The organism is Nonomuraea sp. NPDC049695 (genome assembly GCF_040674955.1).
GTDB classification, from domain to species: domain Bacteria; phylum Actinomycetota; class Actinomycetes; order Streptosporangiales; family Streptosporangiaceae; genus Nonomuraea; species Nonomuraea helvata.
Genome location: NZ_JBFANV010000023.1, coordinates 1 through 57671 on the forward strand (window position 1 = coordinate 1; position 57671 = coordinate 57671).

At 71.3% G+C, this 57671-nt stretch carries 48 protein-coding genes (1 of these 48 running past the window's edge); 23 read left to right on the plus strand and 25 right to left on the minus strand.

Features of this window, described 5'->3' with window-relative positions; translation table 11 throughout:
- Window positions 1–584, plus strand: a 584-nt coding sequence (locus tag AB0J64_RS21285) for a glycosyltransferase family 2 protein (protein ID WP_364029194.1), incomplete at its 5' end; no start/stop codon positions are given.
- Between the two features lie 14 nt (window positions 585–598).
- On the opposite strand, the gene AB0J64_RS21290 is transcribed toward AB0J64_RS21285, so the two are convergent.
- The 4 genes from AB0J64_RS21290 to AB0J64_RS21305 form a co-directional block, all read right to left on the minus strand.
- A complete protein-coding gene (locus AB0J64_RS21290) occupies window positions 599–1681 on the minus strand; it encodes an FAD-dependent oxidoreductase (RefSeq protein WP_364029196.1) in 1083 nt (360 codons plus the stop codon).
- Between the two features lie 139 nt (window positions 1682–1820).
- On the minus strand, window positions 1821–2603 hold the full coding sequence (locus tag AB0J64_RS21295; protein WP_364029198.1) for an aminoglycoside phosphotransferase family protein: 783 nt from the start codon (window positions 2601–2603) through the stop codon (window positions 1821–1823).
- A gap of 137 nt (window positions 2604–2740) precedes the next feature.
- Window positions 2741–3295, minus strand: coding sequence for a hypothetical protein (locus AB0J64_RS21300; RefSeq protein WP_364029200.1), 555 nt, complete (start codon window positions 3293–3295; stop codon window positions 2741–2743).
- Between the two features lie 2 nt (window positions 3296–3297).
- On the minus strand, window positions 3298–4065 hold the full coding sequence (locus tag AB0J64_RS21305) for a hypothetical protein (protein WP_364029202.1): 768 nt from the start codon (window positions 4063–4065) through the stop codon (window positions 3298–3300).
- A gap of 156 nt (window positions 4066–4221) precedes the next feature.
- Here AB0J64_RS21305 and AB0J64_RS21310 point away from each other — a divergent pair, with 156 nt between their 5' ends.
- A complete protein-coding gene (locus AB0J64_RS21310) occupies window positions 4222–4362 on the plus strand; it encodes a hypothetical protein (protein WP_364029204.1) in 141 nt (46 codons plus the stop codon).
- 140 nt (window positions 4363–4502) lie between these two features.
- Window positions 4503–4838 carry a hypothetical protein gene (locus AB0J64_RS21315; protein ID WP_364029206.1) on the plus strand — a complete coding sequence of 112 codons (336 nt, stop codon included), beginning with the start codon at window positions 4503–4505 and terminating at the stop codon, window positions 4836–4838.
- A 30-nt stretch (window positions 4839–4868) separates the two neighbouring features.
- Here the strand turns inward: AB0J64_RS21315 and AB0J64_RS21320 are convergent, their stop codons facing one another.
- Window positions 4869–5522 carry an Lrp/AsnC family transcriptional regulator gene (locus AB0J64_RS21320; protein ID WP_344984118.1) on the minus strand — a complete coding sequence of 218 codons (654 nt, stop codon included), beginning with the start codon at window positions 5520–5522 and terminating at the stop codon, window positions 4869–4871.
- A 109-nt stretch (window positions 5523–5631) separates the two neighbouring features.
- Between AB0J64_RS21320 and AB0J64_RS21325 the strand changes: the two genes are divergently transcribed.
- Genes AB0J64_RS21325 through AB0J64_RS21350 form a run of 6 tightly spaced genes read left to right on the plus strand, consistent with a single transcriptional unit; the run spans window position 5632 to window position 11855 of the window.
- Window positions 5632–7212: an ABC transporter substrate-binding protein gene (locus AB0J64_RS21325; protein ID WP_364029208.1), complete on the plus strand. Its 1581-nt coding sequence runs from the start codon at window positions 5632–5634 to the stop codon at window positions 7210–7212.
- 12 nt (window positions 7213–7224) lie between these two features.
- Complete coding sequence (locus tag AB0J64_RS21330; RefSeq protein WP_364029210.1) at window positions 7225–8322, plus strand: ABC transporter permease; 1098 nt, start codon at window positions 7225–7227, stop codon at window positions 8320–8322.
- Window positions 8319–9167: an ABC transporter permease gene (locus tag AB0J64_RS21335; protein WP_364029212.1), complete on the plus strand. Its 849-nt coding sequence runs from the start codon at window positions 8319–8321 to the stop codon at window positions 9165–9167. The genes AB0J64_RS21330 and AB0J64_RS21335 overlap by 4 nt, the downstream gene beginning before the upstream one ends.
- On the plus strand, window positions 9164–9937 hold the full coding sequence (locus tag AB0J64_RS21340; protein ID WP_364029214.1) for an ABC transporter ATP-binding protein: 774 nt from the start codon (window positions 9164–9166) through the stop codon (window positions 9935–9937). The genes AB0J64_RS21335 and AB0J64_RS21340 overlap by 4 nt, the downstream gene beginning before the upstream one ends.
- Window positions 9934–10842, plus strand: coding sequence for an ABC transporter ATP-binding protein (locus tag AB0J64_RS21345; protein ID WP_364029216.1), 909 nt, complete (start codon window positions 9934–9936; stop codon window positions 10840–10842). The genes AB0J64_RS21340 and AB0J64_RS21345 overlap by 4 nt, the downstream gene beginning before the upstream one ends.
- Complete coding sequence (locus AB0J64_RS21350; RefSeq protein WP_364029218.1) at window positions 10839–11855, plus strand: M24 family metallopeptidase; 1017 nt, start codon at window positions 10839–10841, stop codon at window positions 11853–11855. The genes AB0J64_RS21345 and AB0J64_RS21350 overlap by 4 nt, the downstream gene beginning before the upstream one ends.
- On the opposite strand, the gene AB0J64_RS21355 is transcribed toward AB0J64_RS21350, so the two are convergent.
- On the minus strand, window positions 11852–12913 hold the full coding sequence (locus AB0J64_RS21355; RefSeq protein WP_364029220.1) for a hypothetical protein: 1062 nt from the start codon (window positions 12911–12913) through the stop codon (window positions 11852–11854). The two genes, AB0J64_RS21350 and AB0J64_RS21355, sit on opposite strands and share 4 nt — an antisense overlap.
- 62 nt (window positions 12914–12975) lie before the next feature.
- Here AB0J64_RS21355 and AB0J64_RS21360 point away from each other — a divergent pair, with 62 nt between their 5' ends.
- The 3 genes from AB0J64_RS21360 (at window position 12976) to AB0J64_RS21370 (ending at window position 16607) form a co-directional block, all read left to right on the plus strand.
- Window positions 12976–13527, plus strand: coding sequence for an acyclic terpene utilization AtuA family protein (locus AB0J64_RS21360; RefSeq protein ID WP_364029222.1), 552 nt, complete (start codon window positions 12976–12978; stop codon window positions 13525–13527).
- 38 nt (window positions 13528–13565) lie between these two features.
- The gene (gene menC, locus AB0J64_RS21365) at window positions 13566–14666 is read left to right on the plus strand and encodes an o-succinylbenzoate synthase (protein ID WP_364029224.1); all 1101 of its coding nucleotides are present in this window, start codon (window positions 13566–13568) and stop codon (window positions 14664–14666) included.
- A gap of 369 nt (window positions 14667–15035) precedes the next feature.
- A complete protein-coding gene (locus tag AB0J64_RS21370; protein ID WP_364029226.1) occupies window positions 15036–16607 on the plus strand; it encodes a DHA2 family efflux MFS transporter permease subunit in 1572 nt (523 codons plus the stop codon).
- Window positions 16608–16762: 155 nt separating this feature from the next.
- On the opposite strand, the gene AB0J64_RS21375 is transcribed toward AB0J64_RS21370, so the two are convergent.
- Window positions 16763–17482 carry a hypothetical protein gene (locus AB0J64_RS21375; protein ID WP_364029228.1) on the minus strand — a complete coding sequence of 240 codons (720 nt, stop codon included), beginning with the start codon at window positions 17480–17482 and terminating at the stop codon, window positions 16763–16765.
- 449 nt (window positions 17483–17931) lie between these two features.
- Between AB0J64_RS21375 and AB0J64_RS21380 the strand changes: the two genes are divergently transcribed.
- On the plus strand, window positions 17932–18879 hold the full coding sequence (locus tag AB0J64_RS21380) for a hypothetical protein (protein ID WP_364029230.1): 948 nt from the start codon (window positions 17932–17934) through the stop codon (window positions 18877–18879).
- A 325-nt stretch (window positions 18880–19204) separates the two neighbouring features.
- On the plus strand, window positions 19205–19831 hold the full coding sequence (locus AB0J64_RS21385; RefSeq protein ID WP_364029232.1) for a DUF6461 domain-containing protein: 627 nt from the start codon (window positions 19205–19207) through the stop codon (window positions 19829–19831).
- A gap of 51 nt (window positions 19832–19882) precedes the next feature.
- On the opposite strand, the gene AB0J64_RS21390 is transcribed toward AB0J64_RS21385, so the two are convergent.
- From AB0J64_RS21390 to AB0J64_RS21430, 9 genes are all read right to left on the minus strand, one after another.
- Window positions 19883–26098 (minus strand): tetratricopeptide repeat protein, encoded by a 6216-nt coding sequence (locus AB0J64_RS21390; RefSeq protein ID WP_364029234.1) that lies wholly within the window; start codon window positions 26096–26098, stop codon window positions 19883–19885.
- Window positions 26099–26111: 13 nt separating this feature from the next.
- On the minus strand, window positions 26112–26549 hold the full coding sequence (locus tag AB0J64_RS21395; protein ID WP_364029236.1) for a hypothetical protein: 438 nt from the start codon (window positions 26547–26549) through the stop codon (window positions 26112–26114).
- A gap of 284 nt (window positions 26550–26833) precedes the next feature.
- Window positions 26834–27400 carry a cysteine hydrolase family protein gene (locus AB0J64_RS21400; RefSeq protein WP_364029238.1) on the minus strand — a complete coding sequence of 189 codons (567 nt, stop codon included), beginning with the start codon at window positions 27398–27400 and terminating at the stop codon, window positions 26834–26836.
- A 150-nt stretch (window positions 27401–27550) separates the two neighbouring features.
- Window positions 27551–28405 carry an ATP-binding cassette domain-containing protein gene (locus tag AB0J64_RS21405; RefSeq protein WP_364029240.1) on the minus strand — a complete coding sequence of 285 codons (855 nt, stop codon included), beginning with the start codon at window positions 28403–28405 and terminating at the stop codon, window positions 27551–27553.
- Complete coding sequence (locus AB0J64_RS21410; protein WP_364029242.1) at window positions 28402–29427, minus strand: ABC transporter ATP-binding protein; 1026 nt, start codon at window positions 29425–29427, stop codon at window positions 28402–28404. Before AB0J64_RS21410 ends, AB0J64_RS21405 begins: the two co-directional genes overlap by 4 nt.
- A complete protein-coding gene (locus AB0J64_RS21415; protein ID WP_364029244.1) occupies window positions 29424–30971 on the minus strand; it encodes an ABC transporter substrate-binding protein in 1548 nt (515 codons plus the stop codon). Before AB0J64_RS21415 ends, AB0J64_RS21410 begins: the two co-directional genes overlap by 4 nt.
- A 61-nt stretch (window positions 30972–31032) precedes the next feature.
- On the minus strand, window positions 31033–31860 hold the full coding sequence (locus AB0J64_RS21420; protein WP_364029246.1) for an ABC transporter permease: 828 nt from the start codon (window positions 31858–31860) through the stop codon (window positions 31033–31035).
- 29 nt (window positions 31861–31889) lie between these two features.
- On the minus strand, window positions 31890–32819 hold the full coding sequence (locus AB0J64_RS21425) for an ABC transporter permease (protein WP_364029248.1): 930 nt from the start codon (window positions 32817–32819) through the stop codon (window positions 31890–31892).
- 76 nt (window positions 32820–32895) lie between these two features.
- Window positions 32896–33945 (minus strand): LacI family DNA-binding transcriptional regulator, encoded by a 1050-nt coding sequence (locus tag AB0J64_RS21430; RefSeq protein WP_364029250.1) that lies wholly within the window; start codon window positions 33943–33945, stop codon window positions 32896–32898.
- Window positions 33946–34130: 185 nt separating this feature from the next.
- Here AB0J64_RS21430 and AB0J64_RS21435 point away from each other — a divergent pair, with 185 nt between their 5' ends.
- Genes AB0J64_RS21435 through AB0J64_RS21455 form a run of 5 tightly spaced genes read left to right on the plus strand, consistent with a single transcriptional unit; the run spans window position 34131 to window position 42564 of the window.
- Window positions 34131–35099, plus strand: a complete 969-nt coding sequence (locus tag AB0J64_RS21435; protein WP_364029252.1) for a dihydrodipicolinate synthase family protein — start codon at window positions 34131–34133, stop codon at window positions 35097–35099.
- 28 nt (window positions 35100–35127) lie between these two features.
- Window positions 35128–37227, plus strand: coding sequence for an exo-alpha-sialidase (locus AB0J64_RS21440; RefSeq protein ID WP_364029254.1), 2100 nt, complete (start codon window positions 35128–35130; stop codon window positions 37225–37227).
- On the plus strand, window positions 37224–39131 hold the full coding sequence (locus AB0J64_RS21445) for a beta-L-arabinofuranosidase domain-containing protein (RefSeq protein WP_364029256.1): 1908 nt from the start codon (window positions 37224–37226) through the stop codon (window positions 39129–39131). The genes AB0J64_RS21440 and AB0J64_RS21445 overlap by 4 nt, the downstream gene beginning before the upstream one ends.
- On the plus strand, window positions 39128–40963 hold the full coding sequence (locus AB0J64_RS21450) for a trehalase family glycosidase (RefSeq protein WP_364029258.1): 1836 nt from the start codon (window positions 39128–39130) through the stop codon (window positions 40961–40963). The genes AB0J64_RS21445 and AB0J64_RS21450 overlap by 4 nt, the downstream gene beginning before the upstream one ends.
- Window positions 40960–42564, plus strand: coding sequence for an FAD-dependent oxidoreductase (locus AB0J64_RS21455; RefSeq protein ID WP_364029260.1), 1605 nt, complete (start codon window positions 40960–40962; stop codon window positions 42562–42564). Before AB0J64_RS21450 ends, AB0J64_RS21455 begins: the two co-directional genes overlap by 4 nt.
- Window positions 42565–42582: 18 nt before the next feature.
- Here AB0J64_RS21455 and AB0J64_RS21460 read toward each other — a convergent pair whose 3' ends face one another.
- The 3 genes from AB0J64_RS21460 to AB0J64_RS21470 all read right to left on the minus strand — a co-directional run bounded on the left by AB0J64_RS21460 (window position 42583) and on the right by AB0J64_RS21470 (window position 49408).
- Window positions 42583–45129, minus strand: a complete 2547-nt coding sequence (locus AB0J64_RS21460) for a polysaccharide lyase family 8 super-sandwich domain-containing protein (RefSeq protein ID WP_364029262.1) — start codon at window positions 45127–45129, stop codon at window positions 42583–42585.
- A 43-nt stretch (window positions 45130–45172) separates the two neighbouring features.
- Window positions 45173–47410: an Orn/Lys/Arg decarboxylase N-terminal domain-containing protein gene (locus AB0J64_RS21465; protein ID WP_364029264.1), complete on the minus strand. Its 2238-nt coding sequence runs from the start codon at window positions 47408–47410 to the stop codon at window positions 45173–45175.
- Window positions 47411–47602: 192 nt separating this feature from the next.
- Window positions 47603–49408, minus strand: coding sequence for a sugar-binding domain-containing protein (locus AB0J64_RS21470; protein WP_364029266.1), 1806 nt, complete (start codon window positions 49406–49408; stop codon window positions 47603–47605).
- A gap of 135 nt (window positions 49409–49543) precedes the next feature.
- On the opposite strand from AB0J64_RS21470, the gene AB0J64_RS21475 reads away from it, so the two are divergent.
- From AB0J64_RS21475 to AB0J64_RS21485, 3 genes are read left to right on the plus strand one after another with little or no spacing between them, the layout of a single operon-like run.
- Complete coding sequence (locus tag AB0J64_RS21475; RefSeq protein WP_364029268.1) at window positions 49544–50857, plus strand: extracellular solute-binding protein; 1314 nt, start codon at window positions 49544–49546, stop codon at window positions 50855–50857.
- Complete coding sequence (locus AB0J64_RS21480; RefSeq protein WP_364029270.1) at window positions 50854–51774, plus strand: sugar ABC transporter permease; 921 nt, start codon at window positions 50854–50856, stop codon at window positions 51772–51774. The genes AB0J64_RS21475 and AB0J64_RS21480 overlap by 4 nt, the downstream gene beginning before the upstream one ends.
- A complete protein-coding gene (locus tag AB0J64_RS21485; RefSeq protein WP_364029272.1) occupies window positions 51771–52592 on the plus strand; it encodes a carbohydrate ABC transporter permease in 822 nt (273 codons plus the stop codon). The genes AB0J64_RS21480 and AB0J64_RS21485 overlap by 4 nt, the downstream gene beginning before the upstream one ends.
- Window positions 52593–52657: 65 nt before the next feature.
- On the opposite strand, the gene AB0J64_RS21490 is transcribed toward AB0J64_RS21485, so the two are convergent.
- From AB0J64_RS21490 to AB0J64_RS21515, 6 genes are all read right to left on the minus strand, one after another.
- Window positions 52658–53050, minus strand: coding sequence for a hypothetical protein (locus tag AB0J64_RS21490; protein WP_364029274.1), 393 nt, complete (start codon window positions 53048–53050; stop codon window positions 52658–52660).
- Between the two features lie 114 nt (window positions 53051–53164).
- Window positions 53165–54154 (minus strand): LacI family DNA-binding transcriptional regulator, encoded by a 990-nt coding sequence (locus AB0J64_RS21495; RefSeq protein ID WP_364029380.1) that lies wholly within the window; start codon window positions 54152–54154, stop codon window positions 53165–53167.
- Between the two features lie 109 nt (window positions 54155–54263).
- Window positions 54264–55607 carry a family 43 glycosylhydrolase gene (locus AB0J64_RS21500; RefSeq protein WP_364029276.1) on the minus strand — a complete coding sequence of 448 codons (1344 nt, stop codon included), beginning with the start codon at window positions 55605–55607 and terminating at the stop codon, window positions 54264–54266.
- 163 nt (window positions 55608–55770) lie between these two features.
- On the minus strand, window positions 55771–56205 hold the full coding sequence (locus AB0J64_RS21505) for a hypothetical protein (protein WP_364029278.1): 435 nt from the start codon (window positions 56203–56205) through the stop codon (window positions 55771–55773).
- Between the two features lie 135 nt (window positions 56206–56340).
- Complete coding sequence (locus AB0J64_RS21510) at window positions 56341–56493, minus strand: hypothetical protein (protein ID WP_364029280.1); 153 nt, start codon at window positions 56491–56493, stop codon at window positions 56341–56343.
- 46 nt (window positions 56494–56539) lie between these two features.
- Window positions 56540–57262: a TetR/AcrR family transcriptional regulator gene (locus AB0J64_RS21515; RefSeq protein WP_364029282.1), complete on the minus strand. Its 723-nt coding sequence runs from the start codon at window positions 57260–57262 to the stop codon at window positions 56540–56542.
- 117 nt (window positions 57263–57379) lie between these two features.
- Between AB0J64_RS21515 and AB0J64_RS21520 the strand changes: the two genes are divergently transcribed.
- Window positions 57380–57671: the start of a hypothetical protein gene (locus AB0J64_RS21520; RefSeq protein WP_364029284.1), read on the plus strand. It continues 986 nt past the right edge of the window; only the first 292 of its 1278 coding nucleotides appear in the window; its start codon is at window positions 57380–57382; the stop codon falls past the right edge of the window.

Here is a 57671-nt window from a genome sequence, read left to right on the forward strand (position 1 = left end):
CCGGTAGTCATCGTGGGATGCTGCACGGACTGTCGCCTGGGGCGCATGTCGAACATGTAGATGACGAGCAGCACCACGTAGAACACGAGCGCTCCACGGAGGCGCCGACCTCGCTCGGCCAGCTGTGGAAGCAGCGCTACCGCTGGTGCTACGGCACCCTGCAGGCGATGTGGAAGCACCGGCGCGCCGTGCTCGAGCCCGGCCCGTTCGGCCGCCGCTGCCTCGGTTACCTGGCCCTCTTCCAGGTGCTGCTGCCCTTGCTGGCTCCCGTCGTCGACCTCATGGCGATCTACAACACGGTCCTGGGCGATCCGCTGCCGGTCGTCGCGGTATGGGCGGGTTTCGTGGTGGTGCAGGCGCTGACCGGCTGGTACGCCCTCCGCCTGGACGGCGAGCGCGCCTCGGCGCTCTGGGTGCTGCCGCTCCAGCAGTTCGTCTACCGCCAGCTCATGTACCTCGTGGTCATCCAGTCACTGGCGACGGCCCTGCTGGGCGTGCGGCTGCGCTGGCACACCGTACGCCGGGAAGGGACGTTCAGCGGTCCCGGGGAGACCCAGGTCCGCATCCCCCAGGGGGCCCACTAGAGCGAACCCGAGGGTCAGGCGGCGGGCCGGGCCGGCTGGGCGGTCAGGTAGCCGCGCACGTTGCGCGCGGCCGTGCGTCCTGCGCGGTTCGCGCCGATCGTGCTGGCGGACGGCCCGTAGCCGACGAGCTGCAGCGCGGGCTCCTTGACGGCCTGGGTGCCGTCCACCTTGATCCCGCCGCCCGGCTCCCGCAGGCGCAGGGGCGCGAGGTGGTCCAGGGCCGAGCGGAACCCGGTGGCCCAGATGATCGTGTCCGCGGCCAGGAACCCGCCCGTCGCCGAGTGCTCGTCCGCGGGCCAGGTGACGCCGTGTGCGGTGACGCGGTCGAACATGGGCAGGCGGTTCAGGACGCCCTTCGCCAGGGCCTCGCGTACGACCGTGCTGTACCCCAGGCCGGTGGCGCCCACCACGCTCTGCGGCGGGAGACCGGCGCGGACGCGCTCCTCGACCAGGGCGACGGCCTCGCGCCGGGCGTTCTCGCCGAAGTCACCGTCACGGAAGACGGGCGGCCGCCGGGTGACCCAGGCCGTGCCGGCGGCGACGCCGGCGATCTCGGAGAGCACGTGCATCGCCGACGCTCCCCCGCCCACCACGATCACGTGCCGCCCGCTGAACTCCTCCGGCCCGCGGTAGCTCGCGTAGTGGAGCTGGCGTCCCTCGAAACCGGCCGCGCCAGGGTAGTGGGGCCAGTACGGACGGGTCCAGGTGCCCGTCGCGTTGACCACGGCCCGGGCCGACCACTCCCCCGCGTCCGTGGCGAGCACCAGGCGACCGTCCGGGTCGCGCCGCACGGAGGTGACCTTCACCGGTCGTACGACGTCCAGCCCCAGTTCCTCCTCGTAGGCCGCGTAGTACGCGGGGACCACCTCGGCGACGGGGCGGCGGCCGTCCACCTCCGGGTCACGGGGCACGCCGGGCAGGTCGAAGATCCCGTGCACCTTGTCCATGGTCAGCGAGGGCGAGCGGTGGCGCCACGCCCCTCCCGCCCCGTCGCCCGCGTCCAGCACGACCGGCTCGAACCCGAACCTGCGCAGGAAGTACGCACTGGACAGCCCCGCCTGCCCGGCGCCGATCACCACTACCTCGGTCTCCTCCACGATCACGTGAAACCGCCGGAAGCCTCGCGGTCTTCCCGCCGGCCGTCAAAGCGCATGCCCGCTGGAGGCGAGCACGTTCGTGCGGGGACGTCGGGAGACGGCCGAATCGCCGAGCTCAAGGCCGGCGCGGCGTCCGCGGTCAGTCCGTGAGCGCGGAGCGGAACGCGCTCTCGTGGCGGGCCAGGTGATCCATGTCGGCGCGGTAGAAGCGGTCGTCTCCCCGCTCGATGTGGCCGGCGAAGGCCTCGTTGCCCGCGGCGGCCTGGTCGTACATGTGGCGCACCATCTGGTCCAGCCGGGCCCGCGCGGTGGACACCAGCGCGTGCCGGTCCGCGTCCTCGAGCCCGTACGCGTCGGCGAACAGCCGCAGCCGCCGCGCCTGCTCCTCCACCGGCCACGAGCCCACGCCCTCGTGCCGGGGATCGCTGAGCGACACGAACCGGTAGGCGGCGTAGGACACGTCCCAGATCCGCGGCCCGGGGTGGGCGGTGTCGAAGTCGATGAACGCCACCGGCCGGCCCTCGCGGAAGACGCAGTTGTACGGGGCGACGTCCCCGTGACAGATCACCTCCGCCGGCTCCACCGGCGGGAAGTACCACGAGAAATCACGAGAAATCGGGAAGCCGAGGGTGGCGTCGTGGTACTCGCGCAGCAGCACGCCGACGGCCGCCAACGCCTCATCCGTCTGCGCCCACTCCGGCAGCGGGAAGCCGGGAGCGTCGCCGGGCACGAAGTCGAGGATCTCCCGCCCCTCCCCGTCGATCCCGTGGCCGCGGGGCGCCCCGGCGAACCCCCGCGCCTCCAGGTGACCGAGCAGCGCGTGCACGGCCGGGGTCCAGGCCCCGGTGGGCCGCCGTACGGTGTCCCCGGCCCTGACCACGTGGTTGACGCCGCCGCCGGTCAGCACCTCTTCGTCGGCCACAGCCGCCACTCCCCTGATCAACCGCACACCACCGCCGGGCCCGGACGATGATCGCCGAGCCCGGCGGCCAGTGTGCCATGCCGCGCCGGGACGCGGCACCCGAATAAAGCGGCCCCGCTGATCAGCGGGGCCGCTGATCAGCGGCGGGAGCGGAACGCCACGGCCGTCGTCGAGGTGATCGCCGAGACCAGGACGGTCATCACCAGCACGGTGGAGATCGGGCTCCTACGGCGGGACGGCGAGGCCGCGACCTGCCGCCGCAAAGGCGCCCGGGGAGTCACCTTCGGCGTGGGGACAGGGGTCGGCGCGCGTACCGGCGTCGTCCAGGGCACGGGCCGCCGCACCTGGTGGGGCACCTGGTGGGGCACCTTGCGCGGGCACTCCCCCACCTGGACCCGGCCGGTGCACACCCCGCCCAGGTAGATCGTCACGCCGGGCACCGTGACCTTGGGCACTGCCCGCCTGCCGGGCGGCATCGAGATCGACACCCCGGGGACCGGCTTCCGCCAGGTCCGCACCCGGGGCACGGACACCGTGGGCCCGACGGTGACGCCTTTGGGGGGCGCGGGCGGGCGTACGGACACGCGTGGCACCGGATGGGGCCACGGCCCCCGGTCGGCCGCCGCGGGACCGGCGACGGCCACGGCGGCCAGGGCCACGGCCAGCAGCAGCGGCGCGCGCCTGAGGCCCACGCTCACAGCCCCCCGCCGATGCGCGCGAACTCCTGCAGCGCCCCCTGGAACGCCTGTGGCCCCACGGCCAGCGGTCCGGCGAAGGCGTGAGAGATGTCCCAGCTCAGGTACGTGCCGAAGCCCAGCAGCCCCGCCGTCGCCACCAGCGGCAGCATCGCGAGCCCCTTGGGCCTGGCCCCGGCCAGGAACGGGAAGACGACGACCAGCGCGCCCGTGAGAATGGTCAGGACCAGCAGCCCCCGGGGCGGCGTGGCGGCGGCGTCGGCGGTGCGCTGGGCCCGCGCCGCGGAGAGCGTGCTGAGGTATCCCAGCACGCTGGTCTGGGCCGCCTCCTGCTGGTCGCCGCTGACCGGCAGGTCGGTGACGCGGCCGCGCAACTCGTCGATCCTGGCGGCGCCGACCGGGTCCATCCGGCCCTCGCCCATGAGCGGCCACTCGTCCCTGACGACGAACGTGACATAGTCGCGCAGCGCCCTGCGCACGTCCTGCGGCGCGGTGCCCGGCAGGCCGGAGGCCGCCCAGTACGCGTCGACCGCCGCCTGGCTCTCGGCGTGGGTGTTGAGGCGGGCGGCGTCGGCCGTGGTCCAGGGCACGATGATCGCGATCGCGAACACCAGCAGGAACATGGCCGACAGCATCGCCCCGGCGTGCGCGGCGGACGGCCCGTTGGGGTCGCGGTCCTCGCCGGCCCGTTTGACCTTCCTGAACACCAGCGCGGTGAGCGCCACGGCGCCCACGGCCGCCAAGATCGAGAGCAGGTACGCCACCATGAAGAATCTCCCGAACCTCGTGGATACGTAACGTCACATTACTATCACACAGTGCAATGATGGCGTCAGGCGCGGAAGAGCAAAGTCCCGGGCAAGCAGCGGGGACGGTACCCTAGGCGAAACTGCTGTGAGCTGGGCAAACATAAGGAAGGGCCCATGAGCGAGCACGTCCACGTCCGCGTCAACCAAGGTCTGGCGGTCAGCGAGGACGGAAATCTGATCGAGGAGTACCGCTGCGGATGCGGCGCCACCTGGACCCGCGTCCACCAGGCCGACGAGGGCCACCCGGAGCCCTGACCGCCCGGATAGCGGGTCTGCTCCCGTTCGGCGTGCGCTGATGCCGCCGGATGGACGGATTGTCGATCATTGACCGCCGTTCCTCACTATCCGTCCAGCGGGATGCTGACATTTCAGGAAATGTGGGCACCATGGCGGGCGTGAATCTCAACGGCCGCAAATTCGTGATGGTGAGCTCGACGGCGAGCGCAGTCGACCAGGACAGCCCCACGGAGTTCCACTACCAGGAGTCCGACGGAGTGGTGTGGGGCAGCTACACCGGCGACACCGTGACCCACGGGCACTTCGTCGGCACACGTGACGGCGACCTGGTGTCGATCTCGTACGTGCACGCGCTGAAGGCCGGTGGGACGGCGGGCGGCCAGAGCAGCAGCCGCATCGAGAAGGCGGACGACGGGCTGCTGCGGCTGGTGGAGGAGTTCAGTTTCGACGGCGACGACACGGTCCACGTGAGCGTCTGCCGGGAAGTCGCCTGACCGCGCCGTCGCCCCTTTCGCTGGTCGTCGCTAGTCGTCCTTGCGAAGGGCGGCGCGGCCCTCGGCGGCGCCGACGAAGCGCATCTTGCCGAGCGGCACGCCGCTCTGGGCGCCCTCCTGGACGGGCCGCCGTGACGGGCGGGACCGGTCCCTGTCGCGGTCGCGGTCACTGGGCAGCACGTACGGCCGCCTGAGCACCTCGTCCAGGATGAACACCGTCTCGGTCGCCTTGACCGCCGGGATGTTGGCCAGGCGGTCGGTCACCATGGTGTGCACGGCGGCCACGTCGGACACGCGTACCTGGATCATGGCGTCGTGCTGCCCGGTGGTGATCGCGCAGTACTCGACCTCCGGCATCCGGGCCAGCTCGGCCCTGAACTGCTTCCACATCTGCTGGCGTACGGTCACGAAGATCAGCGCGGTGATGCCGAGCCCGGCCCGCACGTGGTCGATCTCGGCGGTGAAGCGCTTGATCGCGCCGTCGGCGCGCAGCGCCTCGAAGCGGGTGTAGGCGTTCGCACGGGAGATGCCGACCCGCTCGGCCAGCGCGGCGACCGAAATCCTGCCGTTCTCGCGCAGGACCTCGAGGATCTTCATGTGGATCTCGTCCAGCTCGAGACCGATGCCGATCCGTCCAGGCTGACCGCCACCGCCAGCACCATTTCTAGAAATATCACTCATCATTACCTCACTGACCTTTATATACGTCTCGCCGACCACGCGTGACCTGGACGTTCTGCCGCACAATCCTCGACATCCTTCTGACGAACGTCCAAATCTTGGAGGACCTACCATGGCGACCCGCTCGCAGACGGCGGCTGTGCTGCTCGCCGGTGCACTCGCCCTCGCCGCCTGCGGAAGCGGCGGCAGCTCCCAGTCCCCCGCCGCCTCCGGCGGTGGCGGCAAGACCCTCGTCATCGACACGTCCTTCGACCTCAAGACGGCCGACCCTGGCCGCACGTACGAGCCAACGGGCCTGATCGTCGGCAAGGCGGTCTACGAGACGCTGCTGACGTTCGACGGGGCCGACGTGACCAAGCCGGTGCCCGCGCTGGCGGAGTCGTACGAGCTGAGCAAGGACGGCAAGACGCTGACGCTCAAGCTGAAGAAGGGCGCCACGTTCTCGGACGGGTCGCCGGTGACGGCCGACGACGTGGTGTTCTCGCTGACGCGCGTGCGTGACATGAAGGGCACGCCGTCGTTCCTGCTGGACGGCGTCGAGGTGGCCAAGACCGACGACTCGACGATCACGCTGACGTCGAAGACGGCCAACCCGGCGCTGCCGTACATCCTGCCCAACCCGGCGCTCGGCATCATCAACAGCAAGCTCGCCAAGCAGCACGGCGCCACCGAGGACGCCCAGGACAAGGCCGAGCAGTACCTGAACTCGGCCTCGGCCGGCTCGGGGCCGTACGAGATCGAGTCGTTCAACGTGAGCAGCCAGGTCACGCTCAAGGCGAACCCGAAGTACTACGGCACCAAGCCCGCCTACGACAAGGTCGTCATCCGCAACGTCGAGGCGGCCACGCAGAAGCTGAACGTGCAGCGCGGCGACAGCCAGGTGGCGCTGAACCTGTCGGGCGACCAGGTCACCGGCATGCCCGCGACCCTCCAGGTCAAGAAGACCGCCTCGGCGAACGTCATCTTCCTGCTGGCCAACCAGGACTCCGGCGTCAGCAAGACCACGCCGAACGCCAAGTTCGTGGAGGCGGTGCGCAAGGGCGTGGACTACGCGGGGCTGCTGGAGCTGGCCAGCGAGGGCGCGACCCAGGCGCCGGGCGTCATCCCGTCGCAGCTGCTCGGCGCGCTGCCCGCCGCCGCGGCCACCAAGCGCGACGTGGCGGGCGCCAAGGCGGCGCTGGCCGCCAGCGGTCTGACGAACCCGACCGTCAAGCTGGAGTACCCGAGCGAGCTGACCGTGAACGGCCTGTCGTTCCAGCCGCTGGCCGAGCGGGTCCAGGCCAACCTCAAGGAGGTCGGCATCACGGTGGACCTGCAGCCCGCGCCGGTCACCACCGCGCTGGACAACTACCGCAACGGCAAGGAGGAGCTGGGCCTGTGGTACTGGGGCCCGGACTACCCCGACCCGAGCGACTACCTGGCGTTCCTGCCCGGCAAGACGGTGGGCCTGCGGGCCGGCTGGAAGGCTGGGGCTGCCAAGGAGATCGAGGCCGCCGGTGACAAGGCCGCCGTCGCGATCGGCGACGACGCCCGCAAGGCCGCTTACGAGGACGTGCAGACCAAGCTCAACGCCTCGGGGCCGTTCATCCCGCTCATCCAGCCGAGCCAGAACATCGTGACGGCCGCGTCCGTGACCGGGCTCGAGTACCACCCGGTGTGGACGGTGGACGTCGCCGACCTCGGCGTGAAGTAAGGGGTCTCCCAGGTGTCCGACAACCCGGGCGCGCCTGACTCACCGCCCGGTCCCGGCCCTGCTCGCCGGGGCCGGGCGGCACGGGCCCATCCGCTCGTCCGCTTCCTGATCCGGCGTATCCTCCTCGCCGTCCTGATGGCCTGGGGCATCACGCTCGTCACGTTCATCCTGACGAACCTCGTCCCCGGCGACCCCGTGGCGGCCAACCTCGGCCAGCGGGCCCTCGGCGACCCGGCGATCGTGGCGCAGTGGCGGGCCGAGCACGGGCTGGACAAGCCGCTCTGGCAGCAGTACGTGATCCACCTCCAGGGGCTGTTCCACGGCGACCTCGGCGTCAGCCAGCAGAGCCACCGCCCGGTCAGCCAGGACCTGGCCGAGTTCGTCCCGGCCACGCTGGAGCTGGCCGGGGCGGCGATCGTGGTGTCACTGCTGCTCGGCGTGGCGTTCGGCGTGATCGCCGCGCTGCGCAGGGACCGGGCCTCCGACCACGTGCTGCGCGTGCTGAGCCTCATCGGCATCTCCGTGCCGACGTTCTGGCTGGCGCTGGTGGCGTTCTACGTGTTCTTCTACCGCCTGCAGCTCACCCCGGGCAGCGGCCGGGTGGACGCGGCGCTCGGCGGCGCGGCCCCGGCCGTGACCGGGCTGCAGACGGTGGACGCGCTGCTGGCGGGACGGTGGGACGTCTTCACCTCCGCCGTCGGCCATCTCGCCACGCCCGCGCTGGTCCTGGCGCTCTACACGATCGGGCTGCTCACGCGCTTCACGCGTTCGGCGGTGCTGGAGGTGCTGGGGCAGGACTACGTGCGCGCCGCCAGGGCCAAGGGGCTGCCGGGCCGGACGATCCTGTTCAGGTACGTGCTGCGCTCGGCCCTCGTGCCCGTCATCACCGTGGCGGGCCTGGCCTTCGGCAGCCTCCTGTCCGGCACCGTGCTGGTCGAGGCGATCTTCGCCTGGCCCGGCATCGGCCAGTACGCGTACAAGAGCGCCACCACCCTCGACCTGCCGGCCGTCATGGGCGTCGGCCTGGTCGTCGGCATCGTCTACCTGGTCATCAACCTGATCGTGGACGTCCTGTACGGCGTCATCGATCCCCGAGTGAGGCTTCAATGATCTTGAAGCGACTGCCCGAGGCGTGGCGGCAGCCCCTGGCCGTGGCCGGCGGCGTGCTGGCGGTGGCCTGGCTGGTCGTCGCGCTGGCCGCGCCCGCGCTGGCGCCGCACGACCCCCTGGCCCAGGACCTGCCGCGGCTGGCGGCCCCCGGTCCCGGGCACTGGTTCGGCACCGACCAGCTCGGCCGCGACATCCTCAGCCGCGTCATGTACGGGGCGCGGGTGTCGATCCCGCTGACGTTGCTGCTGGTCGCCCTCTCGGTGCTGATCGGCGGGCTGCTCGGCGCGTGCGCCGGATACTTCGGCAAATGGGTCGATGAGACGATCATGCGGGTGGCGGACCTGGTGTTCGCGTTCCCGACCGTGATCCTCGCCATGGTGGTGGCCGCGGCGCTCGGCGCCAGCCTCACCAACGCCGTGCTGGCCGTACTGGTGGTGGCCTGGCCGGCGTACGCCCGGGTCACGCGCGGGCTGGTGCTGGGGGTGCGGGAGCGGGAGTTCGTGCTGAGCGGCCGGCTGCTGGGCTTCTCGGTGTGGCGCTCGCTGCGGGTGGACGTGCTGCCGAACGTGACCGGCCCCGTCCTCGTCCTGGCCACCCTCGACATCGGCACCGCCCTGCTGCTGCTGTCGGGCCTGTCGTTCCTGGGCCTCGGGGCCAAGCCGCCGTCTCCCGAGTGGGGGGCGATGGTGGCCTCGGGGGTGGAGGTGTTCGACAGCTGGTGGGTGGCGACGTTCCCCGGCCTGGCGATCCTGACCGTGGTGCTGGCGTTCAACTTCCTGGGCGACACCCTGCGCGACGCGCTCGACCCCCGTACGGCCCGCGCGATCAAGGAGCGTGCCCTATGACGCTGGACATCACCGGGCTGAAGGTGACGATCGGCGGCAAGGAGATCCTGCGCGGCGTCGACCTCACGCTCGAGGCGGGCCGCGTGCACGGCCTGGCCGGCGAGAGCGGGTCGGGCAAGACCATGACGGGGCTGGCCGTGCTGGGCCTGCTGCCGCACGGCGCCCGGGTGTCGGGTTCGGTACGGCTCGGCGAGCGCGAGCTGCTCACGCTGGCGCCCAAGGAACTGAACCGGGTGCGCGGCGGCGAGGTCGCCATGGTCTTCCAGGACCCCGCGACGAGCCTTCACCCGATGCTGACCATCGGCAGGCAGCTCACCGAGCACATGCGGCACCACCTGAAGCTGGGCAAGGCCGAGGCGCGGGCCCGGGCGGTGGAGCTGCTGGGCAAGGTGCGGATCCCCGGGGCCGAGGAGGCGTACGGACGGTATCCGCACCAGTTCTCCGGCGGGATGCGGCAGCGCATCGCCATCGCCATCGCGCTGGCCTGCTCCCCCAAGGTGCTGATCGCCGACGAGCCGACCACCGCGCTGGACGTCACCGTGCAGGCGGGCGTGCTGCGGCTGCTGCGCGGGCTCTGCGACGAGCTGGGGCTGGCCGTGCTGCTGGTCACGCACGACCTGGGGGTGATGTCGGCGGTGGCGGACGAGGTGAGCGTGATGAAGGACGGGCTGGTCGTGGAGTCGGGCCCGCGCGGGCGCGTGCTGCGCGAACCCGCGCACGCCTACACCCGCTCCCTGCTGGACTCCCTTCCCGACGCGGAGGCACGATGACCCTCCTGACCATCGACCAGCTGGTCGTCGAGCACCGCACCCCCGGCCGTCCCGCCGTGCGGGCCGTGGCCGGGGCCAGCCTCGCGGTCAACCCCGGCGAGGTCGTCGGCCTGGTCGGCGAGTCCGGATGCGGCAAGTCGACCCTGGCCCGCGCCGTCTGCGGGCTGAACCCGATCACGGGCGGCTCCATCGCGTTCGACGGGGAGCCGGTCACGCCGCTCGGCCTGCGGCGCAGGAAGCTGACCGGGATCCAGATGGTGTTCCAGGATCCGTACGCGTCGCTGAACCCCCGGCGGCGGGTCGGCGACCAGATCGCCGACGGGCTGCGGACCTCGAACGACACCGCCACGTCACCCGCCGACCTGCTGGAACGCGTCGGCCTGCCGCGGGACTTCGCCGGGCGGCATCCGCATGAGTTCTCCGGCGGGCAGCGGCAGCGCATCGCCATCGCCCGCGCCCTGGCCGCGCGGCCGCGGCTGCTGATCGGGGACGAGCCCATCTCGGCGCTGGACGCCTCGGCGCAGTCGCAGGTGGCCAGGCTGATGCGGGACCTGGCCGTGGACTCGGGCGCGGGGCTGCTGTTCATCAGCCATGACCTGTCCGTGGTGCGGCTGATCGCCGACCGGATCGCCGTCATGTATCTCGGCAAGATCGTCGAGGTGGGCGACACGGCCGAGGTGTGGGCCGATCCCCAGCACCCGTACACGAAGGCGCTGCTGCAGGCCATCCCCAAGCCGGACGGCATGGGCGTGCTGCCCGCGGAGCTGCCCGGCGACGTGCCGGATCCGGCGAATCCGCCGGGAGGGTGCAGGTTCAGCCCGCGCTGCCCGTTCGTGATGGACGTGTGCCGCGAGAAGGAGCCGGAGTTCGGGCCGGTCGCCTGCTGGCTGCACGAGCCGAAGTGACGCCCGCGCCGCACGACGCACCCGCGACCCCGTCAGACCGCCGGCAGGCGACGGCGCGGGTCGCGGCGGTACGGGCGGCCATGGACGAGGCCGGGGTCGACGCGCTGGTGCTGCGCTCCTCGCCCGACTTCCGGTTCCTCGGAGGCGGCGAGGGCGCGTTCCTCGTGGTGACGCGGCACGTCGTGGCCGAGACCGCCGACCCGGCCGGGATGCTGCCCGAGGGTGCGCGGCGCGTCGGGGTGGATCCGGAGATGCGGGTGCGTGAGCTGTTCGGGCTGGCGATCGAGGCCGAGCTCGTGCCCGCGTCCTCCGTGCTGTGGCCGCTGCGGCTGCGCAAGGAGCCGTACGAGGTCGAGGCCGTCCGGCGTGCGGTGGCGGCGGCCGAAGAGGTGCTGGCGCAGGCGCGGGAGCTGGCCTGGTTCGGGGCGACCGAACGGGCGATGGCCCACCGGCTGCGGGTGCTGGCGGCCGAGTCGGGGTGCGAGGAGCTGCTGTCGCTCCGGGTGGCGGCGGGCGAGCACTCGGCGCGGCCCGCGCACGTGCCCGGGGAGCGCGTGATCAACCCCGGGGACGCGCTGACGGTGTCGGTGTGCGGGCGGTGGGGCGGCTACTGCGCCGAGGTGGCCAGGGTGTTCGCGGTGGCGGAGCCGCCGGAGGACTTCGAGGCCATGTACTCGGTGGTGCTGGCCGCGCATCGGGCCGGGCTGGCCGCAGTACGGTCCGGCGGTCCCGTCGCAGAGGTGGCCAGGGCCGTCGGCGAGGTGATCGACGGGAGCGGGTACGGGCGCTTCGCGGCGGCGCACGTCGGCCGGGGCGTCGGGCTGGGGCACGACGAGGGGCCGTGGCCGGGTGAGGACGCCGTCTTCGCGCCGGGGATGACGTTCTGCCTGGAACCGGGGATCTACCTGCCCGACCTGTTCGGGGCCCGGGTGGCGGACGTGGTGGTCTGCACGTCCGAAGGTCCGCTCCCGCTGGGGGCGTACCCGCACGCGTTGCAGGTGCTGGAGCGCTAGAGGGATGCGGCGAGCCTGCGGGCCTCCTCCGCCCAGCCCGTCAGGAACATCAGCGCCTTGCCGCGCTCCCTGTAGCGCCGGGCCGCGTCCACGGGCCTGGCGCCGCCGTAGTCGACCTGCGCCGTCGCCACGCCGGCGAGCATCATGGGGGTCAGGAAGTCGTACTTGACCGCCGAGGCGCACACCGCCAGCCGTACCAGCCGCTCGTCTCCCCGCCATCCCGCCTCGCGCAGCCCGCGCAGGTAAGCCCCGTAGACGGCGGCCTCCAGATCGGGCAGCAGGTCGGCGGGCAGGAACAGGTCGAACACGCTGTCCGGGATGTGGTTGCCGACGTCCTCGCCCAGCGCGCCGTCGCCCGCGAACGCCCAGTCCACCAGCACGCTCTCGCCGCCCCGGTCGATCACGTTGTTCGGCCACACGTCGAGGTGGCAGAGCGCCCTCGGCAGCGACTCCAGCACGGCCAGGAACTCCTCGCGGTCCCGGTGCAGCCGCACCAGCTCCCCGCGCAGCCCCGGCGGGAAGTTCTCGCTGATCAGGGGGTGCCGCCAGGCTTCGTCATCCTCGAGCAGCTCGTACGGCACCGGTTTCGACCCCGCATAGTCGCGCAGGAACGACCGGCTCAGCCACGGCCGCTCCACCTCGCCCGCCGCGCCCTGGGCCAGGCCGAGCTGATGGCCGAAGAGCGCGTGGCGCCCGACGTCCCAGGCGGTGCCCGGCCGGCCCGCCACGTCCTCGGTCCACAGCGCCAGGTCGCCGTCGTCCCGTTCGACCAGCTCCAGCAGCTTCGGCGCGGTCACTCCCGAGCCCGCCCACAGCTCCGGCAGGCCGTCGGCGTAGACGTCGGCCTCCCTGCGCCAGTAGTTCCAGTGGCGCGGGTCGTCGGAGTGCTCCCAGCCCGCGCCGCCCGCCTTGCGCCGGGTCAGCACCTTGAGCACGGCCGACCTCGACCCCCTGCGCACCCGCCAGATGCCGCCGGTGACCGCGTTCTTGGGGTTGTGCGTGAGCGGCTCGACGACCGCGTCAGCACCCCCGAGCACCCGCGCCATCTCATCCTCCACTCGCGCAACTGTAAACCTTTAACAGTGTGTTATGACTCACAGCAAAGGGTAGTCAACAAAGCATGCTGCGCATCGGCACGTGGTGGTCTGCCAGGGCGGTCGACGTCGTGGCCTGCGGATGGCACGACGGCAGCCCAGGACCTGTCGAAACGGGCATCAAGCTCATCTACGGCGTGGGCGGCCCGGTGCCGGAGTTCCCCGGGCTGCGCGTCGGCACGACGGCCGCGACGTGCGCGAAGGAGATCGCCGCGGCCCTGTCCCAGGGTGCCGACGTGGTGGGCACCGCGCCGGGCTGCTGCCCCGCGGCGCCGGTGGTGGCGGCGGGCATGTGGCACTACGGCTGGACCAGGAACGACCTGGGCGCGCTGGCCGGCGCGACCGTCGCGGGGCTGGTGCTGGTCGCGCAGCCGGGGCCGTGCGCGGTGGAGATCTCCCGCGACGGGCGCGGCTCGCTCGACGGCGACGTGACGGCCGCGCGTGCGTGCCTGGCCGCCCGCTTCTCCGGCGGCCGCTACCGCACCCCGGAGGTCACGGTCCCGCTGGAGTCGGTGCGCCTCAGCCAGGAGGCGCCCAGCAGGATCCTCATCACGGCCCGGCGGCCGCAGACGTCGTAGGGTTGGCCAAGGCAGTACCACTACGTCGTGGAGAGAGCGTGAAGATCACCGGAGTAGAGCTGCGGCGGATCGCGATGCCGCTGGTGGCGCCGTTCCGCACGTCGTTCGGCACCGAGACGGCCCGTGACGTCCTGCTGGTCAGGGTGGTGACGCCGGACGCCGAGGGGTGGGGCGAGTGCGTGGCGATGGGCGAGCCGCTCTACTCCTCCGAGTACACCGACGGCGCGGCCGAGGTGATCCGCCGCTTCCTGCTGCCCGCGCTGCCGAAGACCCTGGACGTGCACGACGTCGGCCGTGCCCTGGAGCCGATCAAGGGCCACCGCATGGCCAAGGCGGCGCTGGAGACGGCCGTGCTGGACGCGCAGCTCAGGGCGGCCGGCGAGTCGTTCGGCCGGTTCCTCGGCGCGGCCCGCACCCGCGTGCCGTGCGGGGTCTCGGTCGGCATCATGAGCTCGATCCCCCAGCTGCTGGACGCCGTGGCGGGCTACATCGACGAGGGGTACGTCCGCATCAAGCTCAAGATCGAGCCCGGCTGGGACATCGAGCCGGTCCGGGCCGTCCGCGAGCGCTTCGGCGACGACCTGCTCCTCCAGGTCGACGCGAACGCCGCCTACTCCCTGACCGACGCCCGGCGACTGGCCCGGCTCGACGCGTTCGACCTGCTGCTGATCGAGCAGCCCCTCGCCAACGACGACCTCGTGCAGCACGCCAAGCTGGCCAGGCAGATCGGCACGCCGATCTGCCTGGACGAGTCCATCGAGTCGGCCGAGCACGCCGCCGCCGCCATCGCGCTCGGCTCGTGCTCGATCGTCAACATCAAGCCCGGCCGGATCGGCGGCTACCTCGAGGCCCGGCGCATCCACGATCTGTGCCGGGCCAACGGGGTCGCGGTGTGGTGCGGCGGCATGCTGGAGACCGGCCTCGGCCGGGCCGCGAACGTCGCACTGGCCGCCCTGCCCGGCTTCACCCTGCCCGGCGACACCTCGGCGTCGCGGCGCTACTACGCGACCGACATCACCGAGCCGTTCGAGCTGGCCGACGGCCACCTGGAGGTGCCCACGGGGCCGGGCCTCGGTGTGGAGCCGCTCGCCGACGTGCTCGACGAGGTGACCACCAGCACGGAGTGGATCACCCTTTAGCCTTTTGTGCTAGGCTCCGTTCGATCTCTCACCGTGGGCATAAGCCTCGCCAATCAAGCTTGTCCGTGTCCGATGACACGGAAAAGGTGAGAGTCACACACCACATTCCGGCAAGGCGGTCTGTGTTGATGGTGACGATTCGGCGAGCAAGCACGCTGTCTGATTCGAGGGCGCGGCGATTCCTGCCGCCATGTTGCGAGTCGAGCCCCCTCTCACACCTGCCGTAACCCGGCGTCAGCGCGTCTAATTCGCGCTTTTCACCCCACCACCAGGTAAGTCACATGTCCCTGGCCGGTCGTGAACCCGGGAATGCGGTGCCGCCTGCCCGGAAACCACGGCCGGTGTTCTCCCGTATGGAGGTAACGCCGCATGTCGGCCCTCAATCCCGCCGAGCCGCTCTCGGCGAAACGGCCGTGGCTGGTTCTCTGCATCCTCTGCACCGGCTTCTTCATGTCGCTGCTGGACGGGACCATCGTCAACATCGCCATCCCCACCCTGATCATCGACATCCACGCCTCGTACGACGAGGTGCTCTGGATCGTCGACGCCTACCTGCTCGTCTTCTCGGTGCTGCTGCTCACCACCGGGCGGCTCGGGGACCGCTTCGGATACAGACGTCTCTTCCTGATCGGCATCTCGGCCTTCACCGTCGCATCCGCCCTCTGCGGCCTGTCGGACTCGCCGGGACAGCTGCTCGCCGCACGAGTGCTGCAGGGCGTGGGCGGAGCGATACTCTTCCCCCAGGTGATCTCGTCGATTCTGGCGATCTTCCCGCCCCGGCAGCGTGGCCGCGCATTCGGGGTCTTCGGGGCGATCGCCGGCTTCGCGCCGATTGTCGGCCCGATCGGTGGCGGCTTCATCCTGGCGCACCTCGGCTGGCGCTGGATCTTCTTCATCAACGTGCCCATCGGCGTGCTCACCGCGCTCTCGGCCCTGGCGTTCGTCCCCGCCCTGCGTCCGGCACGCACGCACAAGCTCGACCTCGTGGGGGTGGCGCTGGCCACCGCTGGGCTGAGCGGCGTCGTTTTCGGGCTGATCGAGGGCGAGCGCTACGACTGGGGAACGATCACCGGGCCGATCAGCATCACGTCGGTCCTCCTCGCCGGTGGCCTGCTCCTGGTGCTGTTCGTCGTCTGGCAGCGCGTCCAGCGCGGCGAACCGCTGGTGCCGTTGGAGCTGTTCACCTCCGGCCGCGGCTTCCCGGCCGGCAACGCGATCGGTTTCGTCTTCCAGCTGGGCATGATCGGCATTGCCCTGGTGCTGGTCGTCTATCTGCAGACGGCACGGGCGTACTCGCCGCTGCAGACGGGGCTGATCCTGCTGCCCAACGCCGTTCTCACCGCGATCGGCTCGGCCCTCGCCGGCCGATTGTCCGACAAGGTCGGCGGCAAGCGCGTCCTCATGGCAGGCCTGGCCACGCTCGCGGTCGGCCTGGTGGTCCTCGTCGTGACGACGCGCGCGGACTCCAGCGCGTGGCAGCTCCTCCCCGGGCTGCTGATCATCGGCCTCGCGGGCGGCGCGACCTTCGTACCCCTGCAACACGTCACCCTGGAAGGCGTCGATCCGCGCCTGGCAGGCGCCGCGTCGGGGGTTTCCGGCACCACCCGGCAGGTCGGCGGTGTGCTCGGCACCGCGGTTCTCGGCGCCATCCTGTCCACGTCCCTGAGCTCAGCCCTTCGGCAGGAGGCAGAGGCGCGGGCAGGGCGGCTGCCCGCGGGGCTGCGCTCGCAGTTCGTCGAGGCCACGATGGCCGGAGGGCATCAGTTCAGCCCGCCGGTAGCGCCGCGCGGACTGCCTCCTGCGGACACCGCCCTTTTCGTCCGGACCGGGCACGAGGCGTTCACGGCCGGGTACGTGTCCGCGCTGCAGGTGACACTGCTCGCCTCGGCTGCGCTGCTTGTCCTGGCCGCCCTGTTGTGCTTCACGCTCTCGAAGCCTTGACGGGGTGGAACAGGGACGGCGTCAGTTACCTGCACGACCTTCTGACCCCGACCGCCACTGCGCGCTGCTGTCGCTGACCGTATGCGAAACGCCGCTCGGCTGCTGGAGCCCGAGCGGCGTTGCCGCGTCGCTTCAGGCGACGCCGGGCACGGGGGTCAGCGAGGCTTGGTGGTTACCGTGGAGGGATCCGGCGCTGTGACCGATACCTTGCTGCCCCACTGCGTGTAACGGGTTTTCACGGTGCTGGTGTAGCTCTCTCCGTCCTCCGCCATCGTGTACGTGGACGACACCCTGTCGACCAGACCCGCCGATGACAGCGTGAGGGTATAGGAGATCTTCAGGCCATCGTGCTCTTTACCGATCTTCGCGGCGGAGACCCAGGCCGAAACGGCCTTGAGCTCCTTCACGGTGACCGAGCCGGAGACGGAGTTTCCCGTGGTCTTTCCGTTCTTGAGCAGTTTGGCCAGGGTGTTGGGCTCGGCCGGGTTGATGAACTGCGACCACGAGTCGGGCATGCCGTAGTTCTTGCTCTTGTACCAGGTCTTGCCCTCGGGCAGGACGCTGCTGATCCGGTCGCCCGAATAGTAGCCGGTCTTGCCGATGGCGATGACGCGCTCATGCTCGTCACCGTCCTTCGTCGTGATGTCGAACGCGGCGATGTCCTTCCTACCGAACTGGAAGACGCCCTTGATGTCGCGGGCGCCCCGCTCGTCGGTGCCGTCCGTCCACGTGACGTCGCCGGTGAACCGCACCCCATGCCCGGCGGCGATCGTCGCCTTCAGCACGCCGACCGGGTCCTTGGGGGCCGCCTGCGCCGGCACGGCGGCCACCATCAGCGCGGCGAACACCACCGTTGATATGGTCATTTTCTTCACACAGGCGATCATGCCGGAGGCGGACGACAACCTGGAGCCCAAGGTCGTGTGCTCCCGTGAATCGTTATCCGGCTGAGGCGGTTGCCGCAGGCGCCCCAGCCCCAGGACGTCCCGACCAGACCGGAGGCCGCGCGCGACGTCATGTGGTCATGCCCTCGGCGTCATGCTCGTATGCGCCGGCCTGCAGCACCTGCCGCCACGCGGGCCAGACCCCGCACCCCGGGGGCGGCCGCGCTGGCATGCGTGAACCCAGCATGCGTTGTGGGAGTCTCGGGATCATGGCCAACAGAGGAGGCAATCATGAGCCCCCCACCGAGGCGGGACGAGCCGAGCCCGGACTGTCACGGTGGTCTCGCCGGTGGTCGAGAACAGTGTCCTGCTCTCATGAGCTCGCGGACGGCAGTCAGCCGCGGGTGGTGCCGGGCCGATTACGGGCGCTCGGCCGCGTCGTGGCCGTCGTGCTGGTCGGCGGGCTGCTCGGCGGGCTGCTCGGCGGGCTGCTCGGCGGCGAGGAAGGCCCGCATGGGCCTTACCGGCCGCCTTACGACGTCAGCTGCCCTGCGTGGACCAAACTGCATCGTAGGTTCGACGACACACGGATAGAGGATCGGGAGCGTGCCTTCTTGTGCCTGGTACGGGACGCGGGCGGGCCGATGTTCCCTGACGACAAGTCCGATCAGGCCCTCCTGGCGTCCGGCAGGACATTGTGCGCCCAACCGGGGTGGAGGAGAGCCGACGAATGGCTGCGCAGCGGGGACCGGACAATCAACCTGCACGGTTTGGACAGCGCATTGGTGTTCTTGTGCCCCGATGTCATCGGAGGCCCGGATCTGATGCCCTCGGACGAACAAATGCTCAAGGAGGAGGCCGACTACGTCGCCGCGAGCAACGCCGGCTGCCGTGACCCGTGGCCCAAGACGCGGGCCCGCAAGCAGGGGACTGCCGCGTACTTCACGTCCGAAGGCGGCGGCTATCACCTCGCCGACGACGCCGATCCGGACAACGAGGACGGAGTCGAACGAGACGACGACGGGTTACTCACAGGCGAGAAGACGGGCGTGGGCATCGAGACGATCAGAGCGATGAATGTCTGCGTGACCGTCAAGGCTTTCGACAAGGCCCCGCCTCTGCGGCTCAAGGGCTGGCAGGAAGTGGCCGAGGTGGGGGTCACCAGCCGCAGCGGCCGGCTGATGGTGCCGGCCATGCAGCCGGGCGGCGGGGAGGGGGCCGGGCGGGCCCTGCCCAATCTGGCTGTCAAAGGGCCGGGCCACTACCGGGTGCGGGTCTACGCACGGGGCGACGAGGACGCCAGCACCATGCTGCCCGCCGAGTGGCATCTGATCGTGGTCTATCCCGGACGGTCCAGGAAGGAGGTCGTCTATCGCTCTCGTGGGTGACAAGGCTGATGCCGCAGGCGGACCACCGCCCGCTCCAGGTACCGCACAGCGGGGTTGCGGCGGCGATCCGTGCTTTGTGGACGTCGGCGCCGCAGGGCATTGGAACATCGCCCACCGACCGCGGACACCGCCCTTTTCGTACGGGCCGGCCACGAGGCGTTCACGGTCGGATACGTTCCGCATGCAGATGACACTGCTCGCCTCGGCTGCGCTGCTCGTCCTGGCCGCTCTGTTGTGCTTCACGCTCCGAAAGCCTTGACGGGGGGGAACGAGCAAGATCCTCCGACCAGGAAGGGCGATCGTCCCTTCGTCGCGAAAGGCGGCCATGCAGTCACGAACCTACCTGCACGACCTTCTGACCTCGACCCTCTTCACCGAGGGGCTCGACAGCGACATGGACCTGTGGGCGCTGGGTTTCACCACCATCTGGGTCAAGGGCGCGGACCTCGACACCCTCGCCCGCACCTTCGGCATGGACCTCGCCACCCGTACCCCGAGTCACCTGAGCGAGATCCTCGACCACGCCATCCACGATGGCTCTCGCTGGGTGGGCGAGGTCAACGGCTGGATCGGCATCGTGCCGGCGCAGGCCGACCGCGAAGTCGTGCGCTCCCTCTCCGAAGGCGGCCGTGAGGCCCTCGGTTTCAGCATGGACATCAACTACAACGCCTCCTTCGTCTACGCTCGCGACGGGCGCACGATCATCTCCTTCGACCCCTCTTCGCCAGATGAGCGGTACGGCGAGGACCCGCACGCGCTCGATCATCTGATGGACGGACTGCGCTTCCAGATCATCACCGAATCCGACAACCCGGACGATCTTGTGGAGATCGACGAGAGCGTCAGCTCGGCCTTGGCGCTGATCGGACGCATCACGGAAACCGACATCGCCGCCGACTGGTTCCAGGCGCAGCACTCACGCATCGGCGAGATCAGGGAGTCGCGTCCATAGATGGTGGCACGGTAGTACTGCTGGTGGATCAGGATCTCGCGCTGGGGTGACCTAGCGGCCGGCCAGCGCGCGACGACACCGTTCCAGCTCGCCGAGCATGTCGTCCAGCGCCGGCCGGTAATCCTCCTCGCCGCGATCCACGTGATCTCGCAGGATAGCGACCGCCTCCTCGACGTAGGGCAGAGCGTGCCCGAACCAGCCCAGGGAGGCGAGCTGCGCGCTCAGCTCGGAGACCAGCGCGAGGCGATCGGGCACCAGATGGATCGCTATCGCGTCGTGTGGCAGGCGCTCATGGATGACCATCGCCTCCTCTGTCCTGCTCACCCCCTCCAGCGGGCGGCCGAGCAGATTCAGCGCTCTGGCCTGGTCGAACAGAGTTCTGACCAGGAGCGGCTCGGCGGTCTCCGGGTCCGACAGAGAGAAGCGGCGAAGGATGCCGACGGCCTCCCCGCAGCGTGCCGCGCCCTCCTCGTAGCGTCCTAGGTCGATCAGACACCAGCCGAGATGGCGCATCCCCCACGCGACTTCGCCCAGATATTCGGCGGGGCTGAGCTCGGAAAGCCGGCGGAACAGCTCGATCGCCTCCTCCATCGCTGCCAGGGCGTCGTCGAAACGGCCCAGCTTGGCGAGCACGCCGGCGATCTTGTAGAGAGCCTGCGCCAGTGCGACGCTCGTGGCGGGGGCGGCGGACGCGAGCAGCTCCCGGCGTACCTGTACGGCTTCCTCGCATACGGCGAGCGCGTCCTCCGGCCGTTCCAGGATCTCGTGGTAGCCGGACAGCATCTCCAGGCTCTCGGCGAGCGCGGTGGCGTCCGCGGAGCGGAACTCGCGAAAGACGCCGACCGCGGTCTGCAGCGGCGCCACGGTCTCCTCCGGCCGTCCCGCCTGGAACAACGCCTCAGCCAGCGAACGCCATGCCCATGCCACGTGGATGGGATATCCCCCACGATCGCGTAACACCTGGACCGCCTCTTCGCGGACGCTCACGGCCTCCGACCACGATCCCAAGTCGGCGAGTACGTCGCCCAGCCCGCCGAGCGCGGCGGCGAGGGCGGCGGTCCTCGTGGTGGAACGCCACCAACCCACCGCCTCCTCCGCGGCGACCCGCGCGCCCGTGAGATCACCGAACATCCTCAGGGACAGTGCCTCCGCCTCCAGGCAGGCCGCGAGCGACGGGACGAGGTAGAGCTCTGAATCTCCCTTCGGTGGATCGCCGAGCAGGTCCCGGCAGAGGGCGATGCCGGATCGTGCGGTGGGGAGCGACTCCTCCTGGCGTCCGTCACGGGCGAGCATGAGGGCCGACTCCGACAGGGCCAGGGCGAGCATCGGCGCGTAACCGGCCGCGTCGGACCGCATGCCTTCCCGCGCCAGAGCGACGGCCTCCCGCAGCGCGCTCTCCGCCTCGGCGGGCTGTCCCGTGAGGTTCAGCCGGTTGGCCAACATGGCCAGCGCGGGGATGAGCCTGGCCCCGGATTCCGCACTCTCCCGCCTCAGCGCCACGCACTCCTGCGCCGCCGCCAGGGCCTCATGGACCCGGCCCGCCGACGCCAGTCGGTTGCTGAGGTTGTGCAGGGCAGTGGCCAGACCGGCACGATCGCCGGTGGCGACGAGCCGATATGCGGCGACGGCCTCCACCGTCGAGTTCAGGGCGTCCGCCGGGTGACCGGCGACCGCCTGGCTGTCCGCCAGCAGAGCCAGCGCCCACGCCTCCTGAGACCGGGCCGCGTCCCCACGGTCGGAGGTCAACGTGGCGAAGCGCTCGGCGGCCTCGGTGAGCACGGGTACGGCTTCGGCGTGCCGCTTCAGCAGGGCGAGGCATCGGCCGTACCGCAGCGACTCCTCCGCGACCGTCCACGGGTCGGTGCCGCTCCGGCTGAGCGCCAGGGATTCCTCGAAACAGCCGACCGCCTCGCCGTGCCGGCCGCGCATGGAGCGAACCGCCCCGAGCTCCGCCAAGACGGAGCGCAACCCCGGACGGAACGCCTCGGCCTCGCGGGTGAGTGAACGGTACAACGCCACCGCGTCCAGCAGACCCGCCTCGGCTTCGTCGAACCGGCGCAGCGCGATCAGGTCGTCGGCCAGATCGGAGAGGCGGGCGGCGTACTCCGGTTCGTAGGTGTGCGGGTCCGTGACGGTCAGGCCCGCCAGCAGAGCCACGGCCTCCTCCAGCCTGAGCACGGCCTCCTCGGCGTGGCCATGGTCGAGCAGTGACTTCCGGAGCCTGGTCAGGGCCTGGCCGAGCAGGTACGGCGAGCCCCGCAGGCGCGCGTGGCGTACCTCCGCGCGGGCCGCCTCGATCGGATCGTCCGGGTCACGCCGGACCGGGGCGGCTGCGTCGTGCTCCTCTTCGGCCGCACCGAGGGTGGCGGCCTCCGCGCGTGCGCGCGCGGCCGCTTCCGGCTCCCCGGCCGCCGCCAGGCCGGTGCCGATATCCCCGAGCACGCTCCCCAGCTTCGGCCCATACCCGTCCGGATCCCGCGCGACCAGGACGCGCAGCCGGCGCACGGCCTCCGTCCCGACGCCCACCGCCTCCTCGTGGCGCCCGGCCCGGTTCAGGGACCAGGCCAGCGAGTGAAGCGCCCAGACGAGGTCGTCGCCGTCCTCATCGAGCGTGCCGCGCAGCAGGTCCACGGCCTGCCTGGCGGCATCGACGCCTTCCTCCAGCCGTTCGGTGAACGTCAGTTCCTCCGACAATGCGAGCAGCGAGTCGGCGAGCCGTTCCGGAGAGAGCGGGGTGACCTGCCGCGTCAGCTCCACCAGTTCCCGGGCCACCGGCAGCGCCTCCTCGTGCCGCTCCGCCTCCGACAGCCGGTCACGGTATCTGCCGAGCCGTCCCACCAGCCTCTGGCCGTACGCCTCGGGGTCGTCCCGCACCAGGACTCGTGACAGCGCGACGGACTCGGCCAGCGCGGCCAGGGCCTGCTCGGGCGCGTCCATCTCCGTGTGCACGTCGACGAGCACGCTCAGGCCGTGGGCCAGTTCCGCCCGGTGCGCATCGGGATCGGCCGCCGCGAGGCCCTGGAGCAAGGCCGTCGCCTCCAGCCCGACGGTGAGGGCGTCGGCCGGCTCGCCGGCGTCCAGCAATGCCATCGCGAGATCGACGAGAGCCTGGCCGAGCCACTCGTGGCGGCCGAGTTCCCGGTAGATTTCGACGCTCTCGCGTAGCAGGGGGACGGCGTCGTCGGCACGCCCGGCGTCCAGAGCGCGGATGCCCGCATCCTGCAGGAGTCCCGCAAGGTTCGAAGCGTGCGCCGTAGGATCGGTCTCGGCCAGGGGCCGCAGCGATGCGACGGCCTGACCGAAACGGTTGGCGGCCTCCTCCCAGCGCCGGCTCTCGACCAGAAGATCAGCGAGCGACGCCGTGGCGTCCACGTGCGCGGCCAGCCACCGGGCGGGGTCGTCCGCGGCCAGCTCGCCGTGCAGGTCGGCGCATTCCACCGCGACCTGGATCGCCTCGGCGTGCCGCCCGGCGGCGTGCAGGTAGCGGCTCAGGGCCCGCAGGCCACCCGCGAACCTCGCCCTGTTCGTCGCGGGCTCGGTGACGGCCGGCCGACGGAAGGTCGCGACCGCCTCCTCGCAGGCCACCACCGCTTCTTCGGGACGGCCGGCCTTGTGCAGGATGACTGCGAGGTCGGCCAGCGCGTGCGCCAGCGCGTCCGCGTACGCCCCCTTGTTGAGCGCGGCCAGCTTCCGGTATGCCGCCACACCCTCGCGCGCGTCGGCCACGGCCTGGTCGTGGTGCCCCAGCTCGGCTCGGGCGAAGGCGGCGACCAGGAACGAATGGGCGACGTCGAGGCCGGACGGCCGTGGATCCTCCGCGAGAAGGGCACGGGCCACCTCGGCCGCCTCCGCTGCCGTGTCCAGGGACTCCCGCGGCCGGCCGGACTGCCGCCACAGCTTGCTCTGCCGGCACAGGAGCCGGCAGAGCAACGGCCCGTGAGTGAGGGCGTCGGCGGCGACCTGCCGGCGGGCGGCCTCTGCCGCTTCGCGCAGGCAGTCGATCGCTTCCTTCACCCGGTCCATGGCGGCGAGCACGGTCGCGAGATCGGACAGGCTCTCGGCCAGGCCGTGATCGAACCGGCGCGGCAAGGCGGTCGCCAGCGCCCGGAACAGTCCGACAACCTCCTGGCCTGACGCCAGTGCCTCGTCCGTCCTGCCGAGCTCCGACAGATTCATGCAATGGTTCGCCAGGGCGAGCGCCAGGTCGGACTGCGGGACCCGGCCGGCAGCCAGCATCCGGCGGTGGAGCGCGACCGACTGCCGGCTGAGCTCCAGAGCCTCCTCATGCCGGCCCAGACCGGCGAGCCCGCTGGAGACGTTGTTCAGCGGCATCGCGAGATGGAAGAGCTGCTCCTCGTTCTCCGGATTGACGTGGCGGCGGCGGATGGCCAGCGACTCCTCGGCGTGCGCGAGCGCCTCGGCGCTCCGGCCCATGTTGCCCAGCACCATGGCCAGTCTGTGCAGGGCACCCGCCAGTCCCTTTTCGTAGGTCGCGGGGTCGACCCTGGCCAGGCGGCGCAGGATGCCCACGGACTGCTGGGCTGCCGACAGCGCGCCATCCGCGTGCCCAGGGCCGAGCGGGTCCGTCGCCGCGCCCAGATGGCTCAGGGCTTCGGCCAAGAGCGGCTCGTACGCGTCCGGGTCGGCGGCCACCAGGCCGCGCAGCAGTTCGACGGTCTCGCCGTAGGCCTGGCGGGCGTCCGCGAACAGCCCGGCCGCCGCGAACCGGACGCCTTGGATGAAGTGGAGGTCGGCACGCTCGTAAGCGTCATCCGTACGAGCGAGGTGGTGCGCCACGAGGCGCTGGGTGACGGCGGCCATGCCCGCGGCGAGATTCACGTCCTCCTCGGGAAAGCACGCACCGACCGCTTCCAGCACGGCGATGTCGACGTCCAGCTCGGCCAGGCGGGCCAGCGCGGCGTCCCCGGCTGCGAGAGCCAGCCGCGGCCGCGCCAGGAGCAGCGGCACGAGCAGGCCGGTGGCGACGTGCGGCCAGCGCCTGGACGCCTCGATGAGCACGGTGACGACACCGCCCGCGTATCCAGGTTCTTCCTCGCCCTCCGCGCAGATCAGCCGGTCGACGGCGCCGGCCGCCCATGGGTCGCTGGGGTACCCGGCGTTGTGGCCGGGAGTGGACAGCGCGACGAAGTCCTCGCCGAGCCGGTCGGGGTAGAGCGGCTCGAGCACCGAGGCCGGATGGCCGGACGGGTAGCACCACGCGTGGTCGCGCAGGACCTGGTCGGCTGACTCGACGGACGCGGCCACACCAAGCCTGATCAGGGCGTCCCTGCCTGTCTCGTAGGGAACCGGCCTGACGAGCGTGGCGGTGTACACGGCGTGCGCCATGACGTCCTCCACCGTCGTGAGCTGACCGCCGTCGCGCAGGGCCCGCCAGTACGCGCGCTCCCTGCCCAGGAGATAGATGGCCAGGCCGGTCGGATCCCGCGGCGCGTCCGTGCCGGTCCGGAGGGCGTCCACTTCCGCGAGCGCGGCCATCTGGACGGCGAGAGCCTGCCGGAAGCCCTTCCCTCCGAGGTAGTGGGGCGGGCCGATCGAAGCGGCGTGAGGCACCTCGAGGATCCGGGCGAAGCAGTCGCGCGCCGTCACGAAGATCGCCGCGGCTGCCGCGGCGTCCTCGGCCAGCGGCTGCAGCGCGGTCGCGCTCGTGTCCTGCGTGCCCGCCGAGACCAGGTGGTATTCGAGGGAGTGCCACCAGTGCCCGGCCGGGCGGGCGAGCAGCAGCACGCGAGCGGGCCCGCCGGACTGCAGCCAGCCGTCCTCGAACAAGGCGTGCAGTTCGGTCACCGGCCACCGCTCGGCGTAGTCCACGATCAGCAGGCGACCCTGACCATCGGGCGCGGGTGGTGGCGAGGGGCCTCGCGTGCGGGACGGATGGATCGCCGCCTGAGCCACCGTCCAGCCCTGAGCCGCGCAGGCCGCCGCGAACTCCGCCGCCAGCCGGGTCTTTCCCTGGCCGCCCGGCCCGTGCAGCAGGTGGACCGACAAGCCGTGGTCAGGCGCGTCCCGCCAGGCGGCGAGCGCGTCGAGCTCCTGCTCCCTGCCCACGAAGGTGACGACGCGACTGGCGGCGGCCAGCAGCCAACTCGGCTGCCGGCGGGCCCTGCCGGGCACGGCAGCGGGCGCGGCCGTCCAGGGCTCAAGGGTGTAGGCGGGTTCGCCTTGGTGGACGTGGAGGTCCCCGTGCTGGGCGACGTTGATCACGCCACCCGGCTGCGCCTGGTTGATCTGCTGGTACGACGGGGTCACGGTTGACCCCGCGTCAGCCCGGATCCTGGGGCGAATACCGGTAGACGTGTTGCGAACCGTGCTGCACGGCATTCACCGTCCCCTGACCAGAGGCGGTGTTGCGCTGGACGTAGAGCTGCCCTGCGGCCGGGATGAGTTCCTCGATGCGGGTGACCAGGTCGCGGAGCTCGGCCGCAGCCTGCGGACTCTCCTCCAGCAGGTCCGTCAGGCGCACCTGCCAAGCGGTGAGGGCCTGGGCGCGCACCTGCGCCCGCGTCTCGGGGTCGGCGCTCTCCACGCGCACCGCGAGTTCGTCCAGCCGCGACTCGGCGAGCCGTGTGCGGTCCTCGTCGCCCCTGCCGAACAGCCGGGCGAATCCGTCACGTGCCGTCTTCCAGGCGTCGGTGGCCGCCGCTTCCACCAGTGCGGTACCGCCCGCGGCGGCGAGCGCCGCCAACCACTCAAGGCTCATCCCCATCCCCACAAGAATGATCAGCCACCGGGATATGACCGGTCATAGGGATAATCGCAGAAATCCGGGGCACGGCCCAGGCGTTGCGCGTAACCGGTCGCGCCATTTGGACCTGATGAAAACGCGGCTTCACCCACCTTTCCTGGGCACGTGCGGCGACCTATTTTGCTCCGCAGGTTGATCGGGAGCGGCCTTTGATAGAGCTCAAGCCCTGCTCAATTACGCCACTGGCATGACTGACATGCCTGAAGTCGCTAAATAATAGTTCAGGTCAGCGCGCCGGCTCAGCCCGCGTCGTCCGCCGCGAAGCTGACGTCCGCCGTGTCGGCGGTGCCCGCGCGGCGGCCGGGCGCGCGGTGCCAGCGCCAGTAGAGGTTGGTGTGCGCGATCACCTGCTCCGGCGGCGGCGCGCCGTACTCGCTGAGGTCCTCCGTCGTGTGCGCGTCGCCGACCAGCGTCACGTCGTAGCCGCGGACGAAGGCCCCGTGGAGGGTCGAGCGGATGCACTCGTCGGTCTGGGCGCCCGCGACGACGAGCCGGCCCACCCCGCGCTCGGCCAGCACCGCCTCCAGTTCGGTGCCCTCGAACGCGTCGGCGTAGCTCTTGTGGACGAGCGGCTCCGCATCGCGGCGGGCCAGCTCCGGCACGTACTGCCAGTGCTCGCTGCCCCGCGGGAGACGGTCGTCGGAGTGCTGCACCCACACCACGGGCACGCCCTCCGCGCGGGCCTTGCCGATCAGGGTCTCGATGTTGGCGATCACGCCGTCGCGGTCGTGGGCGCCGGCCATCACACCGGTCTGCACGTCGAGAACGAGCAGCGCGGTGTGCGGACGATCGGGCAGAGTCGTCATGGATCCCTCCTGCTTCCAAGGCCGGCCGGGCGCTCCCGCTGCGCGCGTACGGCTGCCCGCCGCGCGTCGCGGCGGGTGAGCCGGAGGACCTGCGCCATGCCGCGAGCCTAGACCGCGGCACTGACATAAGCGGCTCTCACATAAGCGGTCCTACGCTCCCCTCGCCACCTCCCCGTCCTGGGAACCGGCGCCGGACAGCTCGGGTGCGGCGTCGAGCAGGCTGCGGGTGTACTCGTGCCGCGGCGACCCCAGCACCTCCGTCGTCCGCCCTTCCTCCACCACCACCCCGCGGCGCATGACGGCGATCCGGTCCGCGATCTGGTGCACTACGCCGAGGTCATGGGAGATGAAGAGCATCGCCAGGTGATGACGTTCGCGCAGGTCGACCAGGAGGCGGAGGATCTGTGCCTGGACCGACACGTCCAGGGCGGACACCGCTTCGTCACACACCAGCAGCCGGGGCCTGACAGCGAGCGCGCGGGCGATGCTGACCCGTTGGCACTGTCCGCCGGACAGTTCGTCCGCCCGGTGCCGGGCGACGCTCGCGTCGAGGCCGACGTCGTCGAGCAGGCGGTGCAGCGCGGCGGTACGGTCGCCGGGCGGGGCGGAACTCGGATGGGTGCGCCATGCCTCGTCGATGATCGCGGCGACGGTCATGCGCGGGCTGAGCGACGACCGCGGATCCTGGAAGACCATCTGCGCCGCGCGCTGCTGCGCCGTCGTGCGGCGTCCGGCCGGGCCCAGGGGCACGCCGTCGAGCAGGACGGCGCCGGAGTCGGGCCGGACCAGGCCGACTATCGCGCGGGCCACCGTGGTCTTGCCCGACCCCGACTCTCCGACCAGCCCCACGATCTCGTCGGGAGCCACCGAGAGGCTCACGCTGTCGACCGCGACGAACTCACCGGACCGGCCGGCGGCGCGCGGCCGCAGCCACGCGGCCCGCTGCCCGAAGGTGACCCGCAGGTCACGCACCTCGAGCAGGGTGCCGTCAACGCCCTCTCTCATCGCTGCAGCAGCTCCTCGGCGAAGTGGCACGCGGCCCACCGGCCGGGCGCGACGGATCTGACCTGCGGCTCCTCGGTACGGCACCGCTCACGTGCCAGCGGGCACCGGGGATGGAACGCGCATCCCGGCGGGCGGTTCGCCGGTGTGGCCGGCGTTCCCGGCAACGGATGCGCCAGTGCGGTACGGGTCCGCACCGCGGGCACACTGTCGACCAGTGCGCGGGTGTACGGGTGGGCCGGGCCGGCCAGCACCGCCGCGGTGGGGCCGCGCTCGGCGACCCGGCCGGCGTACATGACGACGACCTGGTGCGCGACGTGCGCCACGACCCGCAGGTCATGGCTGACGAGGAGCATCGCCAGTCCCTGGTCCTCCTGTATGGAGCGGAGCAGGCGCAGGATGCGCGCCTGCACCGTCACGTCCAGCGCCGTGGTGGGCTCGTCGGCGAGCAGCAGCGCCGGATTGCCCGCCAGGGCAAGGGCGATCATGGCCCGTTGCCGCATCCCACCGGAGAACTCGTGCGGGTAGCTGCGCATCCTGGTGACCGGCTCAGGGACGCCGGCCCGCTCGAGCAGTTCGAGCACCTGCCGGCGCACCTCGGCCCGGGAAAGGCCGGCGCGGCGGAGGATCTCGCCCACCTGGCGGCCGATCGTCTGGGTCGGGTTGAGCGCGCCCAGCGGATCCTGAAAGATCATCGCGATCTCGTGGCCGCGCAGGCGGCGCCGCCGGGCAGGGCTCGCCTGGAGGAGGTTCTCACCCCGCCAGCGCAGCTCCCCGCCGGTCGCCGCTCCGTCGGGGAGCAGGCCGATCACGGCGTTCGCGGTCATCGTCTTGCCGCTGCCCGACTCGCCGATGAGCCCGACCGTCGTCGCCGGCGGGATGTCGAACGTCACCCGGTCGACGACCCGGACGGCGCCGCCGGCGACGGGCAGGTCGACGACCAGCCCGTCCACCTCGAGCAGCCCCTCCGCCTCGAGCAGCGGGTCGCCGGGAGCCGCGTCGGCCGGTGTCCGCGTCCGGCTCATGAGCTGCTGACCCGTATGCCGGAGAAGTCGGGCAGCCCGTTCGGGTCCGGTGTGACGCCGGTGACGCGGTGGTTCCAGGCGTAGGCGAACTTGACCGCCATCGGGAACATGCCGACCGCGTCCCCCCAGATGATCTTGCTGGCCTCGCCGTACAGCTTGACCCGCTCGTCCTTGTCCGGGCTCGCCCCGGCGGCGGCGAGCAGCTTGTCGAGCTCGGGGTTGCAGTAGCCGTTGCGCTTGGCCGCGCAGGGGTACAGCCGGCCGAGCGTGTTCGCCGAGTCGTACGTGGGGTTCGACAGCTGCTGGAAGTTGATGTCCCAGTTCAGGGCGAGCAGGTCCTTGGTGAAGACCGCCTGCTCCTTCTCCAGCAGGTCCACCTGGACGCCGATCTTCTGCAGGTCGGAGACCACCGCCTGGTTGAACGGCCGGAACTCGGCGTTGGCGAACTGCAGCCGCAGCTTGGTGGAGAAGTCGAAGCCGGCGGCGGTCAGCGCGGCCTTGGCGGCGGCCGGGTCGTGGCCGACGGGTTCCTGGGGGACGTGGCCGAGGGTGACGGGCGAGACGGGGGCGTCGGCGAGGGTGCCGGTCTGCGGGTACAGCCGCTTGATGATGGTCGCGAAGTCGACCGCCTGCCACAGCGCCCGCCGCACCTTGGCGTCCTTCAGCGCCGGCGCGGAGGAGTTGAACCACATGGTGAACACGGCGGTGCTGGGCACCGTCTCGACCTTGAGGTTGGAGTCGCGCTGCAGCTCCGGGAGCTGGTCGTCGGGGATGCCCCAGACGAGGTCCGCCTCGCCGGTCCGCAGCGCGGTCAGCCGGGCCGCGAGCTCGGGCATCTTGCGGATGGTGACCCGCTTGACCTGGGGCGTGCCACCGTAGTGGCCGGGGTTCGGCACCAGGACGAGCGTCCCGGACGGATCGAACTTCTCCACCTTGAACGGCCCCGATCCGACCGGGTTCTGGAAGAAGGCCGGATTCTCGCCGGTCAGGCTGCCGGGCATCACGTAGAAGACGGCCAGCTTGTACGGCACCGCCGCGTCCGGTTTCGCGGCCTTCAGTACCACCTCGGTGGGCGAGGCGGCGGTCATGGTGTAGCCGGTGAAGTTGGCCGCGTTCGTGCTCTTGAGCTCGATGAACCGCTTGAACGAGGCGACGACGTCGTCGGCGGTGACAGGCTTGCCGTCGCTGAACTTCACGCCCTGGCGGAGCGTGAACGTCCACTGCGAGGCGGTGCCGTCGGGCTTCCACACGGTGGCGAGGTCACCTTGCAGGCTACCGTCCGGGCGCGGCCGCACCAGGCGGCTGAAGATCGCCTGCGATGCCAGCTGGGTGCCGGTGGCACCGCCGCCCGCAGGGCTGTCCGGGTCGAGGCTCTCGATCGCGTACGTGCCGGCGACGGTGATCCCGCCGCCGCTGCCGCTGTCGCCCCTGTCGCTGCTGCCGCCGCCGGTGGCGGCGCTGCAGCCGCTGAGCGCGAGGGCCGCGGCGGCGATGAGGGCCAGTGCCGCGCGCCGCGGCCTACCTGAGGCAAGGGGTCTGGTCATTGACGTTTCCCGCCTTCCGGGGGTGCTTGTGGGGGGGAAGGGAGGTCAGCCGGCCGGCGGCTCACCTCAGGTGTCCGCGGCCGTGTCGGGCGGTGAGCTGGTCACCGAGGATCCCGATGTTGATGATCAACAGCGACAGCGCGACGCCGGGCAGGGTCGAGATCCACCAGGCGCTTTCGAGGTACTGCTTTCCGTTCGCGATGGTCTGGCCCCAGGAGACCGCCGAGTTGGGCAGGCCGATGCCGAGGAAGCTGAGCCCGGCTTCGGCCAGCACGACGAGAGCGAACTCCAGCGTCGCCAGGGCGACCACCGGACCGGCCGTGAGCGGCAGGATGTGCCGCAGCAGGATGGACAGCGGCCGCACGCCGAGCACCCGGGCCGCGTCGATCCAGGGCCGTTCCCGTATCGACAGGGCGACGCCGCGGGTGACCCGCGCGAACGAGATCCAGGCCGTCGCGGAGAGCGCGGTCACGACCACCAGGACGCTGCGCTCGAAGGCGCCCGCGATCACGATGGCCAGCAGGATCGCCGGGAACGCGAGCAGGATGTCGATGCCGCGGGCGAGCACGGTGTCCAGCCAGCCGCCCACGTAGCCGGCGACGACGCCGATGGCCACGCCGACGACGCAGGAGACGACGACCGTCGAGACACCGATGATCATCGAGGTGCGTGCGCCGTAGACGACCTGGGCGAGCACGTCACGGCCGAGGGCGTCGGTGCCGAGCCAGGCGATCCCGCCGGAGGCGAGCCGCGCTCCCGGGCTGAGCAGCCGGTCGTCGAGAGCGACGCGCACCGGGTTGTAGTCGATGAGCAGCGGGCCCAGCCCGCCGACCACGACGTACAGGGCGAGGACGGCGTACGGGATCCGGCCGAGCAACCGCCGGGACACGGCACGCCCCCTCCCGAGGGCGAGGGCCGTCATGCCGCACCGTCCAGCTTGATACGCGGATCGAGCTGGGAGTAGAGCAGGTCGGCGACGAGGTTGAACAGCATCACGATGCCCGCGATGAGGAAGACGGCCGCCTGCACGACCGCGTAGTCGCGGTTGGAGACCGCGTCCACGACCAGCGTCCCGAGCCCGGGCCAGGCGAAGACGTTCTCGACCACGACCGCGCCGCCCATCAGGCCGCCCATGTGCAGCCCGACGATGGTCACCACGGGGATGAGGGAGTTGCGCAGCGCGTGGCCGACCAGCACCTGCCGCTCGGTGAGGCCCTTGGAGCGGGCCGTGCGGATGTACGGCTCGCGCATCGTCTCCGCGACGCTGGTCCTGGTCAGGCGGGCCACGATGGCGGTGAACGGCAGGGCCAGCGTGAATGCCGGCAGCACCAGGTGCGCGGGCGTGCCCGCCCCGGCGCTGGGCAGCAGGCGGAAGGCCAGCGCGAAGACGAGGATCAGCATGATGCCCACCCAGAAGGTGGGGAACGACTGCAGGGCGATGGTGCCCGCGGTGACCAGCCGATCGACCGCGCCGCCAGGGCGACCGCCCGCCAGCAGCCCCAGCACGAGGCCGAGGCACACGGCGATGAGCGTGGAGGCGAGCATCAGGTCGGCGGTCGCGGGCAGGCGCTCGAACACCTCCGACATCGCCGGCCGATCGAAGCGGTAGGAGTCGCCGAAACGTAAGCGGGCGACGTCGCCGAGATAGCCGAGGTACTGGCTGAACACCGGCCGGTCGAGCCCGAGTTTCGCGGTGAGCCCGGCCACCTGCTCCCGGCTCGCGTCCGGGCCCAGCAGGATCGTCGCCGGATCGCCAGGCGCGACCCGGACGATGAGGAAGATGAGTGAGGCGGCTCCCCACATGACCAGCACGCCCACGAGCAGCCGTTTGGCGATGACCCTGATCATGCGGGCCGCCCCGCGGCGGCGGACGAGGGTAACCGGGTGGCGGGCGGCAGGCGCGCCACGTCGGGGGCGGGGTTGGTCACTGCTCTCTCCTTGGTGGGGCCACGGTCGTGCCCGGCATGAGGGGGCACTCGACGTTCTCTCTGCGGGCATCCGGCTCGGGTGTCTCCAGCAGCCGTACCAGCAGGTGGGTGGCCTGCCGGCCCATCTCCTCACGGGGAACCGCCAGGCCGGTCCACGGCGTGTCGGTGCGGCGGGCGCCGGTGGAGTCACCCAGGACCACGACGCTCAGGTCGCCCGGGACCGACATCCCGTCCCGCTGCGCGCACGCCAGGAGCTCCTCTGCCAGGAGGACCTGCTCCGCCACCACCGCGGTGATCCCGCCGTGCCGGATCTCCGCCAGGAGGCCCGCCACGTCGTCGGGGGACTCCAGCGTCCACACCGGGCCGGTGAGCCGCCTGGCCTCGCCGGCGGGCATCGCCCGCCGGAAGCCCTTCTCCCGGTCCCGGCTGGGCTGGGCGTCGCCGTCGCCGATCCGGGCGTACGCGACGCGCCTGTGCCCGAGCTCGAAGAGCCGCTCCGTGAGCTGCTGGGTCGCTCCGGCGTAGTCGGCCGCCACATAGGAGACCGGCGCTCCGGACACCTCCCGGTGTCCTACGTAGACGAACGGGAAACCGGTGTCGCGCAGCCGTTCGATCTCCTCGACGTTGGGGTCGCGCCCGAGCAGCAGCGCGCCGTCCGCGAGCGACAGCCGCGTCGCCCCGTCGCGGAACACCTGCCGCTCGCCGCCGGCGCTGGTGAACAGCAGCAGGTCGTAACCTAGCTCGGCGGCCGCCTGCTCCATGCCGAGCAGGAACGGGAAGTAGAAGTCGACGCTGGTCGTGGGGAAGACCGGCTCGAAGGTGTACACCCCGATGATCTTGTTCTGGCCGCCGGCGAGTGACCTCGCCGAGGCGTTGGCGACGTAGCCCCACTCGCGCATCGCCGCCAGCACGCGCTCCCGGGTCGTCGGGCTGATCCGGACGTCCGAGTCGCGCTCGTTCAGCACGAGCGAGACGGTGGCCTGGCTGACCCCCGCAAGGCGCGCGATGTCGGCCTGGGTCGGCCTTCGCACCGGTCCGCGACTCATCCGCGCCTCCTGCTAATGCGCCTAACGGGATGAACGCAAAGTTTGGCTCTCGCTCCTGTGAGGTGTCAATGGAGCTGGGATGAATAAATGTGGCAATCCTGGCTGGAAAAGCTAATACCTATTAGCCTCTGGACGTCTCGGGGAGATCGCCGGTACCGTCCGGATCACTCGCCGAGGGAGGTGTCATGGCCACCGTCACCGACCGCCCCGACCATCCGGTCGCCGGGCTGGTCATTCCGCTCGTCACCGCGCTCGACCGACGCGGGCGGCCCGACCCACCGGCCGTCGGGCCGCTGCTGGCCCACCTCGCGGCCGGCGGCGTCACCACGCTGATGCTGGCCGGCACCAACGGCGAGGGTCCGCTGCTGACCCCGGACGACGTCCGGGCGTACGCGGCGGAGGTGTCGGCCATGTGGCGCGATCTGGTCGGAGCGTCCGCCCGGATCATGGTCGGCGCGACAGGCGCGGGCACCCGCGAGACCCTGCAGCGCATGGAGTGCCTCGCCGGCCTCGACCTGGACGCCGTGGTGGTGCTCGCGCCGACCTACTTCCGGCACACCGAACGCGAACTGCACGCGCACTTCCGCGACGCCGCCCGCCACGGCCGGCCCGTGGTGATCTACAACAGCCCCGGGTACACCGGGAACCCCATCCCCGTGTCCGTGGTGCGCCGCCTGCTCGACGAGCCGGCCGTCGTCGGCTTGAAGGACAGCTCGGGCGACGCCGACCTGTTCGGGCAGTTCTGCGCCCTGACCCGGGAACGGCCCGGCTTCCAGGTGGCCCAGGGCGCGGAACGGCAGCTCGCCGACGGGCTGCGCCTGGGAGCCGCCGGGCTGGTGCCCGGCGTGGGCATGCTCGCCCCGGCTCTCTGCGCCGACCTGTTCAGGGCTTCCCGCGACGGAGACCACGCCACCGCGGCGGCACTGCAGCACGACGTGAACCGGCTGGCCGCGCTCTTCGGCATCCGGCCGGGAGTCAGCGGCGTGGTCGTGATGAAGACCGCCCTCCACCTGCTGGGGCTCTGCCCGCCGCACGCGGCGGCGCCGTTCCTGTCCCTCGACGACACCGAGCTCGCCGCGCTGCGTACCGCGCTGGCCCCCTTGCACGACCTCGTACGGCCGGCCGCGCTGCCGGCAGCACGTCCATCCCAGTGAACCGGCCCTCGCCCCCCAGGAGAGTCGCATGACCATGCCCATCAGCCGGCGGACGTTCGCTTTAGGGCTCGCCGCAGGCGCCGCCGCGACCGCCTTCCCCTCCCCCGCGGCGGCCTCCCCCACGGCGGCCTCTGCTGCAGCAGCCGCGCCGTTCTTCGCGGAGACCACCTTGTGGGACACCAACGTGGATCCGCTGGCCAGCTACCACGTGTACGGCCTGGCCGTCCTGCCCGACGACACGATCCTGGCCTGCACCGAGGGCCGGCACGAGAACTGCGACGCCGGACCGCACGACCTGCTCGTCCGCCGCAGCACCGACAAGGGCCAGACCTGGAGCCCGTCCCAGGCGGTGGCGCTCGCCGATGACGGCCAGTGCTGGTCCAATCCCACCTTCGTGGTGGACCGGGTGACGGGCGAGGTCTTCCTGTTCCACGGGCTCTGCGTGCGGCTGCCGGAGAACACCAGCTGCTCCGCCGACTCCAGCACCTTCTACGTCATCTCCAGCACGGACGGCGGCGCCACCTGGAGCGAGCGGCGCGAGCTGACCAGCCTCTTCGACCACTTCCCGTACAACTGGGCGATGCACGGTCCGGGGCCGGGTCACGGCGTCCAGCTCGACTCGGGCCGGCTGCTCCTGACCGTCTCGCACCGGACCGTCATCACCGGCGTCCCCACCGCCGACCGCCACTACGGCGTCTCGACCGTCTACAGCGACGACCACGGCCGCACCTGGCAGGCCGGCGGCGAGGTGCCGATGGGCGAGAGCTACCCCGTCGTCGGGGAGGCCCGGCTGGTGCAGCGCGCGGACGGCACGGTGGTGATGAACAGCCGGCCCGGTTCGGGCAACGACTGGCCCAGGGACATCGCGGTCAGCGACGACGGCGGCCTGACGTGGTCGCCACCCAGGATGGATTTCAGCCCCGGCCTCTTCAACGGCGTCGACAGCAGCCTCGTCCGCTACACCGGCGGGCCGGGCAGCCAGGACGTCAACCGCGTGCTGTTCAGCCGGCCGGACGCGCCGATGCGCTGGAACATGACCGTCGCGGTGAGCTACGACGAAGGCTACTCCTTCCGGTACAGCCGGTCGGTCAATCCGGGCCGGGGGTACTACTCGGACCTGGCGTCCCTGTCCGACGGCACGATCGTGCTCCTGTACGGCTGCGACGGCGACCTCGACGGCACCCCGCGGCGCGTGGCCGCCGCCCGCTTCAACCTGGAGTGGCTGACGCGGGGCCGCGACAGCCTGGCCACCGGCCCCAGCCTGACCGAGAGCACGCACGACCTGGGTGTCCCGGCAGTGCGCGCCCGCCGATCAGGCGGACGGGTGTCGGTGGTGCTCGAGGCCACCGCGCGCGGCGGTGCCCGCGCGGTCTTCTTGCCCGCTGCGACCGGCGACTACATCGAGTATCCCTTCACCGTCGCCCAGGACGGTACGCACGAATTGTGGCTGCGCTACTACCGGTCAGCGGGCGGGGGTCTCATGACGGTGACCGTGGACGGGAAGAAGCCACGCACGTCCACGGTGGACCTGACGGCCTTCCGCGGCGACGGCTACGACGTCGCGCTGCTGGGCCGGATGTCGTTGCGGCCCGGCCAGCACACCATCCGCTTCACGCTGGCCGGCCCGGGGCGGGGCGGCGGGACGACCCTCTCGCTCGACCAGCTGAGCCTCGTCCAGGCGTCCGCCTCACCGGACGTCCGCGACGAGGTCACCGTCGACAACGGCGGGCTCGGCTTCGACGTCACCGGCACCTGGCCGAGCGGCAGAAGCATCCCCGGGTACTACGGGTTCAACTACGTGACGCACGCCAAGGGCACCGGCGCGAACGTGGCGCGGTGGCGGCCCGCGCTCCCGGGCGACGACCGCTACGAGGTGCTCGTCTCCTGGACGGCCGACCCCAACCGGGCGACCAACGCCAAGTACGTCGTCCACCACGCCGCAGGCACGACCTCGGTGACCGTCAACCAGCGCAACCGCGGCGTGCCGGACCCCCGCACCGGCGAATGGACGTCCTTGGGCACCTTCTCCTTCAAGGCCGGCCTCGCCGGATACGTCGAGCTCAGCGACGCGGCCGACGGCTACGTCATCGCCGACGCCGTACGGTTCCGGCGGCAGGCACCCCTGTGACGGCCGTCCCGAGCCCGGCCGCCCCGGTGGTCCTGCGCCCGCTCTCCACCAACCAGGTGACCGGCGGGTTCTGGGCCCGCCGGCTGGAGGCCAACCGGGCCGCGATCCCGCTCGGACACGAACGCCTCGTCGAGGCGGGCCACATCGGCAACCTCCGGATCGCCGCGGGCGAGACCACGGGCGCCGCCCAGGGAGCGAGCTTCCGCGACTCCGATGTCTACAAATGGCTGGAGGCGGTCGCCTGGGAGCACGCGCGCCGCCCCGACGAAGCGCTGCTGGACCACCTGCGCTCCCTCGGCCGGACGATCGCGGCGGCGCAGTGCGACGACGGCTACCTCAACTCCGCCATCCAGCTCCGCGGCGAGGAACGGTACGAGCGGCTGTGGTCGAGCCACGAGCACTACTGCGCCGGCCACCTGTTCCAGGCCGCCGTGGCCGCCGCCCGGGCGACCGGCCAGACACACCTGCTCGAGGTCGCCACCCGGCTGGCGGACCACCTCGCCGACACGTTCGGCCCCGACCAGCGCGGTGCCGAAAGCGCCCGGGTCCGGCGCGGTGAGCTGGACGGCCACCCAGTCGTGGAGATGGCACTCGTCGAGCTGTACCGGCAGACGGGAGTGCGGCGCTACCTGGACCTGGCCCGTCACTTCGTCGAAGCCCGTGGCCACGGCCGCGCCACCAAACCGGGCTTCGACCCCTCGCACTACGGCGACCCCGCCCACTACTCCGACCGGCTGCCCGTACGGGAGACGGCGGCGCCGGAGGGGCACGCCGTGCGCGCCGTCTACTTCGCCGCGGGCGCCACCGACGTCGCCATCGAGACCGGCGACGCCGAGCTGCTGGCCGCGGTGCGCCGCCAGTACGACACGATGCGCCGCCAGAAGCAGCACGTCACCGGCGCGGTCGGCTCGCGGTGGGACGGCGAGGCGTTCGGCGAGGCGTACGAGTTGCCGCCCGATCGCGCGTACGCGGAGACCTGCGCCGCGATCGGGACGATGCAGTGGGCGTGGCGGCTGCTGCTGGCCACCGGCGAATCCGCCTATGCCGACCAGATCGAGCTGCTGCTGTACAACGCACTCCTGCCCGCGGTGTCGCTGGCCGGAGCGGACTACTTCTACGTCAACACGCTGCACCGGCGGACCGGCGCACGGGGCGACGTGCAGCGGTCGCCGGCCCACGGCCGCCGTCCGTGGTTCAACTGCGCGTGCTGCCCGCCCAACGTGATGCGTACGCTGGCCGGCCTCCCCGCGTACCTGGCCACCGGCACGGAGGACGGGCTCCAGGTGCACCTGTACGCCCGGAGCACGCTGACCTCCGGTGGATTCACCGTGGACGTCGAGACCGAGTACCCGTGGGACGGCCTGGTCACGGTGACCGTGCGAGAGGCGCCCCGGCGGGAGGTGGAGCTGGCGCTGCGCGTACCCGACTGGGCCGAAGGCGCCACCGTGGACGGCAAGCCGGTGGCGCCCGGCGGCTACGCCCGCGTCCGGCGGGTGTTCCAGGCCGGCGAGCGGGTGGTGCTGCGGATGCCCATGCCCGCCCGGCTCCTGGTGGCCGACGACCGCGTGGACGCCGCGCGCGGGTGCGTCGCCGTCGCCCGCGGGCCGCTGGTGTACGCGATCGAAGGGCCCGACCAGCCGTCCGGCGTCGTGCTGGAGGACCTCCGCATCGACCCCGCCACGCCGCCGCGCCCCGAACACCGGCCGGACCTGCTCGACGGCGTGACCGTGCTCCGGGCCGGTGGCGCGCTCGCGACGGGACCCGCCGAGTCCCCCTACCGGCCCTACGGGCAGCCGGTCCCGCCGCCGCGGCCCACGGACCTCACGCTGATCCCCTACTACGCCTGGGCCAACCGCGGCCCGCACGCCATGCGCGTGTGGATACCCACGCAAAGGAACACATGACGAACTACGCCCACGTTCAGGCCTCGCTCGCCCGTGGGTGGAACACCTGGGACACGCGGAGCGTGCTCACCCAGGTGCTCCTCCCCGACGCGCTGGGCCTCTCCCTCGGCCTGAAGGAGTACTACCGGGGCACATCACTGCGTACGGCGCAGATCGGCCGCCGCACCGAGGGCGCGGAGAGCGTCACCCTGGGCCGGCACGCCTACGACGGCGGCTACACCGAGACGACCGTGACGTGGGCGGGCATCACCATCCGGGTGCAGACCGCGCACGCGGGCGACGACCTGGTCGTGCTGGTGACGCCCACCGCCAACCAGCGGAAGAGCGCGCTGCTGACCGCCGGCGTGGCCTACCTGTGGAACCGGCCCGGCTCCGTCACCCGCGCGGGCGACCGGATCACCGCCGCAGGACCCGGCGGAACCGTCCAGGTCTTCTGCACGGCACCGCACGTCGACGACCCCTACGCCGATGTCGACGGGCCGTACCTGGCGATGGAGCTGACCGGCGCCGTCGGGATCAGCACCGGCCGCTCCCGCGACCTGGCGGAAATCGCGCGGATCATCGCCCGCGCCTCCGCCGAGATCGGGGCGGCCGGTACCGATCCCCTGGCGCAGCACCGCGAGATCGTCAGGGACGCCATCTCCTGGAACACGATCTACGAGCCGTCGCGCTCCCGCGTGGTCACGACCGTCAGCCGGCTCTGGAACGTCGGCAAGCGCGGCGGCTACGCCCTGTTCTGCTGGGACGCGTTCTTCAACGCGCTGCTGGCGGCGGTGTCGAGCAAGGAGCTCGCCTACGTCAACACCGTCGAGATGCTCCGGGCGCTGACGCCGGAGGGCTTCGTCCCGAACGTCGAGCAGGGCACCGGCCGCAAGACCTACGACGGGTCCCAGCCGCCGGTGGGCTCGCTGGTGACCCGGGAGCTCTACCGCAGGTTCGGCGACCGGTGGTTCCTGGAGGAGACCTTCGAGCCGCTGCTGTCCTGGAACCGGTGGTGGTGGCGGGTGCGCAGGGACGGCGACCTGCTGTGCGCGGGTTCGACGTACTTCGACCCCGAGTTCCCCTCGCCGCAGGACGTCCCCCGCATCCACCAGCACTTCGGCGCGACCTGCGAGACCGGCTGGGACAACCACCCCGTCTTCGAGGACGTGCCCTTCGACCAGGGCAAGAGCCTGCTCGCCGCCCACGACGTGGGGCTGAACAGCCTGTACGCGGCCGACTGCGAGGCGCTCGCCGGCATCGCCGACGTCCTCGGCGACCGTGCGGCCGCGGCGGAGCTGCGCGAACGGCACGCGGCCGTCGTCGCGGCGATGGAGTCCCTGTGGGACGAGCCGAGCGGCGTCTACCGCAGCAGGCGCACCGACACCGGGCTGCCGACCGAGCGGCTGTCCACCATGAGCTTCTACCCCCTGCTGGCCGGTGTCGGCGCGGGGGAACGGACGCGGCGCATGGTGCCCGGCCGTCTGATGACCGACGACGGCTTCGGCGGCGCATGGGTGCTGCCGACCTCACCGCGCGGCGAGCCCGTCGACATCGGCGAAGGCAGCTACTGGGCGGGCCGGGCGTGGCCGCCGGTGAACTTCCTCGTCTACCTGGGGCTGCTGCGCGCGGGCGAGCGCGAAGCGGCCGCGTGGCTCGCCGACGGCAGCTCCCGGCTGGTGCTGAAGGAATGGAACGAGCACCGCCACGTGCACGAGAACTACTCCAGCGTCCACGGCGGCGCGTGCGACAAGCCGAACAGCGAGCCGTTCCAGACCTGGGGCGCGCTGCTGAGTCTCATCGTCCTCATGGAACGCGGCGAGGTCGACTTCTTCGAGAAAGGTGACGCATGACGGGTGCCGAGGCCGATGTGCTGGTGGTCGGTGGCGGGATGGGCGGGGTCGCGGCGGCGCTGGCGGCGCTGCGGCGGGGCCGTACCGTCGTGCTCACCGAGGAGAGCGACTGGCTGGGCGGGCAGCTCACCAGTCAGGGCGTGCCGCCGGACGAGCATCCGTGGATCGAGCAGTTCGGCGCGACCCGCTCCTACCGCAGGCTGCGGGAGGCCATCCGCGATCACTACCGGGCCTGGTACCCGCTGACCAGGGAGTCACGGGAGGCGCCCGATCTCAACCCGGGGCGCGGCACGGTCAGCAGGCTCTGCTGCGAGCCGCGGGTGGCCGCCGCGGTGCTGGCCGCCATGGTCGGCCCTTACCTCGCGGCCGGGCGGCTGACGATCCGCTACCTGCACCGGCCGGTGGCCGCCGACGTGGACGGCGACCGGGTGACCGGAGTGAGCTTCGCGGGGCCGGACGGAGAGCTGTTCCATGTCCGGGCGCCGTACGTGCTCGACGCCACCGAGCTGGGCGACCTGCTGCCGCTGGCCGGGATCGAGCACGTCACCGGCTTCGAGCCGGCCTCGGAGACCGGCGAGCCCAGCGCCCCCGCGCAGGCCCAGCCGGCGAACATGCAGGCGTTCTCCTGGATCTTCGCCGTCGAGCACCGCGACGGTGAGGACCACACCATCGACCGGCCCAAGGAGTACGCCTTCTGGCGGGACTACCGGCCGCCGTTCTGGCCGGACCGGCTGCTCAGCCTCGTGGCGCCCGACCCGCGCACGCTGGAGCCGAAGCCGCGCACGTTCGTGCCGCACGCCTCCTCGGGGCCGGTCGTCGCCGACCAGAGCCTCGACCCCGGGGACAAGGACCTGTGGGTGTTCCGGCGCGTCCTGTGCCGGGAGGTGTTCGAGCCCGGCTTCGCGGCCAGCGACGTCGTCATCGTCAACTGGCCGCAGATCGACTACCTCCCCGGCCCGCTGATCGGGGTCTCCGACGACGAGCGGGCCCTGCACCTCCAGGGCGCCAGGGAGCAGGCGCTCAGCATGCTGTACTGGCTGCAGACCGAGGCGCCCCGGCCCGACGGCGGCACCGGCTGGCCGGGGCTGCGGCTGCGCCCCGACGTCATGGGCACCGCCGACGGCCTGGCCAAGAGCCCCTACATCCGCGAGTCGCGGCGCATCCGCGCCCGCCGCACGGTCGTGGAGCAGGACCTGTCGCTGGCGGTGCGCGGCGAGCACGGCGCGCTCTCCTACCACGACACCGTGGGCGTCGGGATGTACCGCATCGACCTGCACCCCTCCACCGGCGGCGACAACTACATCGACGTGGCGAGCTGCCCGTTCCAGATCCCGCTGGGCGCGCTGCTGCCCGTGCGCATGCGCAACGTGCTGGCCGCCGGGAAGAACCTCGGCACCACGCACATCACCAACGGCTGCTACCGCCTGCACCCGGTGGAGTGGAACACCGGCGAGGCGGCCGGCGCCCTGGCGGCGCACTGCCTGCGGTACGGGCTCGAGCCGGCGCAGGTGCACGAGGACGCCGACGCGCTCGAACGGTTCCAGGCCGAGCTGGTCGCCGACGGGTTCGAGCTGGCCTGGCCCCAGGTGCGGGGGTACTGACCCCCGCACCTGGAACGTTCAGCGCAGGGTTGCGGTGAAGGTGCGGCCGTGGGAGTGGCGGGTCGTGGCCTGGATCAGGGTGCCGCCCGGCACGCGCCGTACCGTCACCCCTTCGTCGGCCGTGTCGAGGCGGAGAGCCGCGCCGTGCAGGACGACGCTGACGCGGTCGCGTCGCATCGTGGGGTCGGACAGGGCGACGGTCGTGCGCTCGCCGTACCGGACGATGACCGAGGCGGGGCCGTCGACGAGCAGGCGCTCCACCGGGCGGGGGCCGTCGGCGAAGACGTTGGCGGCGACGATACCGAGGGTCCTGTGCTTGATCGCCTGCACATGCCGGTCGTTGGCCAGCACGGTGAGCGGGCCGTGCGTGTAGGCGCGCAGGCGGGCCTCGGTCGCGTTCGGGACCAGGGCGTAGGCGAGGGCGGTGAGGTGGCCGGTGGCGGGGTGGTTGATCGAGGCGGTGAAGACGTTCTTGGTCACGCCGGCGGCGGGGTTGGACGTGCGCACCACCTGGCGGCTGCGGGTCACCGTCTCGAGCCCGGCCGTGACGGGCTGCCGGGTGAGGAAGGCGTAGCCGATCGCGGTACGGCGGGTGCCGTTGGCGTAGCGCAGCCAGCGCGGCGGCGTGGTGCCGCCCGCCTGCCAGGCCCCGCCGTCCCAGCTCTCGCCGGTGAGCGCGACCGCGTCGCCCGGAGCGGCGATGCGGCTGTCCACGGTGGTCACCGCGTCGCGGCCGCCCTGGCCGGAGACGTTCGCGGCCAGCACCACGATCTCGTCGTCGAGCATGAACCAGGACTTGGTCGCGCGGGCGTCGCGGTAGACGACGAAGTCGTCGGGCAGGATGCCCGCCTGCTTGGCGGTGTAGGCGGCGTCGTCGGACTGGACCATGCCGGCCGCGCCGTACGCGCCGAGCGTCGCGCCGCCGGAGAAGGCGTTCCCGGCGCGGGGGAAGTACACGTAGGTGTTCTGGGACTCCGAGGAGGAGGTGAAGTTGAGCGGGTGTCCCGGGTTCTCGTACCAGAGGCGGCCGTACAGCTCGGGCACCGTACGCCGCTCCTCCACCGGCGCGGTGATCCCGGCCAGCCGGTACGGCGAGACGGCCGTGTAGTAGTCGACGCCGAAGACCTCCCGCTGGTCCTCGCCCGCGAGGTAGAGGTAGTACGCGCCGTCGCCCTGGAACCAGGGCATGAGGTTCTCGCCGCTCATGTACTCGTACTTGCTGATCCGGTCGGAGCTGCGCGCCAGGGCGAAGGCGTAGCCGGGGCGCCGGTGGACGGTCCGGTCCATGGCGTTGAACGCCACGCAGCGCTCCGACGGATTCAGGTCGGCGGCCGGGATGGCGGAGTCGGCGCGGATGGCCGCGTAGCGGGCGACGCTGACCGGGGAGACGAAGGAGGAGGTGTCGGCGGCCGGCAGGAACTTGACGTACTTCTTCAGGGCCAGAGCGCCGGCGCCCTCGACGTGGTCGGCCAGGTCGGCGACGGCCTCCACGATCACCCCGACGTCGGCGTAGCCGGTGGTGGTGCGCGAGACCGCCCGCCCCTTGACGATCTCCATCATCCACCCCTCGAAGATCAGCGGGGCGAAGCCGTCGGCGACCCAGCGGTACACCACGCCGGCCAGGTCCTCGGAGGTGCCGCCGCTCGTGGCGCCCTCGAGGGTCTTGAGGGTCTGTACGACGCGGGTGAGCAGGGCCTTCCCGTACGAGCCCGTGTAGGCGACCGAGTGGTGCTGGATGAAGGAGCCGTCGCGGTAGTAGCCGTCGGTGTTGCCGTGCTGGAGGTTGTAGGGGTCGATCGTGGCGAAGACGGTGGCCTGGTCGGAGATGGCCTTGCCGACGCGGGCGTCGTCACCGGTGAGCGCGCCCTGCACGATCCGGTTGGCGGTGATGTCGGCCAGGTTCGCCCCGGTGTGGAAGCGCGAGTCGAGGTCGACGTCGCCGTCCTTGCCGCTGCGCAGGTAGGCGTCCATCGAGGCGATGTACGTCGCCGTCAGGTCGGGCCGCTCGTCCCGCACCCGTTCGGCCAGCAGGGCCAGCGTCCTGCTCACGTGGGTGGGGATGCCGATCTCCCAGTTGTGCCAGTTGCCGTAGTAGCCCGCCGCCTGGTCGCCGAAGTAGCGCTCGTGCAGCCACACCAGACCGTCGATGACCCGCCGCTGGGCGGCGGCGTCGCCCTCCAGCGCGCCGCCCGGTGTGCGGGTCGCGAGCGCGATCTCGTACAGGTACTGGTAGGCCAGCCGGAGGTTGACGTCGTCGGTGCCGAGCTTCAGGCCGGAGAACAGCTCGCCGTCGCCCGCCTTGTCCATGGCGGCCAGCCGCTGCCTGGCGGCGCCGAGGATCGCCGCGAGCTTGGCGGCGACCTCGGGCCGGGCGTTGACGTCGGGGGTCCCCGCTAACATCGCCACGGTGTTGGCGATCAGCCGCGCGTGATCGATCCCCGCCGCGGCACGTACGGGGCCGGCCGCGGCGAGCAGGCCGGCGGCGGGGATCAAGGAGAGAACCTGGCGACGGGACATGTGCGGCACGGCGAACTCCAGGCCGTTGGGGGGATATGCCGGGCTCACCCTACATGATCCATTTTTGTCGGCCTAGAAAGCGCGCGCGTGGTCAGTTCTTGAGGACCTCCACCCAGTAGCGGCCGTCGCCGTCACGGTGGGCGCCGTGGATGTCGGTGGCCAGGTCGGGGAAGGCCCGGTCGAAGTCCTCCAGGGCCCGCAGGTAGGTCATCAGCGCGCCGTCGTGCGGGCCGGTCGCCTCGCCGGGCATCAGCATGGGGATGCCGGGCGGGGTGACCACCACCGTGGCCGCGGCGACCCGGCCCGGCAGCCCGGCCAGCGGAACGCGCTCGGTGCGGGCCCGGATCATGGCCTGGTAGCAGTCGGCGGGGGTCGACACCGGCTCGGGCAGCGTGGTGAAGACCTGGTCGAGCAGCTTCCCGACCTCGGAGTCACGCAGTCGCTCGTGGGCCAGCGTGCAGAACTTCTGCAACGAGATCGCGGGCGGCCCGAAGCCGGGCAGCACCTCCGCCAGCGGCAGGTCGTCGTCGTAGGCGTTCTTGAAGTCGGTGAGCGCGTCGATCAGCGTGCCCCACTTGCCCTTGGTGATCCCCATGGAGAACAGCACCAGCAACGTGTGGTCGCCGGTCTTCTCCACCACGATGCCGCGCCGCTCCAGGTAGGCGGCCACGACGCGGGCCGGGATGCCCCAGTCGAGCGTGCCCGTGGCGGCGTCGGCGCCCGGACAGGTGATCGTCACCTTGACCGGGTCGAGCAGGCAGTAGCCCTCGGACATCCCGTCGAACCCGTGCCACGCGGCCCCCGCCTCCAGCGTCCAGCACCGGGGCTCGGCGGACAGCAGCGCCGGGTCGGCGTCGGCGAACGAGACGGTCTGGCCGGTGCGCGGGTCGGTGACCGCAGGAGGCTGCCAGACGCCGAAGAACCAGCCGGGCCGCCGGCCGTCCTCGCCGATGCGGGCGGCCAGACGCACCATCGCCTGCCGGAACCTGACCGCCTCGACGATCGCCTCCCCGGTGAGGAACGGCCCCGACGGGCCGTCCATCATCGCCGCCGCGACGTCCAGCGAGGCGATCATCGGGTAGAGCGGCGACGTGGAGGCGTGCATGAGATAGGTCTCGTTGAACGCGTCGTAGTCGACCGGCGCCCGCTCCGCGGGGCGGACGTGCAGCATCGCCGCCTGCGACAGCGCGGCCAGCAGCTTGTGCGTCGACTGGGTGGCGAACACGGTGGGGCGATCGGGGCCGGGCAGCGTGCTCTCGTCGATCGCCATGCCGTACCGGCCGGCGTAGAGCGGGTGGAACCGGGCGTAGGCGAACCACGCCTCGTCGAAGTGCAGCCGCGGCACGCTGGCGCCCAGCAGCTCGCCGACCCGCACCGCGTCGTAGCACACCCCGTCGTAGGTGGAATTCGTGATCACCGCGTACGACGGCCCGCCCGTCGCGAGCAGATGACCGGCCACCCGCTCACGGACCGCCTCCACCTCCAGCGCGACCGGCGGGACCGGGCCCGCCAGCCCGAGCCCGTTGCGCTCGGGCACGAGGTAGACCGGGCGGGCGCCGCTGATGGCCAGCGCGTGCTGGACCGACTTGTGGCAGTTGCGGTCCACCAGCACGGTGTCGTCACGGGCGATCGCGTGGTGGCCGACGATGCGGTTGGCGGTGGAGTTGCCGTTGACCACGAAGAACGTGCGGTCGGCGCCGAAGACCCGGGCGGCGTTGCGCTCGGCCTCCCCGATCGGGCCGGTGTGGTCGAGCGGCGATCCGAGCTCGGTGACGGAGATGGACAGGTCGGTGCGCAGCAGGCGTTCGCCGTAGAAGTCGAAGAACGCCCGCCCCACCGGCGACTTGAGGAACGCCACGCCTCCGGCGTGCGCCGGCGTGTGCCAGGAGTAGCGGTGGTGGTCCTCAAGGCGCCGCAGCGCGCCGAAGAACGGCGGGAGGATCTTCTCGGCGTACTGGTCGGCCGCGTAGGCGATGCGCCCGGCGATGAAGCGCGGGGTGTCCTCCAGCGGGAAGACGTAGCCCTGGATGACCTCGTACACCCAGAGCGGAAGCTCCTGCTCCTGGGTCATCAGGAAGACGGGCAGGCCGCGGAACCGCCTGGCCACCGCGCCCAGCAGCTTCTCGGCCCCCGGCGCCTCCCACGCCGCCAGCACCGCCGTCAGCGACGCGTCCGACCCGATCACCGCCAGGGCGTCCTCGGCCCGATGGGTCCAGCGCACCTGGAGCCCGAGCTCGTCCATCGCCGCGCACACGCGGCGGAGCTGCTCGGCGAGCGCCGAATCGGCGTCGGGGCGTTCGGTGACGGCGGCCAGAACCGTTCGTTCCATGCGGCACTCCATGATCGGGGGAAGGGACGGGTGGTCCTATCGCGATCGTAACGGTGTGCGGCCGAATGGCAACCTTCTGTAATTTCAGCGAGCCGCGGCTCTCGAACGCGCCGCGAACTCGCTCAGGAACGGACTGTCCTCGGGTGCGCTCCTGCGGGCATGATCCCCTGGGGACCTTCGGCAGCCATGAGATCACCCTTCGGAGGCGGCCCGCCGTGACTGGACCGCGCGGACGCGCTCGACGTCGAGCTTGGTCGACCGGTCGAAGCGGTAGATGCCGTTCTCCTCCTGGAACACGTCGGTCAGCTGCGTGTAGCAGTACCCGAACATGTCCTGGTCGTCCAGCAGCGCCTCGGTCAGGCCGGCGAAGCGGGCGTGGAACTCCTCCTCGCTCCGTACGCGCTGGCCGTAGCCCCAGGAGCTCTCCCGGTCCGCGTCCTGGTCGGTCCCGGCGAGCTCGGGGTTCCACCAGATGCCGCCGTACTCGCTGACGAAGTACGGCTGGCCGCGGTAGGGGACGGAGATGGGCCGCCCGGCCGCGTCGTTGACGAAGGGCTCGTCCTTGCCCAGCCCGCTCAGCTGACCGGCGAACGCGCTGGGCTCCTGCTCATAGTTGTGCGAGTCGAAGACATCCGTCTCCGGCACGCGGTGGCTGTAACCGGAGGCGTCGATCACCGGGCGGGTGGGGTCGGCGAGCTTCGTGGCCAGGAACATGCCGCGGGTGACGTCGTCGAGCTGGGTGACGTGGTCGTGGATCACCTGGGTGGTCTCGTTGAGCGGGCACCAGCCGACGATCGACGGGTGCGAGACGTCCCGTTCCAGGACCTCCAGCCACTGCGTGATGAAGGAGGCGGTCGGCTGCTGCTCGTGCCCGGCGAAGGCGCCCCAGTCGCCGAACTCGCCCCACACCAGGTAGCCCAGCCGGTCGGCGTGGTAGAGGAAGCGCTCCTCGAACACCTTCTGGTGCAGGCGCGCGCCGTTGAAGCCCGCGGCCAGCGACAGCTCGATGTCGCGCGCCAGCGCGGTGTCGGTGGGCGCCGTCATGAGGCCGTCCGGGTAGTAGCCCTGGTCCAGGACGAGCCGCTGGAAGACCGGGCGGCCGTTGATGAGCACGCGCTTGCCGTCGATCGCGATCGAGCGCAGCCCGGCGTAGCTGTCCACGGCGTCCGCGACGGCGCCCTCGGCGTCGAGCAGCTCCACCTTGACGTCATAGAGGAAGCCGTCGCCCGCCTCCCACAGGCGTACCCGGTCGGACGGCAGCTCCAGGCGTACGGACGGGGCCAGGTCCGCATCGGCGCGGGCGCTCGCGGTGGCGACGACACCGTCACCGTCGGAGACCGTGACGCGGACCGAGCTGCCGGGACGGTTGCCGGACAGGGGGACGACGACGGTGAAGGAGGAGGTCGCGACATCAGGCGTGATCCGCGGGCGGCGCAGGTGCACGTCGGGGACGGGCTCCAGCCACACCGACTGCCAGATCCCCGTCGTACGGGTGTAGAGGCACTCGTAGTTCTGGTACTTGGTGGACTGCTTGCCCCGCGCCTGAGGCCCCTGCCTGGGGTCGCGGGCCCGTACCACGATCGTGGCGTCCTCACCCGGGCGCGCCACGGCTGACAGGTCGGCCGTGAACGGGGAGAAGCCGCCGCGGTGGCGGGCCACCTCGACGCCGTTCACCCACACCGTGGCGTCGTGGTCGACGGCGCCGAAGTGCAGCAGCGTCCGGCGGCCCGCCCACGCGGCCGGGATCGTCACCGTGCGGCGGTACCACACCGCCGCCATGAAGTCGGTGTGCGCGAGGCCGGACAGCTCCGACTCCGGCGCGAAGGGCACGGTGATCGTCCCGGAGAGCTCGCGTTCGCGCAGGCCACGCTCCAGGCCGGAGTCGCCGGCGTCGATCTCGAACTGCCACGGCCCGTTGAGGGTGAGCCAGTCCTGGCGGACCATCTGGGGGCGGGGATATTCCGCACGGGGGACGTCGTGGGGAGCGGAACGCGGCATCGGACACCCTTCAGATATGTGCAAGTCAAGACCTTTTGCTACGTAGCAGAGTGTGCCACACTCCCTCCAATCGGAGTCAACATCCGGCTACCCCGCGTTGTGAGGGCAGGCCGGACCCTCTGCGAGGAACCACGTATGAGCAAGTGGCCCACTTCCCCCCTCTCCCGCCGCAGGGCGTTGCAGGCCGCGGCGGTGTCCGCCCTGCTGGCCGGCTGCGGTACGGGACCCGCCAGGCGAAGTACGCAGGAGATCGAGTTCTGGCATCTCCTCACCGGCGGCGACGGCGAACGCATGAACGAGATCGTGACCAAGGCCGACGCGGACATGCCCCAGGCCCGCATCAAGCAGGTCGTCCTGGCGTGGGGCGCCCCCTACTACACCAAGCTCGCGATGTCGGCGGCGGGCGGCCGCGCCCCCGATCTCGGCATCGTTCACATGTCGCGCCTGGCCGGGTACGCCCCGGGCGGCCTGCTCGACCCGTGGGACCTTGACCGGCTCGCCCGCTACGGCGTCGACCGGTCGACGTTCACGGCCCCGGCGTGGAAGAGCTCGATCGTGAACGGCAAGGTCTACGCCCTGGCCCTCGACTCGCACACGTTCGTCGCCTTCTTCAACACCGAGCTGGCCCAGAAGGCCGGGCTGCTCGACTCCGGCGGGAAACTGCCCGAGGTCAAGAGCCTGGACGACATGAAGCGCCTCGGCACGGAGTTCAAGAAGGCCACCGGCAAGCAGTACGGTCTCGCGTACGGCTTCCTCGGCGACGGCGCCCAGCTGTGGCGGCTGTTCTGGACCTTCTACAGCCAGCACGGCGCCACGTTCGACCTGTCAGGCGACACGTTCGTCTATGACGCCGAGGCGTTCGGCGAGTCGGTCGAGACGATGCGCCGCCTGGTCGACGGCGAGGTCGCCTCCCCCAGCGCCGAGTACGCCACGGCCACCTCGGCGTTCCTCAACGGCGACGTCGGCCTGGTCTTCTCGGGCGTCTGGGAGCTCCCCCAGTTCCAGGACGCGAAGCTGCCCCTGGGCGCCATGCCGATCCCGAACCTGTTCGGCACGGGCATCGACGCGAACTGGGGTGACTCGCACACGTTCGTCCTGCCCCACCAGTCGCACCCGGACGAGGGGCGGCGCGAGCTGGCCTACGAGGCGGTCTCGAAGATCCTCAAGAACTCGTTGCCCTGGGGCAGGGCCGGGCACACGCCCGCCTACCAGCCCGTCGTCAACACCCCGGAGTTCAAGGCGCTGCGGCCGAACAGCGACTACGCGGTCACAGCGACGTACCTCCACTACGATCCGCCGTCCTCGTTCACCGGCTCAGGCTCGAACTTCATGACCCAGTTCGGCGGCGTGATCCAGAACGCGCTGATCGGCCAGACCTCGGTCAAGGACGCGATCGCCGACTTCGCCGAGCGCGTCAATGTCCTCATGTCCAAGGCGGTGAAGCGATGACCTCGGCCACTCTCGCGAAGGGCGCCGCGACCCCGGCGCTGACGACCCGGTCACGGGTGCGCAGGAGCCGGATCGGGCTCCTCTACGTGCTGCCGTTCTTCGTGTCGTTCGCGCTCTTCCTCCTCTGGCCCACGGTCTACGGGCTCTGGATGAGCCTCACCGACCGCGACCTGGCCGCCGGCGCCGAGCCCAAGATGGTCGGACTCGCCAACTACGCCGAGGCCCTCACCGACCCGATGGTGTGGACGACGTTCGGCAACACGCTGCTGTTCACCCTGCTCACCACGGTCCCGCTGGTCGTGCTGGCCCTCGTGGCGGCACTGCTGGTCAACATGGGGCTGCCGGGGCAGTGGGTCTGGCGCATGTCGTTCTTCCTGCCGTACCTGCTCGCCTCGACCGTGGTCAGCCTGTTCTGGAAGTGGCTCTACAACCCCGAGCTCGGGCTGATCAACGCCGTCCTGGGCGCCTTCGGGGCCGAGGGCCAGAAGTGGCTGCAGGACCCGGACCTCGCCATGCCGGCCATCGCGGTCACCACCACGTGGTGGACGCTCGGGTTCAACTTCCTCCTCTATCTGGCCGCGCTGCAGAACATCCCCGGCACGGTCTACGAGGCCGCCTCGATCGACGGGGCGGGCAAGTGGCGGCAGCTGTTCTCGATCACGCTGCCCCTGCTGCGGAACACCACCGTGCTCATCCTCGTCCTGCAGATCCTGGCCTCGCTCAAGGTGTTCGACCAGATCTACCAGATGACGGCCGGCGGCCCGGACGACTCCACCCGCTCGATCCTCATGTACGTCTTCGACAGCGGCTTCACGGGTTACCGGCTCGGCTACGCCTCGGCGATCTCGTACGTCTTCTTCGCCATCATCCTGGTCCTGTCGCTGCTGCAGCTGAAGTTCGCCCGGAGGTCGTCATGAAGCCCGCCAGAGTCGTCGCGTTCGCGGTCCTGGCCCTGTTCAGCCTCCTCATGCTGGCGCCGTTCCTGTGGGCGCTGAACACCTCGCTCAAGTCCGAGGCGGACGCGAGCGCGTCCCCCGTCACGGTCCTGCCCGAGGGCGGGTACACCTGGGACGTCTATGCGCACATCTTCCGGACGGGCGACATCCCCACGTGGATGGTCAACAGCCTCGTCGTGGCGGCCGGCGTCACGATCCTGACGCTGGTGATCTCCACGCTGGCGGGCTACGCGTTCTCGCGGCTGGAGTTCACCGGACGCAAGCCGCTGCTGGCCCTCACGGTCGCCTCCATCATGATCCCCGGGACGATCTTCATCGTCCCCCTCTTCGACGAGATGCTCGCCTTCGACATGGTCGACACCTACTGGGGGATCATCCTTCCCCAGGTGGTCGCGCCGGTGATGGTGTTCATCCTGAAGCGGTTCTTCGACAGCATCCCCCGCGAGCTGGAGGACGCCGCGCGGGTGGACGGTGCGGGGTCGTTCCGCATCTTCCTGCGGATCGTGCTGCCGCTGTCGCGGCCGATCATCGCGGCGGTGGCGATCTTCACGTTCGTGGGCGCGTGGAACAACTTCCTGTGGCCGTACATCGTGACCAACGACCCCGATCTCATGACCCTGCCCGTCGGGCTGCAGACCGTCATGACCGGCTACGGCCTCGCCTTCGCCCAGAACATGGCGAGCGCCGTCCTGGCCGCGCTGCCCCTGATCGTCGTCTTCCTGTTCTTCCAGCGGCAGATCATCAAGGGCATCGCCACCACCGGGCTCGGCGGCCAGTGACCACCACGGCTGCTCCGTTCCTCGCCGGCACGGGCCGGGTGGAGCAGCCCGCGGGGTGATCTACCTCATGGCCTACTGCGCGATGCCGCAGCTGCCGCGCGGGCGCGACCAAGCTCTGCCTGGGCAAGGCCGGAGACATGGGCTTCGACCGCGACGGCGGTCTCGGCCCGCTGGAGGTCGTCGAGGAGCGGATGTTCTTCCCGATCGGGGACGACCTTCCCTTCGCTCTGGCCACGATGCTCCTGGACGTCATGGGCACCAGCGGCGCCGCGCTGAACAGGGCGCTGAGCGTCCACCCCGACATCGGCTCGCTCCTGATCACGGGCGCGTGCCCGGTCGGCGTCGGACTCCTGGCCATGGCCCGCCTGAGCCTGGGTGCGGACGTGCCGATCCACATCAGCGACGTCTCCGCATGGCGGCCGTCCTCCGCCGAGTCGCTCGGCGGCATCCCCGTCCACGCCGGCTCCGTCGCCGGCCTGCCGCCGCGGGCTCGGAGGCGCGCACGGTCCGGGAGGCCGGCTACTTCAAGGACCGGGGCGCTCGTTCCACGAGACGTTCGACGCGCTCCCGCCTCACTGACTCGACTCGCGCACCTTCAGCTGGAAGTCCACGACGATGCGCGGCTCGCGCCCGCTGGGCTTGCCGGTGATCTGCTCGTGGAGCATCGCGACGGCGTTCCTGGCCAGCGCTTCGACGTTCTGGGCGACGGTGGTCAGCGACGGCGTCGAGTAGCGTGCCTCCTCGGCGTCGTCGTAGCCCACCAGCGCGACCTCCTGCGGCACCTGGACGCCCCGGTCGTACAGCGCCCGGAGCGCGCCGAGGGCGAGGGAGTCGTTCATCGCGAAGATCGCGTCCGGCATCGGCCGTCCGGCGTCCAGGTGCTCCTCGATCGCCCGCCGGCCGTCCTCGCGGTTCCAGCCGGCCTCGACCAGCAACTCCTCGTACGCCGTCAGCCCCGCCTCCTCCAGCCCTTCGAGAAAGCCCTGCAGCCGCGCCCGTGCCGTCTGGGCCCCGGCGGGCGCGTAGCCGAGCAGCATCAGCCGCCGCCTGCCCGTACCCGCCAGATGGCGTACCACCGCCAGGGAGGCCTCCCGGTTGGGGATGCCGACGTGCGGGACCTGGCCCTCGAGCACCTCGTCCCCCACCAGCACGATCGGATAGTCCGCGCGGCGGCGCTGCCCGTCGTCCGGCCGGAGCGACAAGGCCACCATGATCGCGCCGTCGGTCAGCTGGTTGCGGTCGCCCGTCAGCACCTTCAGCTCACGGGCCCGGTCCCCTTCCGTCAGCTCGATCAGCACCGTGTATCCGAGCGCCTCGGCCTCGCGGACCACCGGGCCCGCGAGGTCGGCGAAGTGACGTGCCCTGAAGTCGGGGACGACGAGCGCGATGAGCCCCGTACGGGCGGCCCGCAGGCTCCGGGCCGCCGCGTTGGGGACATAACCGAGCGCCGCCATGGCGTCGAGCACGCGCTGGCGCGTCTCCGGGCGGACGTACTCGTAGTTGTTGACGACATTGGAGACCGTGCGCTGGGAGACTCCGGCGGCACGGGCCACGTCATGCATGCTCACGGCCATCAGGGCGGCGCCGTACACGTCGCTGTCACGGCCTTCACTGTACTGTTCGGAGCAGCCTGAACTCATCTGGATTCCGGCTCCGGAGGGGCGGCTGCGCCTATCCTGATGCGATCGCCGGATTGCGGCGCTGGACGTACAGGCGATCGCCCTCCGGGCCGGTCCATTCCAGCCGCACGACACCGGGCACGGCGGCGTCGGCGACGCGCGACGGGTCGGCCCAGTAGCCGGAAGCGGGGTTGCGGAAGAACGTCGCCCACAGGTGGCCGCTGTGGTCCGCGAAGAAGTTGTTGTGGCCCGCGCCGACGCCCGCGGTCCACCGCTCGGAGTACGGTCCCTCGAAGTGGTCCGAGACGGCGACGACCGCGTCGTACTGGTACTGCGTGCGGCCGGGGCCGGGCGGGTCGTAGGCGTACCGCGTGCCGCCGCCGGGATCGGCCGATGTCCGGTTCCACGCGGCCTGGAGGAGGTAGTACTTGCCCCCGTGCTTGAACACGTACGCGCCTTCGAGGTACGGCTCGGGCGAGTAGGGCATCTGCTGGAATGTCGGGAGGTTGGTCGTCGGGACGATGTCCTCCATGTCGTCCCGGAACTTCGCGTACAGGTGGTTGTGCAGCACGAGCCACGCGTCGTCGCCCTCGGCGTAGAAACTGCCGTCGATGTGGTGGTAGGCGCCGGGCTCGATGAAGTTGGGGCCGCCGATGAAGGAGTCACCGAAGGGTTTGTCGGCGTTGCCCTCGACGAGCCGGTACGGGCCCTCGAGGCCGCCCTCGCTCACGAGCATGAACGAACCGACCTTCCGGGAGTGGTCGCCCATGCACGCCACGATGTACCAGGTGCCGCGGAAGTAGTGCACCTCCGGGGCCCAGGCCTGGCCCCGCTTGCCGAACCGGTCGTCGTACCAGTACTCCTGCCACGGAGCGACGACCATGCGTCCTGGCCGGTTCTCGCCGGCGAACTCGGGCGACCACACCTTGCCCTTCTCGGCGCCGGGCCGGATGCCGGTGGTGTCGACCAGCCTCCACGGCCCCCGCATGGAGTGGGACACCCACATGAAGATGCCGTCGTTCCACGGGCCGGCCGCGTTCAGCCCGGGCACCCGGGTGGTGCCCGTGGCGACGTAGACCGGGCGGCCGTCGACGACGAAGCAGTTGACGTAGGTGTCGCGCATCCAGACCCGGCCGAGCTCCTTGTCACGGGGGCGCAGCTCGAGCGGGAGGATGAAGGAGTTGTCCTTGCGCGGCCACAGGTCCTGCCGGGTGTCGGCGAGGCCGTAGGGCTCGAGCTCGGGCCAGTTCGACGGGTACCGCCGCATCGATGCCGCCTCTGTCGCCGGGGCCGCCTGCGCAGCGGTCGCGGGCAGTGCCGCCACTCCTAACAGGCCGGCCGCCCCGGTCAGCAAGGAGCGTCGGCCCATGGGAAACCCGCTATCGGAACTGGTCATCAGCACACTCTCCAACGTCGGCGCCGGCCGAACTCACTCCTGGTAGCCGGCGGCATTGCGGAGAGTCTGCCCAAGTTGCGTGAATTACGTCAATAGTCCGGAAGAAATAACCAGCCGACGCCGGGGGGCGCCGGCCGGATCACGTCATCTGCGGACCGGCGACTCACCCACGCGCCTCACCTGCCTCACGTGCCTCCCGCAGCTTCCCGGTGGCGATGAAACCGACCGCGACCCGGTAGAAACCGGCGATCGACTCGCCTTCGTCCGCCCCGTCACGGAACTGCTTACGCACTTTCACGAACGGGAAGGCCACACTGCCGTCCGGAAGGAGCACGCCCCACCCGTCCTCCTCCGACCTGCGCCAGCTGCCACCCGTAGCGGCGACGATGCATGCGCCGAGGAACGAGCCGAGCACGCCGACCAGGCCGCCGATCTGCTCCAGATCGAAGTCGGGCCGCGCACGCTGGCGCTCGATGAAGCCGTCCACCCACTCGACCGACTCCTCGTTGAGCCCGAAGTCCACGTCGCTCACCGGCCCGAGCCGGTCGATGGCGAGGCTGACGTTCGCCTCGATCTGCTGCAGCTCCTGTTCGTTCATCCAAGGATGGTTGCATCGGCCGCAGATCCGATCAAGCCGGTTTCCGGCCCACCGGCCGGCACCAGCGCCTCGGGCAGGACAGCACCGCAACGGCGACCGCCGCCGTGCTCGTGGCGGCGGTCGCCCCGGGCGTCATCAGGGGTAGTACGCGGCCAGCTTGGCCTTGATCTTGGCGATGGTGCCGTCGAAGGGCATGAGCTGCGGGTCGCCGTTCCGGTAGTCGAGGAGCTGGACGGCGTACACGGCGCGGCCCTGGCGGACCACGGCGACCCAGAAGTGCTGCGTCACGGTCGAGTACGGGTTGACGGCGGAGGCCGACCACCGCGATCGTCGTTCACGACAGCCGCAGGTTGGGGCTCCGCGTGAGGCCGAGGAGGCCGAGCAGGTCGTCGATCATCTGCTCGAACAGCGGCTGCGGGTCGTCGAAGGCGAATCCGTGGTGCCCGTAGACGGCCATGCAGACCAGCCCGTAGATCTGCCGCCAGCAGACGACCATGAGGAACGCCACGCCGATGGGGAACTCCAGGCCGACTTCCGCGCGGTAGGTGCGCAACTGTGCTGCCAGCACGGGGTCGATCTCCTCGTCCGCCGGGCAGACCAGCCCCCTCTCGTCCCACAGACGGGCGAACAGCCGCCCGAACAGGCCGCCCAGCTCGCGCGCGATGACCACCGGGATGCCCTGCTCGGACTGGGCGACCTTGGCGTAGCCGGCGCCCATGAGCAGGTCGAACTCGACCTTGTTGGCCACCGACCAGTCGAGCACGGCCTGGGTGCCGGCGTGCAGCTGGGCGCTGAGGTCGTCAGGGTCCTGGCGTCGCACGGCCTGGCCCACGGTGTCGATGAATTCCGCGGTGATGTCGTCGTAGATGGCGCGTACGAGGCCCGCCCTGCCGTTGAAGTAGCGGTAGAGGGCCGGGGGCGTCACGCCGACGCCGCGGGCCACGGCGGCGAGGGTGAGGCCCTCGATGCCCTCCTCCGCGGCGATCCTGCGGGCGACGACCTTGGCGTCACGTTCGAGCTCGGCCCGCAGTCGTTCCCGTCGCGTCAACGCTGTCACCCGACCATCTTCTCTGGTCCTGGCGGCTCCGGCGACTTGCGGTGAATGGTCGATACATGGTTAATGGTATTCACTCTTTTACGGATCATCATTGAAGGCGCGCGAAGGAGATCTTGGATGCGTTCCCGTAGAGGTGGCTGGGCGGCGACGGCCGTCGCGATCCTCCTGGTGGCCACCGGCTGTTCGGCGGCCCCCGCCCCCGTCGCTCTGTCACAGCCCAGCCCGCGCGTCTCCGTCACACCGGACGCCAGGAAGGCGGCCCTGGCCGAGGCGGCGAAGAGCCTTCCGGCCGTGCTCGCCGCCCAAGGGCCGGTCGCCTGCTCGCGGAATGACGACGGGTGGCGGGCCACGGCCTACGACGACGCCTTCCGTACCCCTGTCGCCGGCTTCTCCAGCGTGACACTCGCGC

Excerpts from the sequence above, each read along its gene's own strand:
- AB0J64_RS21305 (WP_364029202.1), bottom strand. The coding sequence starts at position 4,065 with ATGGTGGCGTACCTGCTCTCGATCTTGGCGGCCGTGGGCGCCGTGGCG.
- AB0J64_RS21310 (WP_364029204.1), top strand. The coding sequence starts at position 4,222 with ATGAGCGAGCACGTCCACGTCCGCGTCAACCAAGGTCTGGCGGTCAGC.
- AB0J64_RS21320 (WP_344984118.1), bottom strand. The coding sequence starts at position 5,522 with ATGATGAGTGATATTTCTAGAAATGGTGCTGGCGGTGGCGGTCAGCCT.
- AB0J64_RS21325 (WP_364029208.1), top strand. The coding sequence starts at position 5,632 with ATGGCGACCCGCTCGCAGACGGCGGCTGTGCTGCTCGCCGGTGCACTC.
- AB0J64_RS21335 (WP_364029212.1), top strand. The coding sequence starts at position 8,319 with ATGATCTTGAAGCGACTGCCCGAGGCGTGGCGGCAGCCCCTGGCCGTG.
- AB0J64_RS21340 (WP_364029214.1), top strand. The coding sequence starts at position 9,164 with ATGACGCTGGACATCACCGGGCTGAAGGTGACGATCGGCGGCAAGGAG.
- AB0J64_RS21345 (WP_364029216.1), top strand. The coding sequence starts at position 9,934 with ATGACCCTCCTGACCATCGACCAGCTGGTCGTCGAGCACCGCACCCCC.
- AB0J64_RS21360 (WP_364029222.1), top strand. The coding sequence starts at position 12,976 with ATGCTGCGCATCGGCACGTGGTGGTCTGCCAGGGCGGTCGACGTCGTG.
- AB0J64_RS21370 (WP_364029226.1), top strand. The coding sequence starts at position 15,036 with ATGTCGGCCCTCAATCCCGCCGAGCCGCTCTCGGCGAAACGGCCGTGG.
- AB0J64_RS21385 (WP_364029232.1), top strand. The coding sequence starts at position 19,205 with ATGCAGTCACGAACCTACCTGCACGACCTTCTGACCTCGACCCTCTTC.
- AB0J64_RS21395 (WP_364029236.1), bottom strand. The coding sequence starts at position 26,549 with ATGAGCCTTGAGTGGTTGGCGGCGCTCGCCGCCGCGGGCGGTACCGCA.
- AB0J64_RS21400 (WP_364029238.1), bottom strand. The coding sequence starts at position 27,400 with ATGACGACTCTGCCCGATCGTCCGCACACCGCGCTGCTCGTTCTCGAC.
- AB0J64_RS21405 (WP_364029240.1), bottom strand. The coding sequence starts at position 28,405 with ATGAGAGAGGGCGTTGACGGCACCCTGCTCGAGGTGCGTGACCTGCGG.
- AB0J64_RS21410 (WP_364029242.1), bottom strand. The coding sequence starts at position 29,427 with ATGAGCCGGACGCGGACACCGGCCGACGCGGCTCCCGGCGACCCGCTG.
- AB0J64_RS21415 (WP_364029244.1), bottom strand. The coding sequence starts at position 30,971 with ATGACCAGACCCCTTGCCTCAGGTAGGCCGCGGCGCGCGGCACTGGCC.
- AB0J64_RS21425 (WP_364029248.1), bottom strand. The coding sequence starts at position 32,819 with ATGATCAGGGTCATCGCCAAACGGCTGCTCGTGGGCGTGCTGGTCATG.
- AB0J64_RS21430 (WP_364029250.1), bottom strand. The coding sequence starts at position 33,945 with ATGAGTCGCGGACCGGTGCGAAGGCCGACCCAGGCCGACATCGCGCGC.
- AB0J64_RS21435 (WP_364029252.1), top strand. The coding sequence starts at position 34,131 with ATGGCCACCGTCACCGACCGCCCCGACCATCCGGTCGCCGGGCTGGTC.
- AB0J64_RS21440 (WP_364029254.1), top strand. The coding sequence starts at position 35,128 with ATGACCATGCCCATCAGCCGGCGGACGTTCGCTTTAGGGCTCGCCGCA.
- AB0J64_RS21450 (WP_364029258.1), top strand. The coding sequence starts at position 39,128 with ATGACGAACTACGCCCACGTTCAGGCCTCGCTCGCCCGTGGGTGGAAC.
- AB0J64_RS21455 (WP_364029260.1), top strand. The coding sequence starts at position 40,960 with ATGACGGGTGCCGAGGCCGATGTGCTGGTGGTCGGTGGCGGGATGGGC.
- AB0J64_RS21465 (WP_364029264.1), bottom strand. The coding sequence starts at position 47,410 with ATGGAACGAACGGTTCTGGCCGCCGTCACCGAACGCCCCGACGCCGAT.
- AB0J64_RS21470 (WP_364029266.1), bottom strand. The coding sequence starts at position 49,408 with ATGCCGCGTTCCGCTCCCCACGACGTCCCCCGTGCGGAATATCCCCGC.
- AB0J64_RS21475 (WP_364029268.1), top strand. The coding sequence starts at position 49,544 with ATGAGCAAGTGGCCCACTTCCCCCCTCTCCCGCCGCAGGGCGTTGCAG.
- AB0J64_RS21480 (WP_364029270.1), top strand. The coding sequence starts at position 50,854 with ATGACCTCGGCCACTCTCGCGAAGGGCGCCGCGACCCCGGCGCTGACG.
- AB0J64_RS21485 (WP_364029272.1), top strand. The coding sequence starts at position 51,771 with ATGAAGCCCGCCAGAGTCGTCGCGTTCGCGGTCCTGGCCCTGTTCAGC.
- AB0J64_RS21495 (WP_364029380.1), bottom strand. The coding sequence starts at position 54,154 with ATGCATGACGTGGCCCGTGCCGCCGGAGTCTCCCAGCGCACGGTCTCC.
- AB0J64_RS21500 (WP_364029276.1), bottom strand. The coding sequence starts at position 55,607 with ATGACCAGTTCCGATAGCGGGTTTCCCATGGGCCGACGCTCCTTGCTG.
- AB0J64_RS21505 (WP_364029278.1), bottom strand. The coding sequence starts at position 56,205 with ATGAACGAACAGGAGCTGCAGCAGATCGAGGCGAACGTCAGCCTCGCC.